The organism is uncultured Planococcus sp. (assembly GCF_947501725.1).
Lineage (GTDB): Bacteria > Bacillota > Bacilli > Bacillales_A > Planococcaceae > Planococcus > Planococcus donghaensis_C.
The window spans coordinates 346,029-403,699 of record NZ_CANMXD010000003.1 but is presented as its reverse complement, the minus strand read 5'-3'; the positions used below and the strand labels follow the sequence as shown (position 1 = coordinate 403,699).

Below are 57,671 nucleotides of genomic sequence, written 5' to 3'. Positions count from 1 at the left end.
CAGAGGGCGTCCGCGATTTCTACAAAGCGGTCGTCGGCTGGCAGCACAGCGATTTTCCGATGGGCGAATATGCCGACTACATCATGAACACACCTGATGGCAACCCGGCAGCCGGCATTTGCCATCAGGCCGGAGTCAACGAAGGCTTGCCGCCGCTGTGGATCGTCTATTTCGCCGTCGCTGATTTGAAGCAAAGCATCGAAATGTGCCAGGATCGCGGCGGCATCGTCCACCGCCGACCGGAAGGCACCATCACGTCCGGCAGCTATGCCATCATCGAATATCCGGCCGGCGCTTTCTGTGGCTTGAGCCAAATCTGAGATAGATGGACAAAACAAAAAGCGGAAAGCGCAGGCCTGCGCTTTCCAATCTTTTGGGCATCCAGCGGTTTTTGGGCTTTAGCTTGTATTTAGCTTGGTTTGGACAGTATTTCAGCTGGTTGGACAGTATTCATAGGAGTTTGGACAGTATTATCACGGTTTTGGACTGTATATCCATTTAACTGGAAAAACGTCCGGTAAATAGACTGTTTTGCTGAAATGAGCGCCGTTTCACTGTAAACGAACTCCCCGGATTAACGAAAGTTGATCGACGGCCCCTTTTAACGACTTCAAAAGCGGAAAGCGCATGTCTGCGCTTTCCAATCTTTTGGCCATCCTCATTTTTTTATGAACTCTCTCCCAAAAACACCGGCAGCTCGGGATTTCATCGCTATCTATCTCATCATTGACAAGAGTCTTTCTTCCGAATGTGAACGTTCATTATCTTTATTTAAATTTCGTATTACAAAGTACTTATAATTTTTCCGGTTTATGGTATGATGCAGAATAGATCAGCTATGCGGAAACGATATGAATATATTAATTCACTCGACAATTTTTGAGGGTTGTCCGGTCGATTCTGTACGAAATGTCTGTTATCAGCCGATCAGGATCTAACAACATTCATCAATTGGAGGTTTTATTATTTACACAATAGGATTTGTTATCAGCCATAAAAACAATGAAAAAAGAAGAGCGCTTCTGCCGAAGGACATGCCGAATATCAAGAACATCTCGCAGTTGTTCTTTGAAGTCGGCTACGGCGAGGCCCTTGGGTTTTCCGATGCGGAATATGAGGTTTCCGGCGCTCAATTCGTCTCGCGCGAAAAAGTATTGCAATGTGACGCCATTGTCGATGTAAAATTGGGCAACGCGGATTATTTCGATCAATTGACGCCTGGGAAACTCTTGATTGGTTGGGCTCATGCAGTTCAGGACATCGCGTTCACAGACTCGGTACTTGCAGGAGATCACACTGTGGTTGCCTGGGAGGAAATGTTTGAAGATGGCCGTTACATTTTCTACCGCAACCGTGAAGTTGCTGGAGAAGCGGCGATTCTGCAAGCTTACCAATATTGCGGCAAAATGCCGTACGAAACGAAAGTGGCGGTTCTTGGAAATGGCCACACGACCAAGGGCGTACTGCGCATCCTTCACGGCTTAGGTGCTGATGTCGATGTCTACGGCCGCAAGCTGGAATCCCTGTTCATCAAAAATATGGGCAATTATGACGTTCTCGTCAACTGCGTCATGTGGGACACGACCCGTACGGACCGCATCATCTACAAGGAAGATTTGAAACGCCTGAAAAAAGGCGCGATGATTGTCGATGTCAGCTGCGACCCGAACATGGAGATCGAAACTTCCCGTCCGTCGACCATCGATGATCCCGTCTATACAGTGGATGGCATCATCCATTACACGGTGGACAACACGCCAGCGATGTTCCCGCACACGGTCACGAAAGTGCTGAGCGAAGGATTCTCGCCGATGGTCGATAATTTTGTCGAAGGCAATTGGACCGACATGATCCGCGATTCTGTAGTCATTGAAAACGGGCACATCATCGATCACCACATCAAGGAATTCAGAGAAGCCAGAAACCTATTGGTGAAATAATCAACTAAAGAGCCTCCTCCGACGAAATCATTGATTTCATTGGGGGAGGCTCTTTTTAGTGGATGCTTACTGCTTAATCAGTTCCATCGCCAAATAGACTTTAAACTTATCGAACAGGTAAGCTTGCCCTTTTGTATTGGGGTGCATTTCGTTCTGCATCAAATGGGTCTGAGCGATGTTCTTGGCGTGGACATCTCCAGCCATCACTTTATAAAAGTCGAAAAGATGAACATTATCTGCAGCTGCCAATTTGCGGGTTTCCTGAATATACTTCATCATTTCTCTATTTTTAATGTAGGAAAGTGTCGGATTCGGTGTCCGGATCAGCACCTCCGTTTCGCCGGAAGCGGTAATTTCTTCGACGATTCCTTGATAGTCTTTCGCATACTCCTCGACAGGAATCTTCCAGCCGCCAAGCGCGTCATTCAATCCGGCGGAAATCACCACCAAATCAGGGGAGTGGTTCAGGACGTCGCTGGCCACCCGGTCCTTCATATGAGAAATGGTGTTGGCGTTCATGCCGGAATTGATGACCGTCACCTGGTCCGGGTATTTATTGTCGAACCAGTCACTCAGCAAGGACACGTGATTGGGATTGCCATCTGGCAACGAATCGGGGGACGTAACATAGTCGCCAAGAAAGACAATGGTTACCGGAGTGCCCGCTGCGAGTTTTTCAGAAAAGTTGGCAGGTGCAGGTTCATCGGCAGCTTCTGCCCGGGAGCTCTCGGTTCCAGGCAGCAAGGCCGTTTCTTCCGATAGTTCAATCGTTTCAAAGTTCTTTTCGCCCATGATGATAATCAGGATAAGTGCTACAAATAATATGTAGATCAGTTTCTTCAGCATCATACTACCTACCTTTCATTTTAAAAGTAATTACATTTTACCACAAAGAAAAGCTAATTTATCTAAAATTTCAGAATTTTAATGAGTATTCAGACTCAAATTTAAAATGGAGCTAGTTATCCGGTTTCACCGTGGTAACATAGGGGAATAATATAATGATTGTATAACGGCCAATGGAAATAGAGGGGGCGCCCGAAATGAAGAGAATAGGAGAGAAATTGAAGAGTCTGAGGGAAGAAAAACACTTGAGTGTAGATGAGTTGGCCTTGGAATTAGGCTTTGCGAAAACGGTGATTTGGGGTTACGAAAGCGGCAAAAAGCAAGTAAGCATTTCTCATTTGGAGTTGCTGGCCGATTATTATAAAGTATCTATAGACTTTTTGCTGGAGCGTGATCAGATCTCCAACAAACTCGATCTTCAGCAAGTTGCCGATTTGTCGTCCATCAATCTGGTGGTGGATGACCAGCTGGTAAACCAAGAGGAATTGGCAGAATTGACATCCTATCTGCAGGTCAAACGCCGCCTGAAAGAAGAGGAAGAAGAACAGCTAAAGAAGCGGACCGCTAAATAAGAGCAGGCCCACCGGCACGTTTTCATTTCCAGCTGAACGGTGAACTGAATAAACGAGCAGCGGGCAGCCCAGTAAACCACTGGGCTGCCTGTTTTTTATGACGTTTCAGAAACGAAGCTCCATCTTGGCTGCTGGACCTAACACCCGAACTCTGTTTAAAAGACCCTGTTTAAGGGAAATCTTTGACTTTATGGAAGTCAATTGTTGGAGGGGATCGGCATGTCGGCAGCAATCGTGACGATTTTGTTGTGCATCGGATATTTAGTGTTCACGATTGATAAAAAGCAAGAAAATTTTCCTGTACCGGTGGTCCTTGTCCTGATCGGCATCGGGTTGTCGTTCATTCCTTATTTCAATAATGTTGAAGTGACGGAGACATTGATCTACGATGTCTTCCTGCCCGGCTTATTGTTTGTTTCTGCGTATCAATTTTCGACGGATGCTTTGCGCAGGAATTCCGCCATCATTGGCTTGCTGAGTACGGTGGGGCTAGGACTTGCGGTTGTGCTTGTCGGACTGGCCATCTATTGGATCGGCGGCTGGTTCTTTTCTGTTTCCCTGGCAGGGGCGCTGGTGATTGCGGCGATTTTGGCGCCGACCGATCCGGCTTCGGTCGTCTCGATTTTAGAGAAGTCGTCACCTGACAAGAGCATTGCTGATATCGTTGATGGGGAATCCATGATCAATGACGGAACCAGCATCGTCCTGTTCACTGTTTTGGCAGGCATGTACCTTGATTCGCATTCACTTGATGTACTTTCCATTTTAGGGGAGTTCGTCTATGTCTCGGCAGGTGGAATAATTCTGGGGCTTGCGGTCGGCTGGCTATTGAGCAAGGCTGTCCATGTCACCCATCACCGGGATTACCAGGTTATGCTCAGCATCGCCCTGGCATACGGTGCCTTTCAGCTGGCTGAAAGCTTCGGCTTTTCCGGTGTTCTGGCGACCGTATCGGCGGGAGTTATGCTATCCTGGGAATTTTCCCATACCAATAAAGAAGACCATTACCGTGAGTCGCTGTCCGGATTCTGGAACGTCGTTGAACCATCGCTGCTGGCATTGCTGTTTTTGCTGATCGGCATTGAAGCAACGGAATATCTGGCATGGGGGAATTGGAGTCTGGCACTCGCCGTTTTATTCGCCAGCATCGCCATCCGGTTCCTCATTGTCGGCGGCACGTTTAAATTGGTGGCTAGCGGAAGGCAGTCTGAAGACGTTTGGAAAAAGTCGCTGCTCATCGCCTGGTCCGGTATCCGCGGGTCGATGTCCGTGTTCCTGTTGCTGCAGCTGGGAGCGATGGCGCAGGAAGGAGCGGCTGATGAACTGATTTCGCTGAGCTTTTCCGTGGTCATCTTGTCGCTCATCATTCAAAGTCTCGGAATCCATCCTTTGTCGAAACTGCTGGACAGCAAATAAAACAGCCCTTGCCTTGAAGTCACACTTCAGGCAAGGGCTGATGGTCTATACTTTCAAGTATAGTTGTTCGATCATTTCAGGGAGCAGGGGCTTCTGGAAATAATACCCTTGGGCCTGGTTGCAATCTTTGGTTTTCAGGAATGCCAGCTGTTCGCTGGTTTCTACACCTTCCGCGATGACATTCAACTTCAGATTGTGGGCCATTTGAATGATGGTGTCGACCAATGCCGCATCTTTCGGGTCGTTATGGATATTGCGTGTGAAATGCTGATCGATTTTCAGCGTATCGACGGGAAAAAGTTTCAGGTAGCTCAGTGAAGAATAGCCGGTGCCGAAATCATCGATGGATAGATGGATGCCCATGGCCTTCAATTCCTGCATTTTTAAAATGGCGTACTTGGCGCCTTGGATAATGCTTTCAGTCAACTCCAATTCGAGAAATTCAGGAGCCAAACCTGCATCGTCCAAAGCAGAGGTCACCACTTCAGCAATATTGCCGTGTGAAAATTGCTTGGCTGAAATGTTGACGGCGACCCGAAACGGATCCAAACCAGCGTCCTGCCAGTCTTTGTTCTGCTGACAGGCAGTCCGGAGAACAAATTCGCCGATATAAAGAATCATGCCATTCTCTTCTGCGATGGGAATGAATTCAGCAGGTGAGATCTGCCCGAATGTGGGGTGATACCACCGGACCAGCGCTTCAACCCCAATGATTTTTTCGGTTTTGATATCGATCTGCGGCTGGTAATGAATCGTAAATTCACCAAGCTCTAAGCCTTTGCGAATGCTCATGGCGATTTTTGACTTTCTGGAAATCAAGTCGTTCATTTCGGAAGTGAAAAATTGGAAATTGTTTTTGCCTTCTTCTTTAACCCGGTACATAGCGATGTCGGCATTTTTTACCAGCGCTTCAGGGTCTTTGCCGTCTGCCGGGAAAAGACTCGCACCGATTGATGGGGTAGTGAAAACAGTTTCGTTATTTAATAGGAAAGGTTCGTTTAAGACTTTCAGTATTTTCTGTGCGGTAGCTTGCGCCTTTGTGTAGTCAGCGTTCGGCAGCAGTGCAATGAATTCATCGCCGCCAAGACGGGCTAAGGTATCCGTTTTGTCAAGGCAGGAATTGATGCGTTGCGCCACTTCCAACAACAGCTGATCACCGGTTTGGTGGCCATATGTATCATTGACCAGCTTGAACTGGTCAAGGTCCAGATAAAGGACTGTCAGAACAGCAGCGTTTTCTGATGCCTGAGCAATTGAAGATTCAAGCCGGTCGTTGAACAAGCGCCGGTTTGGAAGCCCTGTCAGCGAATCGAGGTAAACGAGGTTGCTGATTTTTTCTTCAGTTGCTTTACGGTCAGTAATGTCACGGATGATGAGGCTGTAATAATCGCCTTTAGCTGTATGCCATGTTCCTGTCGAAAGTTCAACCGGAAACGGATTGCCATTCTTTTTCAAGCCGGTCAGCTCAATGGTTTTGCCGACTGTATCAATGTGTTCGTGTTGCCGTGCGTCTTGATGGGATTTTGGGAAGATCAGGCGCACATCCTGTTGGATAATGTCTTCTTTGGTATAGCCGAAAAGATGATGTGCGCCATTATTCCATTGCATAACAATCCCTTTGGCATCGGTGACCACGATGCCGTCTTTAGCGGATTCGATGACCGACAGAAACTGGCGGCCGTATTCATCGGACAGGGATTTCACTTTCGTTTCGCTGCGGATGCTGAGGATGGCAATCATCAGCATCAGGACCATGCCGATGCCGACATTATAAGCGATATAATTATTGTTCATCGAATTGGCAGCCACTGGCATATGGTGGGCGGCAGGTTCAAAACGCGCAGCAGCCATGCCGATGTAATGCATACCGGCTACGCCAGTGGCAATCAATGCCGCACTGACGATCTTTAATCCAAAGAAACCATGGCGGTTCCGTGAATAAAACAGCAGGAACATGGCCAAAAGCGAAGAAGCCAAAGCGACAACCACGGATAAGGTCCACAACAAGGGATCGTATTGTACAGTGGCCTGCAGCTGCATGGCCGCCATCCCGATATAATGCATGGCGATAATGCCTGTCGTAATGAGCACGGCACCAGCCAGAACTTCGGTTTTTAGGACCTGTGGCTTGCTGGTGATGGCGAAAGCAATTCCGCTCGCGAATAAGGCAGGCAGTATCGAAGCGATGACAAGCGGGGTATTATAACTTACTTCCATAGATAAATGAGAAGCGAGCATGCCGATAAAATGCATTGACCAAATACCGAGCCCCATGATAAGGGCGCCGAGCATAATCCACTTGGCCCGTGCGATTCCGACTGTGGTAAACAGCATGCCGCTGATGTTTAAAGCAATGTAAGCTGAAATGAAAACCACTGCAATAGAAAGGAAGATTAAAGCGGGATCATAGGATAATGGTATGGCATTCATCTGGTTCACACTTCCTTTCGATTATCTATTGAAAATAGGGAATTATACATGATAATTAGAAAATATTTAATATAATTACGGACCATTGGTACATATATTCTAGCATCTTAATAGAAGTTTGTTTGTAATTTTAAATTTCTGATAATAAAACTGAATCCAGCCCTTTGTCCTTCTATTTCATTGCTAACATCCGGTAATTTTTGAATATGAAAGAGAAATTTTTTCAAATATTAGCTTTACCCTGGAAAAATGTTATTATTAAACAATACGTGATCAGAAAATATGAATGAGAAGGTGAAGAGATGCAAGTCAAAAAAGCAATCATTCCGGCTGCAGGACTTGGTACAAGGTTTCTGCCTGCCACCAAAGCCATGCCAAAAGAAATGCTGCCGATTGTCGATAAGCCAACGATCCAATACATAGTGGAGGAAGCAATCGCCTCTGGAATTGAAGACATCATCATCGTTACCGGAAAAGGCAAACGTGCCATCGAAGATCATTTCGATCATGCCTTTGAACTCGAAGAAACCCTGATGAGAAAAGGGAAAATCGATATGCTGGATTCTGTCCTGGAAACCTCCAATGTAGAGATCCACTATATCCGCCAAAAAGAGCCGCTGGGCCTCGGCCATGCGATTTGGTCTGCACGTCGATTTATCGGCAACGAACCGTTCGCGGTCCTGCTCGGTGATGACATCGTGGAAAATGACGAACCGTGCCTGGCTCAATTGATGAAGCAAAACGAGTTGACCGGCAAAAGTGTCATCGGTGTCCAGCAAGTACCTGAAGATGAAACCCATCGCTACGGCATCATCAATCCGGTTTCCATCGACGGCAAATTGATCAAAGTCGATAACTTTGTCGAAAAGCCGGAAGCCGGAACAGCGCCGTCAAATTACGCCATTATGGGCCGCTACATCCTGACGCCTGAAATTTTCGAGTTTTTGGGTCAACACCAGCTTGGCGCCGGCGGAGAAATCCAATTGACGGATGCCATCCAAATGCTGAATGAAGTTCAGTCCGTTTACGCCTATGAATTCGAAGGCCGCCGCTTTGATGTCGGTGAGAAATATGGATTTATTGAAACGACTATTGAATTTGCGTTGAAGCGTCCTGAACTGAGAGATCAATTATTGGAGTTGTTCGAAAGGAAACTGCAGGAATCTTATACGAAAGAAAAATAGTTCTTCACCGTCAAAACCCGTTTTCAGCTGTGTATCCTGCAGTCGAATACGGGTTTTTTTATAAGTGAAATTACAAAGGGAGACTAAAATGATAGGCCAAAAAAACTAGATGTGATATAATTTCTGAAAAATGGAATAACTCTAGCGAGATAGTCTATTCAAAACAGGGGGAATTATAAATGGTCAATGTCCCGGATATTTATTTTTTACCGGAGTGGGCAAAGTTTTTCGAAAGCAAAGAACAAAATGGAAAATCGGCTTTATTCGAGTTTGAAAACGATTTGGGCCATGTGTTTTATCAGTTTATTTTAAGGGAAATTCCATTGGAGACTGGAGAAGCCTATCACGATATCATTACGCCTTATGGATTCAGCGGACCGGTCATCTTAAACTGTCAGGAAGGGAAACGCCAGGAGCTCGTTGCGCAATACGAAGAAGCGTTCCAGCAGTATTGCGAGGAACATAATATCGTCGCCGAATACGTAAGATTCAGTCCATGGATCGGAAACATCAAGGACTTTGAGCATCTCTATAATTTTCGTCATACCAGCGATATGATCTATATTGATTTGACAGTCAAAGATTTCTTTATGGATGAGTTTTCGCCGAAAACAAGAACTCAAGTAAGGAAAGCGCAGAAAAATGATGTCGAAATCGAATTTGATTTTACAGGGGAAACTGTCGGTGAATTTCATCGTCTGTATGACATCACCGCCAAAAGAAATGGGATCAGCAATGAATATTATTTGTTTTCCGAAGAGATTTTTCGAGATTCCTTTAAGGTTTTTAAAGGCAATCAATTTCTGCTGAATGCAAAGTACGAAGGAAAGTACATATCTTCTTCTCTTATTCTCCATTACGGAAATTATATGCATTCTCATTTGACTGGAAATGATCCTGACTACTTTCAGTTGGCGGGAAACAGTCTGATTCAATATGAGGCATGCCGATGGGGAATTGAACATGACAAAAAAGAATTTCAATTAGGCGGCACTGCTCCCTATGAAAATCTGCATCGATTCAAAAAAGGATTTACAAAAACCAAAGCGCTGGATTTAGTGAGTGGCCAGAAAATACGTCTTCAAGAAGCATATGACCGACTCGTGGAGTTGAAAAGACAAGGCGAAGGCATAGAAGTAACGGGTTATTTCCCGTTGTATCGCGGATAAAAGAACCGGCTGACACGATCAGCCGGTTTTTTTCCCGGAATCAAGCAACAGAATCTAGGTCTTTAAATGTGTGTAATAAACGTAATATAATCCAAATAATCTAAAAAATCTGTTTTTTATGGTGGATAATTTGTAGGAGTATGATAAACTATCTAAATAAAGAACGAAAACTGTAAACAGATGGAAATTAGCGTGTAATAAGTCTACCTTTGCTTTTAGAAAAGCTTCGGTACAAGGAGGCGTCTTCAGAGTGGATGATATTTATTTTGAACAGAATTATGGCCGGCTGTATGAACAAATCGAAGAGGGTACGTGCGAGGTGTTTAAATTCGAACATCCCTTGGGAAAAGTAAGCCATTTGTTCATCAAGCGGCTTATTCCAGTATGCATCAACGAAGAACCCTATTATGATATAAGCACACCTTATGGTTATGGGGGACCTTGCATCACTGATTGTGAAGAAGTACATAAATGTCAGGTGGTTCAAGCTTTTCACGATGCTTTCGAAGAATACTGCCAAAAAGAGAATATTGTCTGTGAGTTTGTCCGGTTCCACCCCTTATTCACCAATGCCCAGGATTTCAGCAGCTGCTATGACTTGACGTTCCGCCGGCATACGACGGGCACCAATTTGAAGGATTACGACAACCCGGTGAAATCCGAATTCTCCAAGTCGAAGCAAAAAAGCATCCGTAAAGCGTTGGAGGCCGGTGTAGAGTACCGTGTTGCCGTAAACCCTCCCGATCTGGAGGAATTCAAGAAAATCTACTATTCGACCATGAAAAGAAAAAATGCAGCTACCGTGTATTATTTTAACGATGAATATTTCAAGAATCTTCTCAATTACTTTGGTGAACAGATCGTGCTGACGGAAGTGCTTTATGAAGACAAGGTCATTGCAATGGGGCTTAACTTGGTCTCCGGTAAAACAGTTCATATCCATTTGTCGGGTACGGTGGAAGAGTACCACCATTTATCAGCGGCTTTCGTGATGCGTTATGCGCTGGTGATGTGGGGGAAAGAACAGGGAATCGAGTTGATCCACGAAGGTGGAGGCGTGACAGGGGAAGTCGACGACCCTCTGTATCTTTTCAAAAAACAATTCGGCAAAAATACAAAGTTTACTTTCCATGTCAGCTATAAAATCTGGAACCGGGAAATTTACGACTTGCTGTGCAAAACGGTAGGATCGAAAATAGAAACCGGAGTATTCCCGGCCTATCGTTCGAAAACTGCAGACCGCGAACAGGTCGGCATCAATATCCGCTGATTTATATGGAACAAAGTCTGCAGTTTTTTGCAGGCTTTTTTATTCGGCAAAAAGTCAGCTTCCGATTTCAGTGACAGATGCTATAATATGGATAAACACCGATTTTAACAGTAAAGGATTTGTCATATGACTTCATATAAACTTATTTCATGGATTACGGCCATTTCCTGGATGGCCGTTATTTTTTATCTTTCCCATCAACCCGGTTCTGCTTCAAGCGATCTAAGTTCGGGCGTCGTAGCTGCACTGCTGAGCTTCATTGATCAAGTGGCGCCGAATTTAGAGTTTGATATTGAAAGTTTTCATACTTTTGTTCGGAAAAATGCGCATTTCATCGCCTATTTCCTATTGAGCCTGCTAAGTTTGAACGCCTGGAGAAGCAGTGGTTTCTACGGGATGAAGCAACTGGTTTTCGGATTTGGCATGTGTGTCCTCTTTGCAGTAACTGATGAAATTCATCAATTATTTATCGAAGGACGGAGCGGTGAAGCGAAAGATGTGTTGATTGACAGTGCCGGGGCTGGTTTGGGTTCCATAGTCTATGCCATCGGCGATAGGTTGTGGCGGCTGCGGAAGAAAAAGAGCAATAACGGGAAGAATAAAGCGAAAACCTGATAAATCCTTCTGCCACTTTTGAATCGATTGGCAGGGATGCTTTCAATTTACTGGTACAAATGAAGCTAGTAAATACCAAAAATTTAGCGTAAGATAGTATAAATAAGTAAGAATAATGGACCTTGTAAGGAGTAGAACGTAAATGACAGCAACTGGGTTATGCAAAAAGAGGTGGATCGTATGTGGGCGTTGATCACCGGCGGCTTTATATTTGTGATGGCCGTTATTTTTTCTTTGGGAAAAGCTAGCTCAAAGAGGGAAGATGCCACACAAAACCATCGTGAAGAGTTGTTGGCGCGCAGTAAAGGCGGCGACACAGAAACGGCAATGATGGAAGAAACGGATACAGAACCGATTGAACAGCCAGAAAATAAGAAAGAAAGTAAAACACCGCACCCTTCAGAGCAACTTTGAAGGTGTGGTGTTTTTTAGTTCTTATTACCCTTTTAATATCTGTTTATTGAATTTTCAGATACCGAACTGTTATTTTCAGCCTATATTATGTATGATAGGAAGTAAGGGCATTATGCACCAAAGGAGGTGATTGGCATGAAAGTAAAAACATTTGGATTTGTCCTGCTGGTGCTTTTAGGCATTGTCGGATTCGGTTATTTCTTTTTGATGATTGAAAAGTTGACGCAGAATGAAGAAGCGGAGAATGGGCAAGAAAGCTACAGCGCCAATCTGGATGAAGCATCAGACAAAACGGAGGAACTTCAGGCCGCTATTGATGAAACACCCGCCGGAGGAACGTTGGAAATCAAGCCAGGCGTCTACAAACTCAGCAAAAACCCTGACCTTAAAGCAGTAACGGGATATGGCGACAGCTATTTTGCCTTGAAGATTTCAAAGCCGATCACGATTTTGATGGAAGAGGTTATCTTCCAGACGGATACGGATGATGAGTATGGCGTGTTTTGGGTCAATGAAACGGAAGACGTCCATTTAAAAGGCGGCGCTCTGATGGGGGAACGTTTGCCGGAAGACGGCTCGTTGACATCCCATATCGCCATTCTGTTTCTCTATACTGACAATAGCTCCATTGAAGACACCTATATGAAAAATTTTTCCCAAGGTGTCCACCTTAATCATTCGGATCATAATGTTGTCAGAAAAGTAACTTCAGAGTTTAATTATGGATCCGGAATCATCAGTTTTGATTCCGACCAAAACCTCATTGATTCCTGTGTGGTGCGAAATTCCGGTGACGGCCATTTATCTTTGTATGGAGGTGGCGAAGATAATCATGTGGTGAATTGCATGGTTACTGAAGACCGCCCGGGTTATACCGATCAGCAGGGAATCACGGTGGAAAGTGAAATCGGCAGTTTGATCGAAAAAAATACGGTCAGCGGATTCTACTATGGCATCGATGTCAAAAATGCTTCAGAATCGAATATCATCGAGTCGAATATCGTTTTCGACAATGAATACAACATCGCTGTGCGCGGAGGCGATGGCGGCGAAAATCTTCAGCTGCCAAGCTACGATACGCAGATCCTAAATAATATGGCTGTGGACCCACGGGACAAATCTTCCTATGGAATTTATGTCGGAGCAGGAGATGGCCATGTCGTCATCGGCAATACCTTGAACATCGGCAACCTGGTCATTCCGGAAGATGATATGGAAATTTACGCAGATCAAAATCATTATGTGCCCGAAGAAGACTGAACACGTTTCCTGCTAGAGCCGGCAACGGCCTCGCGGAAACGTGTTTTTTGTTTGGGTTTTATTGCTTAGAAAGCGTGAGGTGCGGACTTTCCAGTTTGAGGTGCGGTTAACCCGCTTTGAGGTGCGGTCGCTCCCTTTTATCGAAATAAACCCTCATGTAAATTTTTCGCTAATGGTACAATTGGTTATATTAGGATTTTCTAGAAGGAAAAAAGGGGGAAGAGGATTCATGGCAATTTTAGTTTGCGGCGGCGCGGGGTATATCGGCAGCCATACGGTGAAGGAATTGGTGAATACATACGAAGTAGTGGTTTTGGACAATTTGACGACAGGCTTCGAGCATCTGGTTGATGAGCGGGCGACTTTCGTCAAAGGAGATCTGGGCGACCGAGCGGTTCTGGATGAACTCTTCACGACATACAGCATTGACGCTGTGTTCCATTTTGCTGCCAATAGCCTGGTCGGCGAGTCAGTGGAAAATCCTTTGAAATATTACCGCAATAACGTCAACGCTACAATGGTGCTGCTCGAGAAAATGGTTGAGCATGGCGTCAAACGCTTCATCTTTTCATCGACAGCCGCGACCTATGGCATTCCCGATACAGAGATGATCACGGAAGAAACGGCAACCAACCCGATCAATCCTTATGGGCGGTCGAAACTGATGGTCGAGCAGATTTTAGCAGATATCGCGCATGTCCATGATTTCCGGTATGTCGTGCTGCGTTATTTCAATGCTGCGGGTGCACATGAGTCAGGTGAAATCGGTGAAAGCCATGACCCGGAATCCCATCTGATCCCTATCGTGCTGCAGCATCTTCTTGGCCAGCGCGATAAAATTTCCGTATTCGGTACAGATTACGACACAGCTGACGGAACGTGTGTCCGGGATTATATCCACGTCACGGATTTGGCCCGGGCGCACATCCTTTCCTATGAAGGGATGGCGGATGGGAAAGTTGCCAATGAAACCTATAACCTCGGCAATGGAGCCGGTTATTCAGTCAATGAAATCATCAGTTCCTGCCAGCAGATTTCAGGAAAACAGGCAAACATCGAATATGCACCGCGGCGTGCCGGAGACCCGGCTACGTTGATTGCATCATCCGCTAAAATCAAAGCTGCATTAGGCTGGACGCCGGCATATGATTTAGAGGCCATCATTTCCAGTGCCTGGGCGTGGCATTCGAAATAGAAAAATCACATGAAATCCCCTTGAGCCACTTCACTGCTCAAGGGGGTTTTTCAATTCTGCCAAAAGCAGATTCCAGCAGAGAAGAGCGCTGCCTTTTCATTAGGGAATTACTGGAAGTGTAAAAATACTATTAAATAATTGTAAAGTTTATATTATTTTTTAAATAATACGAATTATCTATATTTATCGAATTGTTTTGTGTTAAGATGAAAAAAAGATGGTGATAATGGGCATAAAGTATCGGTTATGATGCTATTCATCATTTTTCCCTTTTGGCATTTTGCCTTCCCCTTTATTCGGCCTCAGTGATGTGTATTGCTTAAAACTTAAAGGAGTGAGAATTATGACAACGAAACCGCTGGTCAGTATAGTTTGCACAAGCTACAATCACGGAGATTACCTTGCCGAAGCAATCGAAAGTTTCCTCATGCAAAAGACGGATTTTGACGTTGAAATCCTGATTTATGATGACGCCTCAACCGATCATAGCCCTCAAGTGATTAAATACTATGAAAACAAGTATCCCTCTTTGATCAAACCGATCTACCAAACCCAGAACCAATATTCAAAAGGAGTCCGTGTTGAATTATTCAACCACAACCGGGCAAAAGGAAAATACATTGCCGTCTGCGAAGGCGATGATTACTGGACAGATCCCTACAAATTGCAAAAGCAGATTGATTACATGGAAGAGCATCCGGTATGCAGCATGACTGTCCATGCAGCTGATCGTGTTTTGTCTGATAAGAAGAAAATTCTTTCCACTGTACGGCCGGAAAAGGGAAATGCCATTTTTTCCGTTGAACGCGTGATTGAAGGAGGCGGCGACCTGGTTGCCACGAATTCCATGGTCTATTCAAAAGAAAAAGTTTCGGAACTGGCTCCTTTCTACTTGAATGCAGTAGTAGGTGATTACCCGTTGGTCATTTTGGCCGCGCTTCATGGAACGGTGGATTATCTGGATGCCAATATGTCAGCTTACCGGGTGGGGGTCAAGGGATCCTGGACAGAACGTGAACTGGCTACCAGTATGAAGCGGATCAATCATTATTATGATATGGAAAGAATGCTGGACGAAATCAATAAGTATACCCACTTCAACTACAATGATTCCCTCATGAAAGCAAAGCGGGGTTACCAGTTTTCCCTCCTATTGGAACAGGGGAATTTTAAGGCCGCAAAACGCGGAGAATTCCGGAAAATCTACCTGGATTTAGGTGCAAAAAAACGCATGCTGCTGCTGTTGAAACGCTTTTTCCCCAATGTGGCAGACAGCATCCGCAAAGCGAAATGGAAATTAATCCAGTAAATGCAGTTGCAAATGTGACAGGACTGGGGGATAGGAGACCATCAAATGGAACCACAACCTTCATTGAAAAAGAAGACGATCGGCGGTCTGGCATGGAGCTTCGGTGACCTGGTGGGCAATCAAGGTATCCAGTTCCTTATCCAGATCATTTTGGCGCGTATGCTGCTGCCCGAACATTTCGGACTGATCGGCATGATCCTGGTATTTATAGCGCTGTCCAATTCACTGGTCGACAGCGGCTTTACGCAGGCGTTGATCCGTGAACGCAATGCCAGCCAGGTGGATTATTCAACGGTCTTTTATTTTAATCTGCTTATTTCTGTGATGATCTATGGAATCCTTTACGTTACAGCTCCCATCATCAGCAGCTTTTTCGGCGAACCGCAGCTGGTCTCCCTGGTGCGGGTATTGTCCATCGGGATTGTCATCAACTCATTCGCGATCATTCCGAAGGCGATGTTTGCGAAAGAAGTGAATTTCAAAGCGCAGGCAGCGATAAATTTGAGCGCCAGTATCATATCCGGTGTCATCGCAATCGGACTGGCGATGGCAGGATACGGTGTTTGGAGTCTGGTGCTGCGTCAATTGTCGCTGAACGCCATCCAGTCTTTGCTTTTTGCTTTAACGAAAAAATGGATTCCTTCCTTGGTTTTCAGTATCGCTTCGTTCAAGCGGTTATTCGGTTTTGGCTGGAAGCTTCTTGTATCAGGGTTGATCGATACCTTTTATACGAATGTCTATTTCCTGATTATCGGCAGGCAGTATTCTGCTATACAACTGGGTTTTTATACAAATGCTTCACGTTTCAGCGAAATCGTCTCGCAAAATTTAGCGGCAACCATACTGCGGGTGACCTACCCGGTGCTGAGCAGCATACAGGATGAACACGAACGGTTAAAACAGTCATATAAAAATATCACCAAACTTGCGGCTTTTCTCATTTTTCCTATGATGGTGGGAATGGCCGCTGTCGGGGACCCTCTTGTATTATTGGTGTTCGGTGAAAAATGGCTGCCGATGGTCCCTTATTTTCAATTGCTGTCCATTGCCGGGATGCTGTATCCGATATTGGCGCTCGATTTGAGCATTCTTCAGGTAAAAGGCCGGTCCGACTTGTATCTGCAGTTGGAAATCATCAACAAAATCTCCTTGACGATTCTATTGGTTCTGGCGGTCTGGCTGGAATTAGGGGTGATCGGGTTGATTGCAGCCGCCATTTTAAATACCTATCTGGAATTCTTCGTCAACAGCCATTTCTCGAAACGGGAAGTGGCTTATCCGGCCAGAGAAAAAGTGAAGGACCTGCTGCCGGTTTACTTGCTATCCTTTGTCATGGGTGCTGGGGTGTGGGTGCTTGGTGCGCTGCTGGAGACAGGCATACTGATTCAATTTTTGCTGCAGGTTGCTGCTGGCATCGCATTTTATATCGCTGCTTGCCGAATTGCAAACATTGCCGAACTGAAGACAGTTTATAGATTGATATTGCCTATCATCAGAAAAAAAGGCTGAAGAGAAAGCTTACCTATTTGAAAGGCTACTCACTTTTAAAAATAAATAAACGGAAAGCAGCGACTCCTGCTTTTCCGTTTATTTGAGATTTATATAATTTCTTTTACTTGTAGGCTGGAAAAAAATCAGTGGTTGGAAGCAGCCTTACTCATTTTTGCTGAATATGATCTGAAGAATTGGATAAATAAAAACGGAAGAAGCAGTCAAATCTGCGCTTCTTCCGTTTCATGCATCACAGGCTTGTCATGTTGATACTTTTTCCAACGATTTTTGGCGATAAGCTGGAAAAGCTTCAGTGTTGTTGCTCACTCCGGCTTTCTCACATAAAGCGTCATAGATGGGACTATTCCAAATTTTAAAGCCAAAATAATACGCGAATTCGGTATTTTTGCCGAATTGCTTCTTAAATAAAAACAGGCTGTCCTCCGGATCCCGTGTACGGCCGCCACCATCATGGATCAACGCCATACCGTTATCTTTCCCCCATACAGCAAGTGCATATTGAAGGACATAGGCAGGGGATAAGTGATGATACTCCTTTAACGTTCCTGAGAGATGGGTGTGGATCAAATCGTTATAGAAAAAGCTCAACCCCATCCCGATGATTTTCTCTTCATACACCACTTCCGTCAGAATGATGTTTTCGCCGAACCGGCAGAGGCAATCGGAAAAATAGTCATCGTCAAAATAATAGATATTGGCAGCCTTGTTGCGGTCCATCGTCGAGTGATAGATGGCTTTGAAATCCTTCAGGTCCGGCGGGTTGATGGTGATGGAAAAAGAAACTCCGCTCTTCAGTGCTTTTCGGACATTTCTTCTGCTGGATTTGGAAAACTCGCTTTGTACAGGATCTTCAAAGGCCTCCAGATTGGTTCCGGTCGTATTGCGGCGATGGACAACTTCATAACAGGATCGAAAATCGGCAGCATTTTCAAAAACTGGGTGGAAGCGGACAGATTCGCTGACAATCCGGTTTTCCTGGCAATAGCCCCGGAAAGCCTCCTGGAAAAGCATCGCCAACTCTTCATTTTTCCCTTCGGCAACATCTGTCATTAATGGGCCCCCATAGCCATAAGGTGTCACCAAGTCAAAATAGGTTCCATCATCCAGTTTAATGGGAATCTCTTTTTTGATGAATTGGTGATATACCTTCCCAAGGGGGTGGGAAAACTCAAAAACTTCGCAGGTTCCATTTTCGATTTTCTCGTAAAGTTGACCATATTCTATTTCGAAAAATAAATCCCTCAAGCTAAAACCTCGTTTCTTATTGAATAGTATAGAACGGTATGTAATATGACTAAATTTTCAATTAAATTAACGTCAATTCGATTATAGCGAAAAAAAAAGGAAAATGCTAGGGATATTTCGTTTTCATTATCCGATAGACAGCAAAAATAATATATTTATAGGATAGAATAACTTCGATATTGGGTAATATTATAAAAAAAATAGTATTCGGAAATATGTGCATTTTTAGAAATCTTGCCTTATACTAAGGGTACGAGGCCGCGGTTTAAAAGTCGAGCCTCTCTATCTTTAAGGTTGTTTAAAGGGGAGAACGGAAAAGATGATCAATAAAACCACTCGCTGGATCTTGTCCCTGGTCGGAATCTATGGCTTAATCCTTGTCTTTTTAATGGGAGAAGATTTTTTATTTGCTGAAGAACAGATAGATGCCAAAACACAATTTGGGGCAGAAGGTGATGGAGTGACGGATGATACGAAAGCTATCCAGAAAGCGATTGACGAAACTCCAATCGGTGGAAAGCTGCATATTCCGGCGGGTATTTACAAATTGAGCAAAAATCCGGATTTTAAAGCGACTACCGGATACGGTGAGAGCTATTTTGCTTTAAAAATAACAAAACCTATTACCCTCAACATGGACCAAGCGATTTTTCGTACAGACTCTGACGGTGAATATGGTGTGTTCTGGGTTAAAGACACAGCGGATGTCCATCTGAAAGGTGGTTTCCTGATTGGGGATAAATTGCCGGAAAGTGGGTCGCTGGTTTCCAATATCGCTATTTTGCTTCAGGACAGCCAGAAAAGTTCGATTGAAAATGTCTATACTAAAAACCATTCGCAGGGAATTCATCTTCACCATGCCAATGACAACCTTATCCGAAATGTGACGAGTGAATCCAATTATGGTTCCGGTATCATCAACTTTGCCTCGGATTATAATACGATTGAATCCTGTGTGGTGAGAAATTCAGGAGATGGACATCTCTCTTTATTTGGCGGCGGCAAACAAAATCTGGTCAAAGGCTGTTTAGTAATGGAAGATCGCAAAGGCTTTAGCGATCAGCAGGGAATCACCGTGGAAAGCGAAAAGGACAGCATCATCGAAAAGAATACGGTGAGCGGCTTTTATTACGGAATTGATATCAAAAATGGAGCCGATTCCAATATCATCAAGGGCAACCTGACCTATAACAATGAATACAATATTGCAGTACGGCCAGGAGATGGAGGCGAGAACCTGATGACGCCGAGCCATAATATCAGCATCCTCAATAATTTAGCCATCAATCCACGTGAAAGCTCAGAACGGGGGATTTATATCAATGTTGGAAACGGCCATACTGTCAAAGGCAATACGATTGAAGATAATAACTTGATCCTGCGCGATGAAGAATTAAGAGTGAAGTATCAGAAAGAGAACTTTTTTACAGCAGATGAGTAAAATGAATATAATTACATTATTGTAAATTTATTGTTTATTTATCTGAATAATCCATTTTTTCAATTTCGGTGTGTTAAGATATGAGAAAAGCCGGAAATCGGCAGTATTTATTTCAGCTGAACCAGTCAGGGTGTATTTGAGGCCGCACATTATAGCTGATGACAAAAACTTACTTAATTGAAGAGGAGTCTGTAATTTATGGCAAAAGAGATAATGGTGAGTATCGAGTGTACCAGTTATAATCATGAAGATTTTATAGCCGAAGCCTTGGATAGCATGTTGATGCAGCGCACAGATTTCGCTTATGAAATCCTCATTCATGACGATGCATCCACAGATCGGACAGCTGAAATCATTCGAAGCTATGAACAAAAGTATCCGGAGATCATTAAACCGATCTATCAGACAGAAAATCAATATTCTAAAGATGTCTTGGTAGAGCTTTTTAATCTTGAACGGGCCAAAGGCAAATACATGGCCGTTTGTGAAGGTGATGATTACTGGACGGATCCGTACAAACTTCAAAAACAGGTGGACTACATGGAAGCGCACCCGGAATGCAGCATGTGTGTCCATGCTGCGGAACGGGTATCCGCGGTGACCCAAAAAACTGTTTCCACTATTCGTCCGAGCCACAAGGACAAAATTTACAGCGTAGAAGAAGTGATTGAAGGTGGAGGGGAATTATTCGCCACCAATTCAATAGTGTATTCGCTTGAAAAGATTCCGAAGATGCCGGAGTATTACCTGAATGCAACAATCGGCGATTATCCGCTCGTGATTTGCGGGGCGTTAAATGGGACGCTTTTCTACATGGATCAGAATATGGCTGCCTATCGTGTAGATGTGAAGGGTTCTTGGACCGACGTGCAGGTCTCTGATGTCGCCAAGAAACAAAAGCATTTGCAGGAAGTTGCAGCGATGCTGGATGAAATAAATGCCTATACTAATTTTAAATACGATCATGTCATCAGTCGGACGAAAAAGCGCGATCGTTTCTATGTTCTGCTCAAGCAGCTGAAGATAAAAGAAACATTAAAACGAGGCTACCGGCAGTTCTATATGAGACCTGAATTCTTCAGAAGGGTCCTTAAAAGAATCACAATCTGAAAAAACAGTTCAATAATAAAAAAGAAAAAGCAGTTTCCAAAGGTCAGCAACTAGGGCTTTCGGGAACTGCTTTTTTTGTTTGAATGCTGATTTTTCAGCAGCAGTATGAAGAAAATCCATAAAAAACAGCAGAATCACTCCAATCCAGCCGTTTTTTTGTCTATCCAGTAAATTAGCGAAATATACCTAGAAAGACTTCTGCAAAATAGAATTAATAAAATTTATGGAAAATAAGAAGTATCTGCCAATTATATAAGTAATCTTGTGTGGAATTCTCAGAGATTCACTTCATAATTAGTGTTTCAGCAAAAGATAGTGGAATAATTTGCATAATAAAAATAAAAAAATAATCTAAATTATCTGTTATTAATGACTTATAGTATGTTAGAATGAAAATTAAGAAGTATAAATAAGCACAAAGTAGTGTATCTGAAACGGAGGTTCGTTTATTTTGTTTTTAAGAGATTTTATTTACCTAGTATTTATCGATGGATGACGATAGAATTGAACTTTCTGAACATTCAGAGCTATAAAATAGTATTGGGGAAGTTTTCTTCGTTAGGAGCCGGCAGATGAAACAGGAAAATTCATTGAAGAAAAAAACAATCAGTGGTCTGCTGTGGAGTTTCGGGGACATGATGGGCAATCAGGGGATTCAGTTCATTATCCAGATTATCTTAGCGCGGCTATTGCTGCCTGAAGATTTCGGGATAATCGGAATGATTCTGGTGTTTGTCGCTCTTTCGAATTCGCTGGTCGACAGTGGTTTCACGCAAGCGCTGATCCGGGACCAAAAAGCTGATCAAACTGATTATTCAACCGTTTTCTATTTTAACTTGATTGTGTCCATTTTCATTTATGGTGTGCTGTTCTTATCTGCGCCATGGATCAGCAACTTCTTTGAAGAAAGTCAATTGACGGCGATTGTCAGGGTATTGGCATTAGGTGTTATCATCAATGCGTTTTCAATCATCCCGAGGGCGATGTTCACTAAGGAAGTGGATTTTAAAGTCCAGGCGAAAGTCAATATGGCAGCAAGTGTGCTGTCAGGACTGGTCGCAGTTGCGATGGCTCTTTTCGGCTTTGGTGTGTGGAGCCTGGTTGTCCGTATGCTTGCGCTGAATCTGGTTCAGGCGCTGCTGCTGACTTTCTACAGAAGATGGCTGCCTTCCTTGGTTTTTAGTACGGCATCATTCAAGCGCTTGTTCGGCTTTGGCTGGAAGCTGCTCGTTTCAGGATTGATTGATACGGCCTATAACAATATCTATTACCTGATCATCGGCAAGCAATATTCGGCGACCTCTCTGGGTTATTACACAAATGCCGCGAAATTCAGCGATGTGGCGACACAGACATTGACGGCAACAATCCAGCGGGTGACCTATCCGGTGTTGAGCGGAATTCAGGACCAGGAAGAACGGCTGAAAAAAAGCTTTAAAAAAGTCATCAGGCTTTCAGGCTTCTTGATCTTTCCAATCATGGTCGGTGTAGCGGCAGTTGCAGAACCGCTGATTTATCTGATTTTCGGCGAGAGATGGATGACCATGGTGCCTTATTTCCAGCTCTTGTGCATCGCGGGCATGCTGTATCCGATCCATGCATTGAATTTGAATATCCTTCAGGTGAAAGGGCGTTCGGATCTGTTTCTTTATTTGGAAATCATCAAGACCATCGTACCCACAGTGCTGATTTTTCTTGTCATCTGGATGGACTGGGGCATCGAAGCTTTAGTGGCTACGGTGGTGCTGGACTCGTATATTTCCCTGTTCATCAATATCTACTTTTCAGGACGCGAGATTTCATACAGCGTCAAAGAACAGATTCGAGATCTACTGCCGATCTATGCGATTTCCTTCGGGATGGGCGCGGTGGTATACGGCATTGGCCAACTGATGCCTTTTTCGGAACTTTTGACGCTGATTCTGCAGATAGGCTTGGGTGTCGTGCTTTATATCCTCATTTGCAGAATGCTTAAAATTAAGGAATTCGATACCGTCTACGATCTACTGGTACCGGTTTTAAAAAAGATAAGACCCGCTAAGACGGGATGATTTGCGGAAAATGGATCCATACTTTGGGAGGGAATGTAATGGCTAAAGCTTTTGAACAACCGATTTATGTCACACGTCCGCTATTGCCGGACATCACTGGTGTCACGGAACGTATGAAAAAAGTGTGGGACAGCAAGCAATTGACGAATTTCGGCGCGCAGCATGATGAATTGAGCCAACACCTGAAAGAATACTTGGAAACCGACCATATATCCATTTTTTCCAATGGGACCATGGCTTTGCTGTTGGGCTTGAAAGCTTTAAAGCTGACGGGCGAAGTCATCACGACGCCATTCACATTCCCTGCTACGGTGCAGGCGCTTGATTGGAATAATCTGACGCCGGTGTTTTGCGATATCGATCCAGTGAATTTCAATATCGATGCCGATAAAATCGAAGCATTGATCACCGAAAAAACAACTGCCATCCTCGGTGTCCATGTATTCGGCAACCCATGCGATGTGGAAAAGATACAGGCGATCGCCGATAAGCATGGGTTGAAAGTGATTTATGACGGGGCGCATGCCTTTGGATCCAAGATAAACGGCGTGCCCGTCAGCAGTTTCGGCGATATGACGATGTTCAGTTTTCATGCGACAAAGCTGTTCAATACGATTGAAGGCGGGGCATTGGCCTACAGCGATCCCGCGCTCGATAGACAACTGGACCTGTTGCGGAATTTCGGGATTGCCAATGCTGAGGAAGTGGTACTGTCTGGCTTGAATGCCAAGATGAATGAAGTCCAGGCGGGCGTCGGAATCGAAGTGCTGAAGGTGATAGGGGAAGAACGCAGGAAGCGCCATGCAATCAAAAAAACCTACGAAGAAAACCTAGCGGATATAGATGGCGTCCGGGTTTTGACGACACTTGAGGATGAATCCAGCAGCTATCAGTATTTTGTGATTGAAATCAATGAAGAGGAATTCGGCCAGTCGCGGGACCTCGTCCATCAGGAGCTCCAGAAATACAATGTATTTGCGAGAAAGTATTTCTATCCTTTATGCAGCGATTTTGAATGGTACAGTGAATTGCCGTCAGCGCAGGGAGAAAACCTGCCGCATGCGAAACAGGCTGTTCAGCAAGTATTGGCGATGCCTTATTACGGAGACCTGCCGATCGAATCCGTCAAAGCCATCTGCGGAATCATTCGGGAACTGCATGTAAATCAGAAAAGCCTATCTCAACTATAAGAAATGAGGGATTTATGATGAAAGGGATTATTTTAGCTGGTGGAACGGGGACACGCCTTTACCCGTTGACCAAATCGATTTCAAAGCAAATGCTGCCTGTATACGATAAACCGATGATCTACTATCCGCTGTCAGTCCTGATGCTTGCCGGAATCAAGGAAATTCTCATCATTTCAACACCAAGAGATATTTCCGGATTTTTGAGCCTGCTGGGAAATGGCCAAAAGCTGGGCATCAAACTGGAATATGCCATCCAGGAAGAACCTAATGGATTGGCCGAAGCCTTTACGATCGGCGAAAGCTTTATTGGGGATTCACCTGTTGCGCTGGTGCTGGGCGATAATGTCTTTTATGGATCGGATTTCGGTAGCCGGCTGCAGGAATCAGCCGAGCTGACAAAAGGGAGTATCATTTTCGGCTGTCATGTTGCAGATCCGAGAGCTTATGGTGTTGTGGAAGTGGATGAAGAAATGAACATTCTTTCTATTGAAGAAAAGCCGGAGCAGCCGAAGTCGTCCTATGCGATTCCAGGCCTTTATTTCTTCGACAATCAAGTGGTTGAAATTGCTAAAGGCGTGGCCCCTTCAAAGCGTGGAGAAAAAGAGATTACTTCCATTGTTGAGGAATACAAGAATAGAGGGGAATTGCAGGTCAATATCATGGGACGTGGGTTGGCGTGGCTGGATACGGGGACGCATGAAGCTTTGCTGGAAGCCTCGAATTTCGTGGAAGCTATCCAAAAAAGACAGGGCCTGTATGTTGCCTGCCTTGAGGAAATCGCCTACCGGAGAGGTTATATCAGCCAAGCGCAGTTGATTGAATTGGCGCAGTCTTTGAAAAAGACCGATTACGGCAAGTACCTGCTTGACATCGCTTCCGAGAAATCATTATTGACCAATAACTCATAAAAGGGGCACCCTATGAAAAAACTACTTGTAACCGGCGGAGCGGGATTTATTGGAGGGAATTTTGTCCAGTATATGACCGACAAATATCCGCATTATCATATTTATAATCTGGATCTGCTGACTTATGCAGGGGATCTGACGAAGCATCAAAAGATCGAATCCAATGAGAATTACAGCTTTGTCCATATCGATATCGCTGACCGCGAGGCGGTCAATGAATTGTTTGAGCAGGTGAATTTCGATTATGTCGTCCATTTTGCAGCGGAAAGCCATGTCGACCGGTCGATTACGGATCCGGAGATTTTTATCCGGACCAATGTTCTGGGGACACAAGTGTTGCTGGATGCCGCTAAAGGAGCGAACATCAAGAAATTTGTCCATGTCTCAACCGACGAAGTATATGGTGAACTGGATTTTGACCCGGCAAGCTTCTTTACGGAAGAAACGCCGCTGCAGCCGAACAGCCCCTACAGCGCCAGTAAAGCATCCTCGGATCTGTTGGTCAGGGCCTATTACGAAACATACGGCTTGCCAGTCAATATCACGCGTTGCTCCAATAATTATGGTCCTTACCATTTCCCGGAGAAGCTGATCCCGTTGACGATTTCGCGCGTCTTGAATGACCAGAAGGTGCCGGTTTACGGGGACGGTAAAAACGTCCGCGACTGGCTGCATGTCCTGGATCATTGTTCGGCAATCGATCTGGTTATGCACAGCGGTGAAATCGGCGGCGTCTACAATATCGGCGGCCATAACGAACGGACCAATCTCCAAGTGGTGCGCACCATCATCGAGGCTTTAGGAAAATCAGAAGATTTGATCGAGTTTGTTGAAGATCGCCTTGGCCATGACAAGCGGTACGCCATTGATCCGTCGAAAATCGAGAGGCTGGGCTGGCGTCCGGTCTATGATTTTGAAACCGGCATCGCTCAAACAGTCGACTGGTTTCTGGAAAACAAGGAATGGTGGGAGCAAATCATCAGCGGCGAATATCAGCAGTATTTTGACAGGCAATATGCGCGGAAATAAGAAGCCGCGTCCTGTCTGGTACGCGAATGGGCAAGGGGGAATTGGGTGATGGCAAATCAGCAGACAATCAGTGGATATATAAAGGATTCATATCCTAGCAACCAAGCAGTGAAAATATTGGAATACAATGCTGAAACCAGCAGTCTGAAAAAGCAGCTGGCAGCTTCGGGCTACACTAATTTTCTTGGAATCTGTACAGATGAGCCAAAACAGGGCAAGGATGCCGATCTGTACTACGCAAATGAAAAGACATTGACCTATAAAAACAATGCAGAAGTGCTGGTCATCAATAAAGCCGACTTTCTGGATTTGAAAAATGCTTTCCATTCTTCAGCGGATTTGATTCTTTTCATCCCGTCCAGAATCATTGATCGCGCCAGCTTCCTCCCGCTTTGGGCATATAAACTGGCCAGAAAGAAAAAATGGAATTTCCATTTTGAAACGTTTTCCGACACTTCCGGGAAAGCCCGGACTGGCATCGTCTTCAAGCGGGATCACCAAAAAGAAAAGGCGGCGCGCCAATACCTGTCGCCCGAGCTTGGCCTCGAAAAATTTTTCGGGCTTCTCAACGAACGGAAACTCGATTATGTGATTCTGCGCTGGTTTGATGAACTGCCTTTTCTTGATCTGGACGAAGACGTGGATCTGTTGATTTCAGACGAACATATTGAAAAGGTGCGGGATCTATTGAATGAAAAGGTCGGCATCTTGCCGTTTGATATTTATAGTGCAGGCGGTCTGCCAGGCAGCAACTTTAAGAATATCGCCTATTATCCACCGTATATTGCTGAAACGATATTGGACCAACGGGAATTGTGGAACAGCAAGTACTTCATACCGTCTAAACGCCATTACTTTCTTAGCCTGATGTACCACGCGGTTTACCACAAAGGTGAGAAATCCGGAATTCCGGCAAAAACAGGAGGCATCGTCAAGAAGATTCCGCAAGACCATGATTACCCCGGGATCCTTCAAAAGCTGGCTGGTGAAACCGGTACTTCACTCGAAGAAATCAGCCTGGAATCCTTCCATCACGTCCTGGAAGATGAAGGGTGGGCGCCTTCTACAGACACTATTCGGAAACTGATCGGCGTCAGCGGATATTGGTTGGAGTCCATCATCAAATCGAGTGAACACAATTTCGAAAAAGACGGAGAATTGATGGTGTTTGTGGTTCGGGAATGGGCAGAGGAACGCCAGCTGACGGGGAAAATCACGGACTGGTTCGAACGGAATGGCTTATGCCTTATCCAGGCGGTCCGTCTTGATGAGGAGCAGAAAAGAAACGCCGCCCAAAGCATGCGGGGCGGGAATTGGGGTCAAGGTCCATGGCCGGTGAGTGGCGGAAAACCGTCCACTTTGCTGGTCATGTATGATTATCACCCGAAACCGCTGAACGCAAAAATGAAGAAAAAATACCCGCATGTCTCGAATGAGCATTATTTATTGAAAGAGCAGCTGCGGTCAGAAATTAATTTCAGCTTGTCGAAAGAAGAACGAGCTAATCCGCTGCACAGTGCCGATGACGAAATCGAGGCTTTGGATTACATTGCCGCTGTCGCTCCGGATCTCCTGCAGGAAGTTCGAAGCATCGTCACTGAATGGGACAATGCTTACCGGACGCGTGAGAAAGTCATTGCGGATGTATCTGAGAAAAAGCGGCGGGCCAAAGTTGAAATCATTGAATACAAAGGGCAAAAGGCGGTGAAAAAAACCTATAAGGCAGGAAAACAGCGGTTTTTGGAACGTGAGAAGTTCGTCTACGGTGAATTGAGCAAGGAATGTGAGTTCATTCCCAAACTGATCGACAGCGGTGAAAATTACATCATTGTTCCTTACCTCAAGACCAATAGAGTGACGGAAAGCTGGCACATCAAAAAGCAGATTCTGAAACGGAAGCATAAACAGGAGATTTTCAGCATCAATGAATTCTTCTATAACAAAGGGTATGCGCTGATCGATTTCCATCCGGGAAATATCCTGCTGACATCTGAAGGACTGAAAGTCATTGATTTCGAGTTCCTGTATCAATACAAGGAGCGGCCGCCGAATGTCCGTGATTCGTTTGATTTAAATGGATTTCCGGAAGACTTTACAGAAGACAGGCCGTACGGAATATTCCCCAAGCAGCGACGGAATATGTGGAAAAAGATTCTATATTAAACGCGATTAGAGGAATGGCCTATGGCATCTTTGAAAAATCAAGCAGTGAGCAGCGTGAAACTCACTTCAATATCAATGCTCGTTACCAGCATCCTGCAGATCGGCCAATTGCTGATTTTGGGCAGGGTTCTGGGACCAGCAGTTTTTGGGCTGATCGCCATGGTACAGATCGTCATCCAGTTTTCGCAGCTGTTCCTGGAAATGGGCATCACGGACGCCATCATCCAAAAAGAGAAAATCACCAAACTCGAGCTCTCCAGCCTGTATTGGTTTTCTATTTTCGTGGGAATGGTGTTGTTTCTTATTCTTTTAGGGGCGGCTCCTGTGATTGCGATGTTGTTTGATGAAGCCAGTCTGACACCGATGATTCAAGTGGTCGGCATCAGCTTTCTGATCCTGCCGTTCGGGCTGCAGTTTCAGACACTCGCCACGAAAAAGTTGGAATTCGCCCAAATCACTAAAAATGAAATTCTGGCGACGACAATCGGTGTGTTGTTGACCATTTACCTGGCAGCCTTCACTGATCTCGGTGCCTGGTCGCTGGTATATGGACATATCGTCATGTCGCTGTTCAGAAGTGTTCCCTGGGTAATCGGCGGCTATCGGAATCCGGAAACCAGACCGCAACTCGTTTTCTCGTGGAGAGCCATTAAAGGATTCGTATCATTTGGCATGTACCGGCTTGGCTCCACGAGCATCAATTATTTCACCACGAAAATTGATCAGGTGATCATTGGGATCACCCTGGGCTCTGTGGCGCTCGGCTATTACAGCATGGCCATGAATCTTATAATGCAGCCGGTCCAAAAACTGAATTCCATGATTAACCGGGTAGCGTTTCCGGTATTCTCGAAAATCCAACTGGACAGTGCCAAATTGCGCAGAGCGTATCTGCTGATCACCAATATGCTGACCAGCTTCAACGCACCGCTGCTCGCGGGAGTAATTGTGCTGGCTCCGTATGCTGTGCCACTTATGCTGGGGACGGATTGGTCGGAGAGCATCATCATCATCCAAATCCTCTGTCTCTATGGTTTGTTTAAAGCATTGGGTAATCCGAGCGGCAGCTTATTCATTGCTGTCGGGAAGGTGAGATGGAGCTTCTATTGGCAATTGGTTCAACTGGCTATCATTCCGGTCGTCGTTTTTCTTGCCAGCTTATCGGGTGAAATCGTCGTCGTGGCATTGGCGGTCGGCCTGCTGAGGATGCTGCTGTTCTATGTCAGCTATTTTGTTCGGATCCGCCATATCATCGGAGACAGTTTAGGTGAATTGACGTTATCGATCGCCAAGCCGATGATCCACTCAGCAATTATGCTGGCTCCTCTGTATATCATCAATGCCCAGTTAACAGGGATTGGACCAGTTGGAATCATTGTCATCGACGCCAGTATCGGCATGCTGGTCTACGGAATGCTGATGATTCTGAATCAACGGGAACTGGTAGCGGAAATGAAGGGTTTTTTTCAAAAAAGAACAGCAGTTAAAGAAGGGTGAAGCGATGCAGAAAAGTACAGAAAAGCTGAATTCAACCGGGTAGAATACCTCTGAATCACATTAATTATCGAATAATCAAAATAATATGAAATATTTAGACTATTCTATGGTAGAATGGAAAAATAAAATCGGATAATAAGCATATAGTCTTGGGTACATTGGCGAATTTTCGGTTTTATATTTATCTTATCTGTACATGGGCATGAAAGAGACACCAGCATCCATGGATTTATACATGGCAGACGCTGAAAAAAGGTGGGGTATTTATGAATTTGGATTCGAAAATTTACGTTGCTGGCCATCGTGGGCTGGTAGGATCGGCAATTATGAGGAATTTACAGGAAAACGGTTATACGAACCTTGTATTTAGGACCAGTAAAGAGCTTGACCTGACCATGCGAAATCAGGTAGATGCGTTTTTTGAAGAAGAGCAGCCGGATTATGTGTTTCTGGCAGCTGCTAAAGTGGGGGGGATCGTGGCGAACAACGATTACCCGGCAGATTTCATCCGGGACAATTTGATGATTCAGACAAATGTCATCGACGCCGCTCACCAGCACAATGTCAAAAAATTGCTGTTCCTGGGAAGTACATGCATCTATCCGAAATTGGCGGCGCAGCCAATGAGAGAGGATTCCTTATTGACGGGCGAACTTGAGCCAACAAACGAAGCTTACGCAATTGCAAAAATTGCCGGCATTAAAATGTGCCAGGCCTATAACCGGCAGCATGGAACGAATTTCATTTCCATCATGCCAACCAATTTATATGGGCCGCACGATAATTTCGATTTAAACAGTTCACATGTTCTGCCAGCATTGATCCGGAAATTTCATGAAGCTAAATTGAACAATGCCCCTACTGTGGAAGTTTGGGGTACTGGAACGCCGAGGCGTGAATTTCTGTATTCCGATGATTTGGCGGATGCCGCGATTTATTTGATGAACACATACAGTGGAAACGATTTGGTCAATATTGGGATGGGCAGAGATATCTCCATCAAAGAGTTGGCTGAGAAAATCGGGAAAACAATTGGATATGATGGGGAAATCGTCTTCAACACATCGAAGCCTGATGGAGCTCCTCGTAAATTGGTTGATGTCAGCCGTCTGAAAAGCCTCGGCTGGGAAGCGAAGATCCCGTTGGATGAAGGGCTGGAAATGGCCTATCAATGGTTTTTGGAAAATATAGAGAAAAATACAATGTTGACGAATTGAGGGGGAAGATTATGAAGAAGGCATTGATCACTGGCGTTAACGGACAGGACGGTTCGTTTCTATCGGATTTCTTATTGGAAAAAGGCTATGAAGTGCACGGCATCATTCGCCGAAGTTCGAGCTTCAATACCGGGCGTATTGAGCATCTGTATATTGAGGAATTAAAGTCGAGCGAGAATTTTTATATCCATTATGGAGATATGACCGATACCTCCAATATCATCCGCTTGATCAGCGAAATCAAACCGGATGAAATCTATAATCTGGCGGCGATGTCCCATGTGAAGGTATCGTTCGAGACTCCTGAATATACAGCGGATGTGGATGGCATCGGAACTTTGCGCATTCTGGAAGCGGTCCGTATTCTGGGATTGGAGAAAAAGACGCGCATTTACCAGGCATCCACATCGGAACTTTATGGCAAGGTCCAGGAAGTTCCGCAAAGGGAGACAACGCCATTTTATCCGCGTTCCCCTTATGGCGTAGCGAAATTATACGGCTACTGGATTACGAAAAACTACCGTGAATCCTATGATATGTTTGCGGTCAACGGCATTCTGTTCAACCACGAATCAGAGCGCCGCGGAGAAACTTTCGTCACACGTAAAATCACGATGGCGGTTGCACGAATCGCCAATGGCAAGCAGGATAAAATTCTTTTGGGCAACTTGGATGCCAAGCGGGATTGGGGATATGCCAAAGATTACGTGGAGTGCATGTGGCTGATCCTGCAGCATGAAACACCGGAGGATTTCGTCATTGCTACCGGGGAGATGCATACCGTACGCGAATTTGCGACATTGGCTTTCAAACATGCCGGAATCGAAGTGGAATGGCAAGGTGAAGGGATTGACGAAAAAGGCATCAACGCGAAAACGGGGGAAGTTGTGGTTGAAGTGAACCCGGAATTTTTCCGCTTGGCAGAAGTCGAGCAATTATTAGGCGACCCTACAAAAGCGAAAAATTTGCTTGGATGGAATCCCACTTCCACTTCGTTTGAAGAACTTGTGCAAATAATGGTTACGCATGATTGTCATCTATTGAAAGAAGAGAAGAGTGCCATCACTGAGTATTAAACATAGCGGGTTCCTTATCGGGTGGGGGGATAAATTCTTATGGTGACCTTAAATGATAAAGTCAGCGTCATTATTCCGACGTATAATCGATCGGAATTGCTGAAAAAAGCAGTGGAAAGCTTGAAAAACCAAAGCCATCAAAACTTCGAAATCATCATTATCGATGATTTTTCGACAGATGATACGGCGTCAGTCGTCGAAGAGATGGAAGATGATCGGATCATCTATCTCAAGCATGACATCAATAAAGGTGGTTCGGAAGCCAGAAATACCGGAATCAAACGGGCTACGGGGAATTTTATCGGTTTTTTGGATTCGGATGACCAATGGCTTCCGCAAAAGTTGGAAAAGCAGCTTGGGCAATTCGAAGGCCAACCGGATGTGGGAGTGGTTTATACGGGAGTGCAGGTGGTCAATGAAAACAATCAGCCTACCCGTAAAATCGTTCCTGAATATCGGGGGGACATACTGCCGAAACTGTTCGAGTCCAATTGCATCGACACAACATCATCCGTATTGGTGAGAAAAGAAGTGTTGGACCAGGTGCAAGGTTTTGATGCCGGATTGCCAAGTTGCCAGGATTGGGATTTGTACATACGGCTGGCGCAAGTGACGAAATTCGATTTTGTCAAAGATAATATGGTGTTGTTTTATCACCATAGTGGGGAACGCATCACCACCAATAAAAAGTCGGTGCTGAATGGGCATCTGAGTATTTTTGAGAAGTACAAAGCCCTGGCCGTAAAACAACAGAAATCGACTTTTCACCGTTTTGTCCTAACGATTTGGAAAGTCGTTTTCCGGACTGGGATTATCGGGCAAAACAAAGAGACGATTCGATTATCCAGAAAAGTGCTTACGGAAGGCTTTAGGGATGACCGGCTATCAGTAAAGTTTATGTTCTATTACCTATCCACTTTTTTGAATATGAAGACATTATTATACCTCTATACACAGTCAAAAAAAAATAACAGGAAATCCCACCTGTTATCTGTAGCTACTCCATCCTGAAACTGGGGTTCACAGGATAGGCAAGCTTTTGCTGGTCGGGGAAGGAAATTATAAATAAAGGAATGAGACGATGGAAAAGCATATTGAGGCCGATGATCGATTTGAAAAAGTCCTGTTTATCATCGTCAATCTACTAACTGGGATTTCGGTAATCTATTATTTACTTCGAGCAGGCCAGATTTTCAATACCGAAGATCCATGGAACCTATTCATTTTAATTATTTTTTCCTTTAAGTTCATAATGGACCTCTACATCTTTAAGGTGGGCTTTGCCACTTTTTCTCTGGTGCTGTTATTTTTGCCGGTCATCAGTATTCTGGGCTTCGGTCCAATTGGAGAAGTTCAGCCCTTATTCAACGATCGTACGCATCTGATCGAAAAGCATTTCTATACTTTGGCATTCGGTGCTTTGTTTTTCTATTACATCTGGTCGATTCTGCTATGGGTGACCAATAAAGCTTATCGGAATTATGATGCCAAAATTCTGGTCCTCTATTCAGGTACGGTCCAAAGCTTATTGGCCACTTGGTTTTTCAGTGTCTTGGCCATTGTTTCTTCCATCATTTATTTGCCGGATCTTCCGGGAAAAGCCTATCATGATCTGTCGCCGAGCCTATTGCCCGGAAACGCCTGGAACTCGGTTGTCGTCATTTCGTATTTTTTTGTGCTGATGGGGGTCAAAAACAGTACAATCCGTAAATTTGCGCTCTTGTTTGTACCTTTCTGGCTTCTGTCCCATTATGCCAGAGTCGACATTTTAGGTCTGCTGTTGATTTTGTATCTGCTTTTGACCGCTTCAAAAAGAGTGGATGTCATCAAGTCGAAATTTTCGTTCAGAAATGTTGCATTGATCGCTGGAGGTCTATTGGTATTTTCGTATTTAGGGTTGGTCCGGCATTCGGGATTGGTTTTTGATGTGGAGGCGATCTTGGACTCCGTGTCCATTCTGGTCAACTACCCCACAGTCCAGGATCTGGTCTATTCCACAGCAGCGGCGATTGAAGTGACGCATACCTACGGCAACTACTACACGCTCATCGACTATATTCCGCAGCTGATTCCGTCTTTCTTTGGAATTGAAGCACAGAGTCCGCAGGCGGCCCATCTGGTCGCTGAGCTCATCCATACCAATTATGGATTGTTCGTCTACGGTGAATATTATTTGAACTTCGAAATCATCGGGCTGATAGTGGCGCCGTTTGTGACCTATGCGGTCCTATTCGTCCCTGCATTCCTATTGAAGAAGTTCTTCGGCAATTTGGGAATGGCGCTTGGTTATTATTGGATTGTTTTGACCATTGCCAGGGTGTTCTGGTACGGCTATATCTATTACATCAAGCCGCTGATCATCATCATGCCGATTTTCATCATCCTGTATCTTGTCATTGCATCTTTTGAAAAAGAATTAGTGGACAAGCCGGCGTTGAAATCAACTGATCCCCATTGAGTGTGGGCAGTTCACATAAGTGCTTGCTCCTTGTCTGTGAATTTTTGGGCAAGATGTCATATTAATGAGAGGTGAATCCGCGTGGCTGGAACAAAAAAAGGCAATTTGATTTTTGTCGGGCCTTTGCCCCCACCTGTATTGGGTGAAAGCATCGCCCTGCAATCCTTATATAAATCCGAGAAACTTCATCAGCGGTACAAGGTGAAGAAAATCAATTTGAGCCGAAAGGATTTTGAACATCCCGGAGCTCTTTCTTTCGATAAACTTTTTACGGATTCCTTTGCCATTCTTTACTCCGGATTCTTGTCGCTGGCTATGAAAAATCCGATTCTGTACATTTCCATATCCCAGACAAAAATGGGGTTGTTGCGGGATTGTGTGATGATTCAAGCCTGTAAAGTGCTGGGACGCGGAAAAGTGGTGACTCATTTGCATGGCAATAATCTTGGCGGTACCATTGACGCCACTTCTGGGATCGCGCAGAAATTCATCGTCAATGCCTTAAGGAAAATCGACGTCGGCATTGTGCTGGGCGGAAAACTAGCCCCCAATTACCGTGGCCATGTGAAACGTGTGGAAGTGGTATCCAATGGCATACCTGCAGATTTCATTCTCAAAAGTGAAGTAGGTCAAGGTAAGGAAAAAGGGGTGATTTCCCTTCTGTATTTGAGTAACTTGATGTTCGAAAAAGGCTACGTGGAGCTGATCAAAGCAACTACTGCGCTGATTCAAGAGGGGCATAATCTCCGCCTTGATCTGGTCGGTGGCATCCAAAATGAAAGCGAATTCCAAGAAGTGAAGCGTTATATTGCAGCGAATGAAATGGATCAGCGCATCCAATACCATGGCCTCAAACAGGGGGAAGAGAAAAAGCGCTTTTTCCTGGAATCGGATATGATGGCGCTGCCGACCAAATACAAAGTCGAAGGCCAGCCAATGTCCATTATTGAAGGGATGGCTGCGGGTCTGCCGATCATCTCCTCTGATCGGGGAATCATCGCGGAGCTGATCAAAGACTGCGGTGTCGTCATTGATCCCACAGTGGAAGGCGTCAAAGGTGCTATTAAAAATCTGGTGAACGATGACGCCGAACGTATGCGCCTGGGAAGAATGAGTCGGGAAACGTTCGAAGAGTATTATACGGAAGACAAATATACTGATTCTTTGATAGCCATTTTCGACGAACTTTAAATGGAAATGGCGCATTTTTCTGCGCCTTTTCCGGGAAAGGAAGGCTCGTATGCTACGCAAAAAAAAGATTACGTTTGTCATAAACTACTTTTATCCAGATCTTGCGGCGACCAGCCAGTTGATGACCGAACTGACAGGGCGCCTTCAAAATGATTTCGATATTACAGTCATTGCAGCACAGCCGGGATATGCTGGTGAAAACCACCACGGCAAAAAGCTTTTTGAAGAAGGTTATTTGGAAAACATCAAAGTGGTTCGGATCAAACTGCCTGAGGTGGATAAAAACTCCAAAGTCAGCCGGATTAAATACATCTCATCTTATTTTGTATTGGCGAATATCGCTTTATTGAAAGAAAAAGGGACGGATGTCATTTTTACGATTTCCCAACCACCCGTATTGGGCGGATTGATCGGAACCATCGGCAAGCTGCTGAAACGTTCACGGCATATCTACAGCATCCATGACTTTAATCCTGAACAAGCGCAGGCTGTGGCATATACAAATAATCAGGCCGTCTTCAAAATCGCTAAAGCTGTCGACAAACTGAATTGCAGCTACGCCGACCAGGTATTGCTGGTTGGCGAAGACATGGCTGAAACTTTAAAGGGACGTTATGTGGATAAAAAAGTGCCGAGCCACACCGTCATCAGCAATTGGACAGATGAGCATGCCATCGTGCCGCTTGAAAAAGACGAACCGGCCATCCGTGAATTCCTGGAAATGCATGGGCTGCAGGATAAGTTCATCGTTATGTATTCAGGGAATCTGGGGCTCTATTACGACTTGGAGAACCTGATTCAAGTGTCCAAGGAATTTACTGATCAGCCTGATATTGTCTTCCTGTTTATCGGGGAAGGTGCGGTCAAGCAGCGGATTGAGGCATATGCAGAAGAAAATAATCTGGAGAACGTCAAGTTTCTGCCGTATCAGCCAAAAGAATTTCTTAAGTATTCTTTAAATGCAGCGGATGTTCATTTGGTCGTCAATCAAAAAGGCATCAAAGGCGTTTCTGTGCCGAGTAAAATCTATGGCGTCATGGCGGCAGGAAAACCGGTTCTCGGTGTCCTCGAGCAGGGCAGTGAGGTGCAGCGCCTGATTTTTGAAAGTGGAGCGGGTGTAGTCATTGAGCCTCAAGACTATCGGGGGGTCGTCCATGCGATCAATTATCTGCGTACTTTGGATCCGGAGGAACTGAAAGCGATGGGCTTGAAAGGGCGTGCTTATCTCGAAGCGAATCTGACAAGGGATACTTCCATCAATAAATACCGGGATGTCCTGCAGGCGGTGGCAGGCGACACGCCACAGCTGGAAACCAGCTATCAGACCGAGAGCCGTCCATGAAATAACTTCATTGAAATAACAGATCGCTTCCGTGGAATCAACTGATTCTTCGGAAGCGGTTTTTGTGTGCCTGGATTCTCCAGTAAGCATACAAAAAATTCTAAAGAACAGCTCTAAAGCCATTAAAAAATAAATTGTCTTTAATTTCTAAAAAATAAGAATAATAAAATAACTAATAAGCCTTGATTTAATTCGGTACGGGATATAGAATAGGTAAATATATCTGATATTTCTAATTAATTAGAAAATAATATTGAATTATTAGGTATTTATATATATAATACGGTTATACCTTTCTCGAATGATATGAAAATATGATTACTTAATTTTTATAACAGTTATAAATTACCTATATGATTTATAAGGATTTACTCTGTTTTTAAAAATGGTGAGCATAAGTAACTAACATCCAATTAGAATCGCAGATGGAGAAGGAGGGCTTACGATGAGATTAGTATTGTTATCAGGAGGGTCAGGGAAACGCTTATGGCCACTTTCCAATGACGCACGATCAAAGCAATTCCTGAAAGTATTGAGTGATGAGGATGGCAATAAAGTTTCGATGGTTCAACGGGTCTGGAAGCAGATTGAAGAAACTGGGATGGCTGAAAATTCCATCATCGCCACCAGCGGCTCACAGGTGGATATGATTAAATCGCAATTGGGGCAGGATGTACACGTGGTCACCGAACCGGAAAGAAGAGATACATTTCCTGCGATTGCACTGGCTGCGGTTTATCTTTATTCTGTCCAGAAATGCGGATTGGATGAAGTGGTCGGCATGTTGCCGGTGGATCCTTATGTTGAGAACCGGTTTTTCGGGCGTGTCCAGGATTTGGAGAATGCCTTAATTGAATCGGGAGCCGATTTGGCCTTGATGGGTGTAAAACCAACTTATCCTTCCGCGAAATATGGCTATATTATTCCGGATAACAAATCGGATGATTCTTATTTGACTGTTGATTACTTTAAAGAGAAACCGACGGAACAGCAGGCGGAAGAATTGATTAAGCAAAATGCTCTATGGAATTGCGGGGTCTTCGCTTTTAGGTTGGGCTACATCATCGACCTATTGAAGCAAAGAGGGATGCCGGTCGAATATTCCCAATTGCTGAGAAACTACCATCGAATGCCTAAAAACAGCTTCGATTATGAAGTGGTCGAGCGTGCGTCGCATATCATCTCCTTGCCGTACGACGGATATTGGAAGGATTTAGGTACTTGGAATACATTGACAGAAGAAATGGCGGTTCAAGTGACTGGGAAAGGGATTATCGGTAAGGGAGTGGAAAATTCTCATATCGTCAATGAACTTGGTATCCCGATAACTTTGCTCGGTTTGGATAATGTGGTGGTGGCGGCGAGCCCGGATGGGATTTTGGTGACGGATAAGGATGCCAGCACGAAAGTGAAGGAGTATGTCGAAGGTTTCAATAGCCGGCCGATGTACGAAGAACGCAGATGGGGCTGGTACCGAGTGCTGGAATATACGCGGTACGCAGAAGGAAATGAGGTTTTGATCAAGCGCCTCGGTATAAATGCCGGTAAAAACCTCAGCTATCAGATGCATTACAAACGCAGTGAGGTTTGGACCATTGTCAAAGGGGAAGGAATTTTTGTTTTCAATGATCAATTGAGTCATGTCAGAACAGGTGATGTCATCCATATTCCGCTGGGAGCGAAACACACCCTGAAAGCGACGACCAATATGGAAATCATCGAAGTTCAAACCGGCAGTGAGTTGATCGAAGAAGACATTTACCGCACTTCAAATGAATGGGATGAAATCGAAGCGATCTGTAAAGTCAGATTGAACGCTCGACACGGATAAAGTGAGGGAAATAAGGTGTGCCTGGAATAATAGATTGTCATTTCTAAGGTGGGAGGGAAGTTCATGTACAGGGAGCCCGTTTTTTTAAAGCCGGTTTTTCAAGAACGAATTTGGGGTGGAGGGAAACTTCAGGAATTATTCGATTACGATATTCCTTCTCAAACGACGGGGGAAGCGTGGGTCATCTCCGCGCATGAAAATGGACCGTCCATCGTCATGAATGGCGAACTGCAGGGGAAAAGCTTATTGGAGGTTTGGCGGAATTACCCTCAACTATTCGGTTCTGAATCAACTGACAGCGATTTTCCATTGCTGGTGAAAATTCTGGATGCGAATGATCAGCTGTCTGTCCAGGTGCACCCGGATGACCATTACGCTAAAGAGCTTGCGCACAAACCGTATGGCAAAACGGAATGTTGGTATATTCTGGATTGTGAAGAAGACGCTGAAATCATTATCGGACATCAAGCGCAGTCACGTGAAGAATTTCAGCAGCTGGTAAGCGAGAGGCAATGGCAAAAGTTGTTTCAAAGCATCAAAGTGAAAAAAGGTGATTTTGTTTATGTTCCGAGCGGGACGCTGCATTCCATCGGAAAAGGCATCGTGATTCTGGAAACCCAGCAAAGCTCTGATATTACGTTCCGGCTTTACGATTACGACCGTGTCGATCCGGAAGGCAAGAAACGTGAATTGCATCTGGAAGAGGCGATGGCGGTCATGACCTGTCCGCATCAGCAAGTTGCGCAGGATAATCTGAAGGAGCAGTTGAATAATCTGGAGTCAACCCGTTTGGTGGAAGGAGAATACTTCACGGTCTATCACTGGATGCTCGGCGGAAAAGTGGAAGTGCCGTCAACGACTGGTTTTCTTTTAGTCAGTGTCATTAATGGAACGGGTCAAATCGTGACGGAGGAAAGTGTATCAACGGTGAAAAAAGGGGACAATTTCATAGTTCCTGCGACAATCGGGAATTATTTTATCGATGGAGATTTAGAGATGATCGTTTCCCATACTTAATTACGCTTTAAATTATCAGAATATTAAAATATATAAAAATGGGGATTCAGTCTTTTTGAAGGAATCAAAGTAGTCATTTAAGACTATTTATTCCGTTAAATTCAAAAATTCTCAATAATTAAACTATATTTTGAGGACTATCGATGTTACAATGGGACAATATTTAACGAGTTGAGTGCAAATGGACCTGTTTTTTGATAAAAAACAGGTTTGAACCCATTAAAAAGGATAGGAATCGATGACCCGAAAAAATTAAAGGCGGGTGGATTAAATGGCGAAAAAAGTGACGAAGGCAATTATTCCGGCAGCTGGTCTGGGTACCCGATTTCTTCCAGTGACAAAAGCTATGCCGAAAGAAATGCTGCCAATTGTAGACAAGCCGACAATTCAATACATTGTGGAAGAAGCGATCGCTTCAGGCATCGAAGATATTATCATTGTTACCGGTAAAGGCAAGCGGGCTATTGAAGATCATTTCGATAAGAACTTTGAGCTGGAGGACAACCTGTTCAAAAAGGGCAAGTTCGAACTTCTGGAAAAGGTACAGCACACCTCTAATGTGGAAATCCATTATATCCGCCAAAAAGAGCCGAAAGGTTTGGGACATGCAGTTTGGAGCGCACGCAAGTTTATCGGCAACGAACCATTTGCGGTGCTGTTGGGGGATGACATCGTAAAAGCGGAGAAACCTTGTTTAAAGCAATTGATTGACCAATACGACAAAATGCAATCATCCATTATCGGTGTTCAGCAGGTTCCTGATCAAGAAACGCATCGATATGGGATCATCGACCCGAGTGCGGTTGATGGGCGTTGTTACCAGGTCAGCAATTTTGTAGAAAAGCCGAAACCCGGAACTGCTCCTTCGAATCTGGCGATTATGGGACGCTATATTCTGGACCCTGAAATTTTTGATTTCCTTGGTACTCAAAGTGCCGGAGCCGGCGGGGAAATCCAGTTGACGGATGCCATTCAAAAGCTTAATGAGGTACAGAGTGTCTACGCCTACGATTTTGAAGGAAAACGCTATGATGTAGGCGAAATGCTTGGATTCTTGCGGACAACCATCGAATTCGCTTTGGACAGTCCTGAATTCGGCAAAGATGTAGAAGGCATTATAAATGAACTGATGGCTGAAAAATCAGCTGCACAACTACTTTAATTTGGAGGCATCCGTATGAATATAGCAGTAATCGGAACTGGATATGTCGGATTGGTAACGGGTGTGAGTTTGTCTGAAATTGGCCACCAGGTAATCTGTATTGATGTCGATCAGGACAAAGTCGAAAAAATGCAGCAGGGTCTCTCACCCATCTATGAACCAGGATTAAGTGAATTGATGACAAAAAATATCCATGAACAGCGCTTAAGCTTCACTACGGTTCACCGGGAAGGGCTCCAGCGGGCAGATGTCATCTATATCGCTGTGGGGACGCCGGAAAATAAGGATGGATCTGCAGATCTATCTTATATAGCCCAGGCAGCCAAAGACATTGCAAAAAATGTCGGGGGCAATGTCATTGTTGTCACAAAAAGCACGGTCCCCGTTGGTACAAATGACTTGATCAAAGAAATTATACAAACCCATTTAAAGCAGGGCCTGCAAGTTGAGGTCGTCTCGAATCCTGAATTCCTGAAAGAAGGCTCCGCAATCCATGATTCGTTTCATGGAGACCGGATTGTCATCGGTGCTGAAAGCGAACATGCCTTCCGTGTGATTGAACAAATCAACGAGCCATTCGGGATACCCATCTTTAAAACGGATATCAAAAGTGCAGAGATGATCAAGTATGCGTCCAATGCATTTTTAGCGACTAAAATCAGCTTTATCAATGAAATTTCCAATATCTGCGAATTACTAGGTGCCAATATAGAGAATGTATCAACAGGTATGGGACTGGATCAACGAATCGGCAGCCAATTTCTGAAAGCGGGAATCGGCTACGGTGGATCTTGTTTTCCAAAAGACACAAAAGCCTTGATACAAATTGCGGGGAATGTCGAATATGAGTTTGAATTGCTGAAAGGCGTGGTCAATGTCAATAAAAAGCAGCAAGGGATATTGATCGGCAAATTGAACAACTGTCTTCCTGATATTTCCGGTAAGAAAATTGCTGTGCTGGGTCTTGCTTTTAAACCGAATACAGATGACATGCGGGAATCCGCTTCTATACTGGTTACCGAGGAATTGATCAAGCAGGGAGCAGATGTTATTGCCTATGACCCGATTGCGATGAACAATGCAAAATCAGTACTGAATCCGCTGATTCGCTATGCTGACTCTATTGATCAAGCGATAGAGGGAAGTGATGCTGTGTTGATCTTAACCGATTGGGATGAAATCAAGAATGTTGATCTGGCAGTGTTCAGCAAAATGGCGAAACCACTTGTTATTGACGGAAGAAATTGTTTCACGTTAGAAGCGATGGAAAACAATGGTGTCGAATATCATTCAATCGGCAGGCCTGCTGCAGCCAAATTGATTGAGGCAACATCCATTTGATCAATAATAGGAATTTTAGATGAAAGTGGTGATTCAAATGTCAGTGTCCGCTCCTGAAAAAGAAAAGATGAATATCAATACAAGGTACAGCGAAATGGTGTTTGAAAGTGTAAAAACCAATACCAGCAATGGTTATTTGTATACAAAACGCTTTCTGGATATTGCCGGTTCGTTAGTAGGGCTGATCCTGTTAATTCCGCTGTTCCTGATTGTCGGCCTGATGATTAAAATGGAAGATCCTCAGGGTCCAGTATTCTTCAAGCAGAAACGAGTCGGCAAACATGGCAGAACCTTTGATATGTATAAGTTCCGATCCATGGTCTGCAATGCAGAAGATCTGAAAGCCTCATTGCTAAAGCAGAATGAAGCATCAGGACCGGTGTTCAAAATCAAAAGCGATCCAAGGATTACAAAAATCGGGAAGTTCATCAGAAAAACAAGCATCGATGAATTGCCTCAGCTGGTCAATGTGCTGAAAGGGGACATGAGCGTAGTCGGACCAAGACCCGCCTTGCCTGACGAAGTGGCACAATACACGAACTATGAAAAGCAGCGCATCAGCGTAACTCCCGGATTAACTTGTTTTTGGCAAGTTAACGGAAGAAGCAACATCAGTTTTCAGGAATGGGTCGAGATGGATTTGGATTATATCCGTAATCGGAATACGATGATGGACATCAAACTGATATTCAAAACGATACTGGTGCTGTTCGGTTCAAAAGATGCGTATTGAAAGAAAATGAGGAATCGGTAAACTAGATCGGTTGTGACTTGATCAATCATTAGTTGATCCATGGGCATTCGGCACATGGAACTTACATATATTGATCGCCGATGGCAATGGGCAATAGGTCAAAACATGGGACATCAATCATTCAAATTGATGTCCCATAGCTGAGTGGATAGAGGAGAATGTCGATACCCATCTCAGGAAATACTCAAATTTACTATCAGGTGCTGCCGCCTAAAGTTGGTAATGCGCTTGTAAATGAAAGGAGGGATGGCGAAATGTTAGAAACCATCAGCCTGCGCGAAGTTTATCTAATTTTTAAAAATCGGATTCGCTTGATTCTGGCGATTACTATCGCATTCATGATCGTCACGGCACTGATATCGTATTACCTGATTACGCCCATCTATCAAACATCTGCACAACTTCTGATCAGTCAGCAGCAGAATGAAGCGGGGCTGGACACGCAAAGCATAGAAACCGATTTGCAATTGGTCGGTACATACAGCGAAATCATAACGAGTCCGGTGATACTTGAACAAGTTATCAGCCAAATGGGCTTGGACATATCCTATGAAGAGTTGCGGGATAAAGTGACCGTCGAATTTGCGGAAAGCTCTCAACTGCTCAATATCATAGTAGAGGATGCAGACCTTGCAATAGCTGTTGAAATCGCGAACCAAACCGCGCAAATTTTCGAAACAGAAATTATGGAATTAATGAATGTCGACAATGTTTCGATTTTGTCACCGGCTGTTGTCATGGAGAACCAAACACCGGTATCGCCAAATCCTCCACTGAATATTTTGCTGGGCGCAATTGTTGGTCTTCTGGTCGGTGCAGCGATCGCGATGATTTTACGCTATCTGGATACGACACTCAGAGGCGAAAAGGACATTCAGGATGTTTTGGGGATTCCTGTACTAGGTGCAATCTCACCGATGAACGAAGAAGAAGACATTCCGGCCAATGAGCCGATTGCCTTTAAACGCAGGGAGGCATAAGTGGATGGTTAAAAAGAAGAGTAAACCCGAAGTGAAAAACAGGAAATTGATCGCATTCACCAATCCAAGATCACGTGTATCGGAACAGTTCAGAACTTTGCGGACGAATATCCACTTTTCTTCTCCTGATGGAGATATCCGGTCGCTGGCCATCACCTCCGCTTCTCACTCGGAAGGCAAATCAACTACCGCTTCAAATTTAGCGATTGTGTTTGCCCAGGAAGGTAAACGTGTTCTGTTCATCGATGCGGATATGAGAAAACCCACGATGCATCATACGTTCAAAATCACTAATACACGTGGATTATCCAATGTATTGTCCCGCCAAATTGCTTTGAAAGTGGCAATCCAATCCGCTGAAATTGAAAATCTCGACCTTTTGCCCTGTGGACCTATTCCGCCGAACCCTGCAGAACTGCTGAGCTCCCATAACATGGACATTCTTTTTGAGCAGGCGTTGGATGTTTATGATTTACTGATTTTTGATACGCCTCCGGTTTTATCTGTCGCCGATAGCGTGATTTTAGCAAATAAATGCGAAGGCACCATTCTGGTGGTAGATTCGGGCAGGACAGAAAAAGAGCACGCAATCAAAGCGAAAGAAGCGATTAACGCTTCCACTAAAGCCCGATTGCTTGGAGCAGTGATCAATAATGTCAAAGTGCAAAAAGACGCGGCTTATGCACAGTATTATGGAGCGGATGGCTAATAGAAATCGACAAGTGAATAAAAAAGTTCAATCAGCTTTCTGATTGAACTTTTTTTATGGCCTTACTCTGAGCGTTCCCGCAGGTCGACTGGGCGAATGGTGCCCCAGCTGGAAACATCGATAGTCACCTGAAGATTGCGCGTTGATTCGAGGTCCGGCCCTAAGCCTTGTTCTACATAGAATTGTTCCAATTGGGGAGCCGTGACGCTGCCGCCAAAAACAGATCCTTCAATAGCTCCGAAAAAGGGTTCAGTTTCAAGGCGGTCGATGACAGCATAGCCATCAGTTGATTTTTTGAGAGTAAAGTAAACCGAATCATCATCTGTAACGGTTGTCGATATCAAGTCGGGATACTGCAGCAGTACATATTCTCCATAAAACGGATCGAACGGATCATAAGGTTCGGCCCTTAAGACATATTGTTCGCCGAACCAGGAAGCTGCGTAATAACTGATAAGTAAAATCACGACCACTGCTGTTTGGAGAATCGGGAAGAGCCAGGATTTCATGGTGTGGCACCTTCTTTCCGACGATTGATCCACCAGGCTATCGCTGACAGAAGGAATAACAGCAAAGCACCGATGAGGAAGAATACGGACATGTCGAGCCGTTCCCATGCGTAAATGATGTAAATGACGAATTGGACAACGATGAAATAGACGAAGCCTAATCCTAAGGATTCATTTTGCCGCTGCGCAATAATCAAGTAAGCAAGGGCAGACAATTCAGCAACCACTGCCAGACCGATGGCCGTTTCGTCAAAGAGCAGCAATCCGATGACGCCTGGGACAGCAACCCACATGAGGGAACGGAATTTAAAGAAGCTGAGAAGAAGCACGCCGATACCAGCAATTGCTAAAACAATAGCTTCTCCTAATTGGCTTTTGTCGACCAAGGCGATGAAGGTTTGTCCGCGAATCGCTAAATACACCACTAGCAGCATGCCTGCTGCAATCAGATAAAGCGGCCTAATTATTCGCTGCTTGGTTTCAGGAACGATAAGAAAGAGCAGGACGAGCACAAACAACGTCCAAATCGGCCATAAGACGCTGTCATAGTCGACCAATCCCCACAGCATGAATCCGGAAGCAAACAACAGGATCCAACTGAAAGCAACAGGTGCGAGTTCTTTGCTGAAATAAAACCAGGCTACTGCAACAGCAATAAAAATGATCCATTCCAACCATCCGATGTCGGGCATGAACGATAACAGGACAAGAGCGCCAAAGAAAAATCCGATGAAGGAATAGATCAGGTGCCGCCAGTAAAAATAATGGGCGAGCGTTGCCAGAAACATTGCCCAGGGCAAGACGGAATTCGCCAGCGGGAAATGGAACGTCTGGGCAGCCGTCAGCAATGCAGCGCCGAACATTGCAAGACCGATGACCCTGAAAAGCAGGGGAGAGCCGAATGCTTTCTTCTCAGAGAATTGGGCGATGGTGTAGAAAAGCCACATCAAAGCCAGCATCAGCAATACTTTTGCCAAGTCCGGTATCGCCTGCCAATTCGCTGCAACAAAACTGAAGATCGCCAAGGATAGAAAAACCAAACCGATCATCAAAAGCAGCGGCAGTTTTTTAGGAGTGGGCTGATGCTTCTCGAATTCCAAAATCCGTTCTGCAGTTTCTTGCTCCAACAATCCAGCCTGTTGCCATTGTTTCAGTTTCTGCTCCGTGTCCATAGGGTTTACCTCCTTTGCCTTTAACCAAATTATAGTCTTTGGACAAAGGAAATGACAGGTGGAAAGTATCGATAAGAAATTGTTTTATTGGGCAAAGCGAAGGTATGGAATTATTGGATTCACCGGGAACTGATGGTGAGTAGAGCTGATTTAAAATCCGCCAGAAAGGGAAAAGAAGTACAAGTGAGAAAGACGAAGGGATGGCTGTAAAATGATTATTGATCCGTTGAATATGACAGCAAAACAGAATTACAAACTCTTGATCGGCAGTGTCGTACCTCGGCCGATCGCCTGGGTGTCCACCATGTCTTCCGATGGCCTCGCAAATTTAGCTCCCTTCAGTTTTTTTACGGTTGTATCGCGGAATCCACCGATGCTGGCGTTCTCTGTTGGAGAAGGTGTGGAGGAGCGTACCGGCACTGTGAAGGATACGCTGCAGAATATCCGAGAAAACGGAGAATTCGTCATTAATATCGTGACAGCTCGACTGGCCAATGAAATGGCCAAAAGCGGTGAACATTTACCCCGGGAAATTGATGAATTCGAATATGCAGGTTTAACGGCTGCTGAATCGATTGAAATTTCTGTGCCGCGTGTGCTGGAAGCGCCCGTCAATATGGAATGCCAATTGCACGACATCATCCGATTGGGAGACGACCACCTGGTGATCGGCAAATTGGTTAAATTCCATATCAAAGATGAGCTTTATCAAAATGGCCGCATCAATTTGGAAAAGCTGGCGCCGATTGGCCGACTGGCAGGAAATTACGCACCGGTTGAGACGATTTTTTCATTGCCGATGGAACACCTGGACGAAATCCTGAAAGTACCTGTAGATAAATCGAACAAACAATAGGCTTTTATTTATTCAGTGGAATAAAGGGAATGGATTTCCGTTCTCTAACACAACAAGGAAGGGGTGTTTTGATGGATTTGGATATAAGGAAAATCAGCTTCCGGCGATTGCGGCGGGAACATTTGCCGCAACTTTATGAATGGATAACTAAAGAGCCGCCGACGACCCGGTTTTGGGGTTATGCGCAAGGGGGGACATACGGGCAATTTGTGCAGGAATTCACAGATAGCATCAAGGGGAAAGATCCGACAAAGCCCTATATCATCTATTATGAAGAAACACCGATCGGGTATATCCAGACCTACCAGTGGAGTGATTACCCCGGCTGCGAAAAATACGAAGAGCTGCAAAAAGCAGCTGGTCTGGATGTGCTGATCGGCGCCAAAGCCTATCGCAATAAAGGCCTGGGTTCCAAAGTGCTCCAGAAATTCCTGAAAGAAGTCATCTTTGCGGATTCAAAAATCCAATTCTGTGTTACTGATCCGGACGTCCGGAATACAGTGGCCATCCGGGCTTATGAAAAAACCGGATTCCGCAAGACGCGGCAAGTCGACGAAGTGTTGGATGAGCCAAGACCCGTCATGCTGATGCGCGTTGGCCGCAAAGAGTTGAAATAGCAAAACCGTTTGCTGGGAAGACTCTTCTGGCAAACGGTTTTTTCGTGCATGGTGGAAGTAATTCTATTGAAAACTTTTTTCGCTTTCAAAGATGGCAAAATCGATGGCATCCATCGGTTTATCAATCATTCCACCATGCCCGACCGCCAGCAGCTGTGGATTCAGATCCCGGATTTTCCGAGCGCTTTCGAGGGCGATCCGCTTGTTCCAGGTGGCAAAAGCCGGAAAAGGAAACAGTACCTTGAATGTTCCGGACACAGCAATGCCGCCGCGAGTCTGAAAAGCATCGCCGGCTAGAAGAAACCGGTTGCGTGTGTCCAGCAACGAAATGGATCCGGGGGTGTGGCCAGGCGTATTGACCACTTTCAGGGAGCCGACCTGATCGCCTTCCTCCAGCAACCGATCCGGCTGTGTTTCGATGTTCGTGGGAACCCCGCCTTTAATCGGCGAATCGGGTTCGCCGGGAAGCAAGCTGGTGTCGCCCGCCAAAAGCTGCGCATCACGTGAAGACATGCTGACGCTGGCGTCCGGCCATTCGCGTTTGACAGCGTCGAGCGCACCCATATGGTCGAGATGGGCATGAGTGATGATGATTTGGGTCAACGGCTTTTTCATGACTTTGATCGACAATAAAATCTGTTTCGCGTTAAAGCTTAAGGCAGCATCCACTAAAGTCAATTCGGTTCCTTCGTCAACCACATAGCAATTCACCGGGAAAAAACGGGGCATGAACGTCAATTGATAGACAGGTCCTTTTTTCGTCATCTGCACAGCCAATCAGCTCCTTATGGATGGTATATGTATATTAGTCTCAGTTTACCCTGTTTGGAAAGCTTGAAATCTGTGTTATAGCAAAAAATGATGTGAAATAGATTGGAGTTTATTCATAGATAGAATGCATTTTGTGGCTTCGACAGTATTTCTTCGAGAGTGGACAGTATTTTGCCAGTTTGGACAGTATTTGCTGAGTTTGGACTGTATTTAAAGGGAGTTGGACTGTATATCCAATAAACTGGAAAAATGAGGCCGGGGGAACTACATATTTCCCTTAAATTGCTCTGCAACATGAGTTGAAGCATCGCATTCACTTTAATAGGACGATTGAATCTTCCAAGAAACGCGTTTTTTATTGCCATGAAAAGACTTTTTCGGTTCAGCTCCTTATAATAAAGAAAAGGGGGCGTTGTCGTGAAATATTTTGCAGTATTGTTGCCGATGAAAGACGCAGACAAGAGTGGGGAATTTCGGCCGCAGCATCTGGCGTTTCTGGAGAAAATGCGCAACAGCGGACAGGTGGCAGCCAATGGCAAGTTTGCGGACGGTTCCGGTGGATTGGTCATCTATAAAGCCGACTCATTCGAAGCCTGTGAAGCATTGGTGAAGACGGATCCATATGTGACAGAAGGCGCAAGGGAGTACGAAATTTTTGAGTGGGAAGCGGTTTGGGCGGATAATGTTACATAAAGCTTTGGGAAATTAGTTGAGGAGGAAACTCGGTGCATGAGTTAAAGGGCGTTTTACCGGTTTTGCGGAATATGAAGGAATTTGAACGCTTGCTGAACAGCGACCACGAATACATCATTTTTTTGGAAATCCGCTTGGCGCAGCTGAAACAATTGGTGCAGGCAGCAAAAAAAGCCAAGAAGAAAGTCATCCTGCATGTGGATTTGATTCAGGGGCTGAAGACGGATGCCTATGGTTTTGAATATCTTGTAAGGGAAGTGAAACCGGACGGCATCGTTTCGACGCGCAGCAATGTCATCGCATTGGCGAAGAAAAATAATCTGCTGACGATTCAGCGCTTATTCCTGCTGGACAGCCAGGCGCTTGAACACAATATTAAGCTGATCAATCAAGTCAAGCCGGACTATATTGAAATTTTGCCGGGAATCATCCCATCGGTCATCAAGGAAGTGTTTGATAAAACAGGAATCCCCGTAATAGCAGGCGGGTTGATCCGCACAAAAGAAGACATCCAATTAGCCTACGATGGTGGGGCAAAAGCGATTTCGACATCGCAGCCTGAACTTTGGGAGTTATAAAACGTTGACAGCGTTTTCACAAACTGGTAACTTTGTATTTACAAGTTAAGAACTGTGTCGGAGAAATGGAGACCCACACTGAAATGAGCACTTCTCAATGGAGAAGTGGCTCGGTTCAGCGTGGGTCTTTTTGTATTTTCCATAAAATGGTTCTAGACCAAAAACAAAGGGGTGCGAAAAAATGACGGAATTTTTAGCAGAACTGATCGGCACGATGATTTTGATTATTTTTGGTGCCGGCGTCGTAGCTGGAGTAGTATTAAAAGATTCGAAAGCTGAAAACGGCGGCTGGATCGTTGTTACCATTGCTTGGGGGTTAGCAGTCACGATGGGTGTATATGCAGTCGGCAGTTTTTCAGGAGCCCATCTAAATCCTGCGGTGACGCTTGGATTTGCCGCTGTCGGAGATTTTCCTTGGGCTAAAGTGCCGCTTTACATAGTAGCGCAAATTCTCGGAGCGATCATCGGGGCAACGATCGTCTTCTTCAATTACTTGCCGCACTGGGAACGGACTAAAGAGTCAGAGACGAAGCTTGCCGTATTTGCGACCATTCCTGCAATCCGCCGGCCATTCTCCAATCTAGTCAGTGAAATTATCGGAACCGCTGTATTGGTCATGGGCCTCTTGTTTATCGGAGCCAATGAATTCACGGAAGGCCTGAATCCACTGATTGTCGGGGCGTTGATCGTTGCGATCGGGATGTCGCTTGGCGGCACAACCGGCTATGCCATCAATCCTGCGCGTGACCTCGGTCCCCGCATTGCACACGCCTTGCTGCCGATTCCTGGAAAAGGGAAATCGGACTGGTCATACGCTTGGGTACCGGTTGTCGGACCATTGTTCGGCGGTGTTTACGGCGCTTTGTTCTATAAAGCGATGTTTACTGGCGCCTACGGATTGCCGTTTTGGATCATGAGCGTGGCCTTGTTCCTGGTTTTATTCGGTGCAGCAAGTGTAGAATTGAAAAAAGAGCGGACAACCGCCGATAAATTAGAAGAGAAAATTGTTTCATAACCATTGGAGGAGATCGTTTTGACTAAAGATTATATTTTATCCATAGACCAGGGCACAACCAGTTCACGTGCCGTTTTACTGAACCATAAAGGTGAAATCTTCGAAACGGCTCAGCAGGAGTTTCAGCAGTTTTTCCCGAAACCGGGCTGGGTGGAGCATGATGCCAATGAAATCTGGACATCCGTTTTAGCATGTGTCGCAGAAGTGCTGCGCAAATCGGATGTCGATCCAAGCCGAATCGCCGGCATCGGCATCACGAACCAACGTGAAACGACAGTTGTCTGGGACCGCCATACAGGCAAGCCGATCTATAAAGCCATCGTCTGGCAGTCGCGCCAAACGGATGGCATCTGCAACGATTTGAAAGAGCAGGGGCTGAACGAATTGTTCCGCAAGAAAACAGGGTTGCTGATCGATGCTTATTTCTCCGGAACCAAAGTGAAATGGATTCTGGACAATGTCGAAGGCGCGCGTGAAAAAGCGGACAACGGCGATTTGATGTTCGGGACGATCGATTCGTGGCTGGTCTATAAACTGTCCGGCGGAAAAACGCACGTTACGGATTACAGCAACGCATCCCGCACCTTGATGTACAATATCTATGATCTCGAATGGGATCAGGAGCTATTGGACATCCTGACCGTGCCGAAAAGCATGCTGCCTGAAGTACGCCAGTCATCTGAAGTCTATGCCAACACCGTCGACTACCATTTCTTCGGCCATGAAGTGCCGATCGCCGGCATGGCCGGGGACCAGCAGGCCGCCCTTTTTGGCCAGGCATGCTTTGAAAAAGGCATGGCGAAGAACACCTACGGCACAGGCTGCTTCATGTTGATGAATACCGGTGAAGAAGGCGTTGTGTCCGAGCATGGGTTATTGACGACACTGGCATGGGGCGTTGACGGAAAAGTCGAATACGCGCTTGAAGGAAGCATCTTCGTCGCTGGTTCAGCGATCCAATGGCTGCGCGACGGGTTGCAGATCATTGCAAATGCACCGGAAAGTGAAGATTACGCGATGCAAGTCGACTCGACAGAAGGCGTCTACATGGTACCGGCCTTTGTGGGACTCGGGACACCTTACTGGGATACCGATGCACGTGGCGCCGTTTTCGGCCTGACACGCGGCACGACGAAAGCCCATTTCATCCGCGCAACCCTTGAGGCGCTCGCATACCAGACAAAAGACGTCGTTGATGTTATGATAGAAGATGCAGGGATCGAATTGAAGACCTTGCGCGTTGATGGCGGAGCAGTCGGCAATGATTTGCTGATGCAGTTCCAAAGCGACATTCTGGATGTTCCGGTGGAACGCCCAATGATCCAGGAAACGACAGCACTAGGCGCAGCTTATTTAGCCGGTCTCGCAGTCGGATTCTGGAAAGACAAAGAAGAGATTTCCCAACAATGGAAAATCGACAAGACCTTTACACGCGACATGCCAGCTGAAAAAAGCGAAGAACTTTACGAAGGCTGGAAAAACGCGGTAACGGCAACACGATCATTCAAGCCAACGAAATAACCTACAAGTTAATAATGAGAGACATACGGCCGGAGACTATGAGAGACCAAGCCAGTTTTGCAGAAGTAATTCTGCAGCTGTGCCTTGTTCTCTCTTTTTATATGTAGAAATAGCGATATAGGTTGATCAGAACTATCTTTAAAGAAGAAGAGTGTGAATTTCTATAGGACAGGGAAGTAAAGTAGGAGCGCTGTATGCTTCTATTACGGATTTACTCATTCTCTAACACATAGACAAAAAAGGAGCAGATGGACTTATGAAATTTTCAAGTTTAAACAGAAACGAACGGTATGAACAGATGAAACAGACTCAACTGGATGTCCTTGTTATTGGCGGAGGCATTACAGGTGCCGGCATCGCACTTGATGCAGCTGTACGCGGCATGGATGTAGCGGTAGTGGAAATGCAGGATTTTGCCGCAGGTACAAGCAGCCGTTCCACTAAATTGGTTCATGGCGGCTTGCGCTACTTGAAGCAATTCGAAGTGAAGATGGTTGCCGAAGTCGGCAAAGAACGCGAAATCGTCTATGAAAACGGACCACATGTCACGACTCCTGAATGGATGTTATTGCCGTTCTACAAAGGCGGGACATTCGGACCACTCAGCACCAATGTCGGCCTGCGCGTCTATGACTTTTTGGCAGGCGTTAAAAAAGGTGAGCGCCGTAAAATGCTCAGCAAGGAAGAAACCTTGCGCCGTGAGCCCCTCTTGAAGAAGAAAAACATCAAAGGCGGCGGCTATTATGTGGAATACAAAACCGACGATGCGCGCCTGACTTTGGAAGTCATGAAAAAAGCCGTTGAAAAAGGCGCTATGGCAATGAATTACGCGAAAGTGAAAAGCTTTATCTACGACAATGGCAAAACAGTCGGCATTCAAGTGGAAGACCAGATCGACGGCACCATCCATGAACTGTTTGCGAAAAAAATCGTCAATGCCGCTGGGCCATGGGTGGATACTCTGCGTGACAAGGATCATTCGAAATTCGGCAAGACGCTTCAGCTGACAAAGGGCATTCACTTAGTCTTTGATGGCCTCCGCTTCCCATTGAAACAGGCGATCTATTTCGATATGCCGGACGGCCGGATGGCATTTGCCATTCCGCGCGAAGGCAAAGTTTATGTAGGAACGACAGATACGGTATACAAACAGGACATCGCACATCCTACGATGACACTGGAGGACCGCAACTATGTCTTGAAAGCAGTTGACTTCATGTTCCCTGAAGTAGCAATCACAGAAGCGGATATCGAATCCAGCTGGGCAGGCTTGCGTCCGTTGATCCACGAAGAAGGCAAAGACCCTTCCGAGATTTCGCGGAAAGATGAAATTTTCGTATCGGATTCCGGTTTGATTTCGATTGCAGGCGGCAAGTTGACTGGCTACCGTAAAATGGGTGAACACATCACCGATTTGGTAGCTGAGCAATTGAAAAAAGAAGAAGGCGCAAACTACCCGAAAAGCTCGACTAAGCGTTTGCCGATTTCCGGCGGTGAAGTGGGTGGATCGAAAGGCTTTGAAACGTTCATGGCCGACCGCATCCATCAAGCTAGAGGCATGGGGCTGACACCTGAAACCATGCGGATGCTCGTCAACCGCTACGGGGCAAATGTGGACAAAGTTCTTCACTTCTATACAACCGGTTTAGAAGAAGCGGCGCGTGCTGGGCTTAATCAATTGGTCTTTGCAATGCTGCGCTATTCAATGGAATATGAAGCGGCCTACAAACCGATTGATTTCTTTATTCGCCGTACCGGTGCTTTGTACTTTGATATTCACTGGGTACATGCACATAAAGAAGCGGTCATCGCTTATATGGGCAGCGTGCTTGGTTGGACTGGCGAACAGGCAGCAGATTACCGCGCTGAATTGGATGGATTGCTGTATGAAGCAAAACATCCGGTTGAAGTTTCTTCTCAAAGCTTAAGCTAAATTAAAATCCATCCCATCTGTACTCATTCATTTGATTACGGATGGGATTTTTTTGCGCTCTTCTTCAGATTGCGAAGCGGTGATTCGTGCTATAGTAAAGAATAAAATGTAATTATTCTGACAGAGACAGGGGATCAACTATGACCAGCAACGAACTATTGAAAACTTATGAAGAATCCACCCAACAATTGGCAGGGCATGGACCGAGAAATGTGGCTGTGTTGAAAAACGCCTTTGAATCCATCGATGGAAATATGAGTAGTGATAAATATGGCAGCGGTGCTGTCATTGAAGATTTTCAAGGAAAGATGGCTGAGTTTTTAGGGAAGGAAGCAGCGGTCTTTTTCCCGAGTGGAACCATGGCCCAGCAAATCGCTTTACGGATTTGGTGCGACCAAAAAGGCATTAAAAAAGTAGCGTATCATCCATTGAGCCATCTTGAAATCCATGAAGAAGACGGATTGAAGGAATTGCATGGCATCCAGACGATTCTCTTAGCTGACCGAGGGCGCGTCATTGAATTGGAAGATGTTACGTCCATGGACGATGACATCGCTTGTTTGTTGTTGGAATTGCCGCAGCGGGAGATCGGCGGCCAACTGCCGAGTTTTGAAACGCTCGAGGCGATCTCAGCACATTGCCGTCAAAAAGGCATCAAGCTCCACTTGGATGGGGCACGTATTTTAGAATGTCTGCCTTATTACGGGAAGTCCATCAAAGAAGTCTGTGCTTTATTTGATTCGGTATATTTATCCATGTATAAAGGGATTGGCGGAATCGCAGGCGCTATTTTGGCGGGTGATGAGGATTTCATGGCTCAATCAAAGATTTGGAAAAAGCGGCACGGGGGAGATTTGATTTCCTTATATCCGTATATATTGAGTGCAGAAACGTATTTTGCCCAGCGCAAAAACCGGATGGAAGAATACTATTTGAACGCAATAGAATTGGCGGCACATTTCAATTCCTGCGAAGGGATTTCGACCATCCCGGCAATTCCGGTGACGAATATGTTCCACGTCCATTTCGAAGAAGCGCCGGATCGGTTAGCTCCGATATTGATCCAAGCGCAGCAAATTATGGACATCGGAATTACCGGTTATTTGAAAGCTGGAGAAACAGGCTGTTGGTTCGAGGTGAGTGTGGGGGATCAGTATAACCGGATTCCGAAAGGCAAGGTAGCTGTGACGTTTGAGTGGCTTGCTGAGAAACTGAAAACTTTAAAGTAAGGAGATGCTGCCGGGAGAATCTATCATGGATTTTCTGGGCAGCTTTTTCTATGATTGCAGAAAAAAATAACAGGATGAGTGGAAATGTTTTTCCAAGAAGTTTATAATTATGGAATATTCAGAAATATTAAAGGCTGGTGAACATATGAAACGGGCGCGGCAAAAAAGTTTCTGGCAGGTATTGGCGTTAAGCGGAGCGGTCGGCGCCATCCTTTACATCACTCATGTCATTATGGGAGGCATACTGTGGGATGGCTATAGCCATGTGCGGCAGACAATCAGTGAACTGACCGGCAACGGGGCACCGGATGCGGAAATGCTGAGGATCTTTACACTGGGGTATGGAATTCTTGCTGTCCTGTTTTCAGTGGCTGTTTATGTCCTTTTCCGCAAATACAAAATTGTTGGAATTGCCCGATTCGGCGCAATCCTGCTGCTCATCATGAATACGGCTTCACTGATCGGCTATACGTTGTTTCCTTTGGAGCAGGGAGGAGCCGTGCTGACTTTCGGCAATTTTATGCATTTGGCGATTACCGCCATTGTGGTGATTGCAACAGTCGGTGCGTTGTTTGCCATCGGTTATGGTTTGTGGCTGACCAAAGATTTTCGGGGAATCGGTTTGATTACACTTATATGTGCGGTCATCATCGTCCTGGCAGGAGTGGCGACGCCGATTGTATTGAATAATGAGCTGCCTTATGCCGGATTAGTGGAGCGGATCACGATTTTCACCCTGCAGCTGTGGATGTTCGTGCTGTCTGTTTATCTCTATAGGCTGCCGAGGATCATGGATATGGATGTTAAGCGGGTCGGTCTCATGGAAGTCTATAAGGAACGCTGAAAAAGCCGGTCCAGAGAACCCACTCCTGTCCAGCTTTTTTTATTATTGTACTTTTTCAGCGATTGGAGCATTGCGGTCTTTGAAAATGAACTTCTTGCTGAAGATGTAATTGGCGACCAGCACAATGACATTGGCTAGAACTTTAGAGACTGTGCCGTTGATGCTCAGTAATCCGACCAATACCACCATGGTGCCCAGATCCATGAAGAAGGACAGGACGCGGAACCCGAAAAATGAACTCATTTCTGCAAAACGATCGCGCCAATTGGTGGTGACGCTTTTGAAGACATAGCGTTTATTGACAAGATAAGCGAAGACGACGGCGAACAGCCAGGCGATGGTTGTTGATATGCGGTAATCCAGATTGAACTGTACTTCGCAGATCCAATAGACCACAATATTGACGACAGTGGTCAAGCCGCCCATGATCAGGTACATGAGTATGCTGCGCCAGTCTTTTGTTAACATCTTTTTCATGAAATTCCCCGTTCTTTTATATCCGATGATTATGAATCGAGTAGTTTGGGTGTGCTGATGGATACTTTGGAAACTGTTTAGAATATCCAGTCGCTTCCGTTTTACAGTTTACCGCAATTCAGTTTGCACCGAAAGTAAATTAGGGGCGACTTTATGTATTTTACGAAAAAATATTGCTATTTTTAGTTGATTTCACATATTCTCCAGCCATAATGGGTAAAGAAGTATATTGAATGGCAACCGGATAGTTGCCAAGCTGAAACTGGAGGATGAGCAGATGAGAAAAATGAACCGGGGAATGATTACCTCATTAGGAGCAATCGGAGTGGCGCAAGCGTTAAAGATTGTCACGCATAAAACGGTGACAGGGGAGTGGGATTGGAAGCAAGCCTTTACGACAGGCGGCATGCCAAGTTCCCACTCAGCGGGTGTGTCTGCACTGGCTTCATACGTAGCGGCCAATAAAGGCGCGCGTCATACAGAAACAGCATTGGCCATCGTATTCGGAGTCATCGTCATGTACGATGCACAGGGCATACGCCGCCACACAGGTGAAATTGCGCGGTTGGTCAATGATTTGGAAGACAGCTTTGTGAAGTTCTCCGGGGAATT

Annotated in this window: 51 protein-coding genes (2 of these 51 cut by a window edge); 44 read left to right on the top strand and 7 right to left on the bottom strand. The window is 45.2% G+C overall.

Going from position 1 to position 57,671, the window contains the following annotated elements; all coding sequences use genetic code 11:
• Positions 1-320: the 3' portion of a VOC family protein gene (locus Q0785_RS06515; RefSeq protein ID WP_298827280.1), read on the top strand. The gene continues 64 nt to the left of window position 1, outside the view; the window shows 320 of its 384 coding nt (coding positions 65-384); its start codon lies beyond the left edge, outside the window; its stop codon occupies positions 318-320.
• Positions 321-950: 630 nt separating this feature from the next.
• Complete coding sequence (locus tag Q0785_RS06510) at positions 951-1,940, top strand: N(5)-(carboxyethyl)ornithine synthase (protein WP_298827330.1); 990 nt, start codon at positions 951-953, stop codon at positions 1,938-1,940.
• A 66-nt stretch (positions 1,941-2,006) separates the two neighbouring features.
• Here Q0785_RS06510 and Q0785_RS06505 read toward each other — a convergent pair whose 3' ends face one another.
• On the bottom strand, positions 2,007-2,786 hold the full coding sequence (locus tag Q0785_RS06505; protein WP_298827277.1) for a GDSL-type esterase/lipase family protein: 780 nt from the start codon (positions 2,784-2,786) through the stop codon (positions 2,007-2,009).
• Between the two features lie 197 nt (positions 2,787-2,983).
• Here Q0785_RS06505 and Q0785_RS06500 point away from each other — a divergent pair, with 197 nt between their 5' ends.
• A complete protein-coding gene (locus Q0785_RS06500; protein WP_223634473.1) occupies positions 2,984-3,358 on the top strand; it encodes a helix-turn-helix transcriptional regulator in 375 nt (124 codons plus the stop codon).
• A gap of 219 nt (positions 3,359-3,577) precedes the next feature.
• Positions 3,578-4,774 (top strand): sodium:proton antiporter, encoded by a 1,197-nt coding sequence (locus Q0785_RS06495; protein WP_298827270.1) that lies wholly within the window; start codon positions 3,578-3,580, stop codon positions 4,772-4,774.
• A gap of 45 nt (positions 4,775-4,819) precedes the next feature.
• Here the strand turns inward: Q0785_RS06495 and Q0785_RS06490 are convergent, their stop codons facing one another.
• A complete protein-coding gene (locus tag Q0785_RS06490; RefSeq protein WP_298827267.1) occupies positions 4,820-7,204 on the bottom strand; it encodes a bifunctional diguanylate cyclase/phosphodiesterase in 2,385 nt (794 codons plus the stop codon).
• 302 nt (positions 7,205-7,506) lie between these two features.
• On the opposite strand from Q0785_RS06490, the gene galU (Q0785_RS06485) reads away from it, so the two are divergent.
• The 9 genes from galU (Q0785_RS06485) (at position 7,507) to Q0785_RS06445 (ending at position 17,129) form a co-directional block, all read left to right on the top strand.
• Positions 7,507-8,388, top strand: a complete 882-nt coding sequence (gene galU / locus Q0785_RS06485; RefSeq protein ID WP_298827265.1) for a UTP--glucose-1-phosphate uridylyltransferase GalU — start codon at positions 7,507-7,509, stop codon at positions 8,386-8,388.
• 179 nt (positions 8,389-8,567) lie between these two features.
• Positions 8,568-9,557 (top strand): GNAT family N-acetyltransferase, encoded by a 990-nt coding sequence (locus tag Q0785_RS06480; RefSeq protein WP_298827262.1) that lies wholly within the window; start codon positions 8,568-8,570, stop codon positions 9,555-9,557.
• Between the two features lie 250 nt (positions 9,558-9,807).
• On the top strand, positions 9,808-10,827 hold the full coding sequence (locus tag Q0785_RS06475) for a GNAT family N-acetyltransferase (protein WP_298827259.1): 1,020 nt from the start codon (positions 9,808-9,810) through the stop codon (positions 10,825-10,827).
• A 126-nt stretch (positions 10,828-10,953) separates the two neighbouring features.
• Positions 10,954-11,442, top strand: a complete 489-nt coding sequence (locus tag Q0785_RS06470; protein WP_298827256.1) for a VanZ family protein — start codon at positions 10,954-10,956, stop codon at positions 11,440-11,442.
• A gap of 180 nt (positions 11,443-11,622) precedes the next feature.
• Entirely contained in the window at positions 11,623-11,856 is a 234-nt protein-coding gene (locus Q0785_RS06465; RefSeq protein WP_298827254.1) for a hypothetical protein, read from the top strand.
• A 135-nt stretch (positions 11,857-11,991) separates the two neighbouring features.
• Positions 11,992-13,116, top strand: a complete 1,125-nt coding sequence (locus Q0785_RS06460) for a nitrous oxide reductase family maturation protein NosD (RefSeq protein WP_298827251.1) — start codon at positions 11,992-11,994, stop codon at positions 13,114-13,116.
• A 229-nt stretch (positions 13,117-13,345) separates the two neighbouring features.
• Positions 13,346-14,311, top strand: coding sequence for a UDP-glucose 4-epimerase GalE (galE, locus tag Q0785_RS06455; RefSeq protein WP_298827248.1), 966 nt, complete (start codon positions 13,346-13,348; stop codon positions 14,309-14,311).
• Positions 14,312-14,654: 343 nt separating this feature from the next.
• Positions 14,655-15,620 (top strand): glycosyltransferase, encoded by a 966-nt coding sequence (locus Q0785_RS06450; RefSeq protein WP_298827246.1) that lies wholly within the window; start codon positions 14,655-14,657, stop codon positions 15,618-15,620.
• Between the two features lie 45 nt (positions 15,621-15,665).
• Positions 15,666-17,129, top strand: coding sequence for a lipopolysaccharide biosynthesis protein (locus tag Q0785_RS06445; RefSeq protein WP_298827243.1), 1,464 nt, complete (start codon positions 15,666-15,668; stop codon positions 17,127-17,129).
• A 243-nt stretch (positions 17,130-17,372) separates the two neighbouring features.
• Here the strand turns inward: Q0785_RS06445 and Q0785_RS06440 are convergent, their stop codons facing one another.
• Entirely contained in the window at positions 17,373-18,377 is a 1,005-nt protein-coding gene (locus Q0785_RS06440; RefSeq protein ID WP_298827240.1) for a peptidoglycan bridge formation glycyltransferase FemA/FemB family protein, read from the bottom strand.
• Between the two features lie 319 nt (positions 18,378-18,696).
• On the opposite strand from Q0785_RS06440, the gene Q0785_RS06435 reads away from it, so the two are divergent.
• The 21 genes from Q0785_RS06435 to Q0785_RS06335 all read left to right on the top strand — a co-directional run bounded on the left by Q0785_RS06435 (position 18,697) and on the right by Q0785_RS06335 (position 44,844).
• Positions 18,697-19,818 (top strand): right-handed parallel beta-helix repeat-containing protein, encoded by a 1,122-nt coding sequence (locus Q0785_RS06435; RefSeq protein ID WP_298827237.1) that lies wholly within the window; start codon positions 18,697-18,699, stop codon positions 19,816-19,818.
• Between the two features lie 198 nt (positions 19,819-20,016).
• The gene (locus Q0785_RS06430) at positions 20,017-20,928 is read left to right on the top strand and encodes a glycosyltransferase family A protein (RefSeq protein ID WP_298827234.1); all 912 of its coding nucleotides are present in this window, start codon (positions 20,017-20,019) and stop codon (positions 20,926-20,928) included.
• A 572-nt stretch (positions 20,929-21,500) separates the two neighbouring features.
• Entirely contained in the window at positions 21,501-22,979 is a 1,479-nt protein-coding gene (locus Q0785_RS06425; RefSeq protein ID WP_298827231.1) for a lipopolysaccharide biosynthesis protein, read from the top strand.
• A 38-nt stretch (positions 22,980-23,017) separates the two neighbouring features.
• A complete protein-coding gene (locus Q0785_RS06420; RefSeq protein ID WP_298827228.1) occupies positions 23,018-24,169 on the top strand; it encodes a DegT/DnrJ/EryC1/StrS family aminotransferase in 1,152 nt (383 codons plus the stop codon).
• 17 nt (positions 24,170-24,186) lie between these two features.
• Positions 24,187-25,077, top strand: coding sequence for a glucose-1-phosphate thymidylyltransferase RfbA (gene rfbA, locus Q0785_RS06415; protein ID WP_298827226.1), 891 nt, complete (start codon positions 24,187-24,189; stop codon positions 25,075-25,077).
• Positions 25,078-25,089: 12 nt separating this feature from the next.
• Positions 25,090-26,106 (top strand): dTDP-glucose 4,6-dehydratase, encoded by a 1,017-nt coding sequence (gene rfbB, locus Q0785_RS06410; protein WP_298827223.1) that lies wholly within the window; start codon positions 25,090-25,092, stop codon positions 26,104-26,106.
• Positions 26,107-26,154: 48 nt separating this feature from the next.
• Positions 26,155-28,269, top strand: a complete 2,115-nt coding sequence (locus Q0785_RS06405; RefSeq protein WP_298827220.1) for a hypothetical protein — start codon at positions 26,155-26,157, stop codon at positions 28,267-28,269.
• A 21-nt stretch (positions 28,270-28,290) separates the two neighbouring features.
• Positions 28,291-29,766: an MOP flippase family protein gene (locus Q0785_RS06400; protein ID WP_298827218.1), complete on the top strand. Its 1,476-nt coding sequence runs from the start codon at positions 28,291-28,293 to the stop codon at positions 29,764-29,766.
• A gap of 266 nt (positions 29,767-30,032) precedes the next feature.
• Positions 30,033-30,983: a GDP-L-fucose synthase gene (locus Q0785_RS06395; protein WP_298827215.1), complete on the top strand. Its 951-nt coding sequence runs from the start codon at positions 30,033-30,035 to the stop codon at positions 30,981-30,983.
• A gap of 11 nt (positions 30,984-30,994) precedes the next feature.
• Positions 30,995-32,059, top strand: a complete 1,065-nt coding sequence (gene gmd / locus Q0785_RS06390; RefSeq protein ID WP_298827213.1) for a GDP-mannose 4,6-dehydratase — start codon at positions 30,995-30,997, stop codon at positions 32,057-32,059.
• A gap of 39 nt (positions 32,060-32,098) precedes the next feature.
• Positions 32,099-33,070 carry a glycosyltransferase family 2 protein gene (locus Q0785_RS06385; RefSeq protein ID WP_298827210.1) on the top strand — a complete coding sequence of 324 codons (972 nt, stop codon included), beginning with the start codon at positions 32,099-32,101 and terminating at the stop codon, positions 33,068-33,070.
• A 70-nt stretch (positions 33,071-33,140) separates the two neighbouring features.
• Complete coding sequence (locus Q0785_RS06380) at positions 33,141-34,517, top strand: hypothetical protein (protein ID WP_298827208.1); 1,377 nt, start codon at positions 33,141-33,143, stop codon at positions 34,515-34,517.
• 81 nt (positions 34,518-34,598) lie between these two features.
• Positions 34,599-35,708 (top strand): glycosyltransferase family 4 protein, encoded by a 1,110-nt coding sequence (locus tag Q0785_RS06375; protein ID WP_298827205.1) that lies wholly within the window; start codon positions 34,599-34,601, stop codon positions 35,706-35,708.
• Between the two features lie 49 nt (positions 35,709-35,757).
• Complete coding sequence (locus tag Q0785_RS06370; protein WP_298827202.1) at positions 35,758-37,050, top strand: glycosyltransferase family 4 protein; 1,293 nt, start codon at positions 35,758-35,760, stop codon at positions 37,048-37,050.
• Between the two features lie 445 nt (positions 37,051-37,495).
• Positions 37,496-38,881: a sugar phosphate nucleotidyltransferase gene (locus Q0785_RS06365; RefSeq protein ID WP_298827199.1), complete on the top strand. Its 1,386-nt coding sequence runs from the start codon at positions 37,496-37,498 to the stop codon at positions 38,879-38,881.
• Between the two features lie 63 nt (positions 38,882-38,944).
• Positions 38,945-39,898 (top strand): mannose-6-phosphate isomerase, class I, encoded by a 954-nt coding sequence (gene manA / locus Q0785_RS06360; RefSeq protein ID WP_298827196.1) that lies wholly within the window; start codon positions 38,945-38,947, stop codon positions 39,896-39,898.
• 271 nt (positions 39,899-40,169) lie between these two features.
• A complete protein-coding gene (gene galU / locus Q0785_RS06355; RefSeq protein WP_298827193.1) occupies positions 40,170-41,060 on the top strand; it encodes a UTP--glucose-1-phosphate uridylyltransferase GalU in 891 nt (296 codons plus the stop codon).
• A 15-nt stretch (positions 41,061-41,075) separates the two neighbouring features.
• On the top strand, positions 41,076-42,401 hold the full coding sequence (locus Q0785_RS06350; RefSeq protein ID WP_298827190.1) for a UDP-glucose/GDP-mannose dehydrogenase family protein: 1,326 nt from the start codon (positions 41,076-41,078) through the stop codon (positions 42,399-42,401).
• A gap of 19 nt (positions 42,402-42,420) precedes the next feature.
• Entirely contained in the window at positions 42,421-43,134 is a 714-nt protein-coding gene (locus Q0785_RS06345) for a sugar transferase (protein WP_298827187.1), read from the top strand.
• Positions 43,135-43,409: 275 nt separating this feature from the next.
• Complete coding sequence (locus tag Q0785_RS06340; protein WP_298827184.1) at positions 43,410-44,135, top strand: Wzz/FepE/Etk N-terminal domain-containing protein; 726 nt, start codon at positions 43,410-43,412, stop codon at positions 44,133-44,135.
• Positions 44,136-44,139: 4 nt separating this feature from the next.
• Complete coding sequence (locus Q0785_RS06335; protein WP_298827179.1) at positions 44,140-44,844, top strand: CpsD/CapB family tyrosine-protein kinase; 705 nt, start codon at positions 44,140-44,142, stop codon at positions 44,842-44,844.
• A 62-nt stretch (positions 44,845-44,906) separates the two neighbouring features.
• Here the strand turns inward: Q0785_RS06335 and Q0785_RS06330 are convergent, their stop codons facing one another.
• Positions 44,907-45,353, bottom strand: coding sequence for a GDYXXLXY domain-containing protein (locus Q0785_RS06330; RefSeq protein ID WP_298827176.1), 447 nt, complete (start codon positions 45,351-45,353; stop codon positions 44,907-44,909).
• A complete protein-coding gene (locus Q0785_RS06325; RefSeq protein WP_298827173.1) occupies positions 45,350-46,525 on the bottom strand; it encodes a DUF2157 domain-containing protein in 1,176 nt (391 codons plus the stop codon). The genes Q0785_RS06330 and Q0785_RS06325 overlap by 4 nt, the downstream gene beginning before the upstream one ends.
• Before the next feature lie 211 nt (positions 46,526-46,736).
• Between Q0785_RS06325 and Q0785_RS06320 the strand changes: the two genes are divergently transcribed.
• Both Q0785_RS06320 and Q0785_RS06315 read left to right on the top strand, forming a co-directional pair.
• Positions 46,737-47,381, top strand: a complete 645-nt coding sequence (locus Q0785_RS06320; protein WP_298827170.1) for a flavin reductase family protein — start codon at positions 46,737-46,739, stop codon at positions 47,379-47,381.
• 71 nt (positions 47,382-47,452) lie between these two features.
• On the top strand, positions 47,453-47,998 hold the full coding sequence (locus tag Q0785_RS06315; RefSeq protein WP_298827167.1) for a GNAT family N-acetyltransferase: 546 nt from the start codon (positions 47,453-47,455) through the stop codon (positions 47,996-47,998).
• 63 nt (positions 47,999-48,061) lie between these two features.
• Here Q0785_RS06315 and Q0785_RS06310 read toward each other — a convergent pair whose 3' ends face one another.
• Positions 48,062-48,769, bottom strand: a complete 708-nt coding sequence (locus Q0785_RS06310) for an MBL fold metallo-hydrolase (protein WP_298827165.1) — start codon at positions 48,767-48,769, stop codon at positions 48,062-48,064.
• Positions 48,770-49,186: 417 nt separating this feature from the next.
• Here Q0785_RS06310 and Q0785_RS06305 point away from each other — a divergent pair, with 417 nt between their 5' ends.
• From Q0785_RS06305 to Q0785_RS06275, 7 genes are all read left to right on the top strand, one after another.
• Positions 49,187-49,462 carry a YciI family protein gene (locus tag Q0785_RS06305; RefSeq protein WP_298827163.1) on the top strand — a complete coding sequence of 92 codons (276 nt, stop codon included), beginning with the start codon at positions 49,187-49,189 and terminating at the stop codon, positions 49,460-49,462.
• 32 nt (positions 49,463-49,494) lie between these two features.
• Positions 49,495-50,040 (top strand): glycerol-3-phosphate responsive antiterminator, encoded by a 546-nt coding sequence (locus Q0785_RS06300; protein WP_298827159.1) that lies wholly within the window; start codon positions 49,495-49,497, stop codon positions 50,038-50,040.
• Positions 50,041-50,221: 181 nt separating this feature from the next.
• A complete protein-coding gene (locus tag Q0785_RS06295; protein ID WP_298827157.1) occupies positions 50,222-51,055 on the top strand; it encodes an MIP/aquaporin family protein in 834 nt (277 codons plus the stop codon).
• An 18-nt stretch (positions 51,056-51,073) separates the two neighbouring features.
• Positions 51,074-52,576 carry a glycerol kinase GlpK gene (gene glpK, locus Q0785_RS06290; RefSeq protein ID WP_298827154.1) on the top strand — a complete coding sequence of 501 codons (1,503 nt, stop codon included), beginning with the start codon at positions 51,074-51,076 and terminating at the stop codon, positions 52,574-52,576.
• Between the two features lie 256 nt (positions 52,577-52,832).
• Complete coding sequence (locus Q0785_RS06285; RefSeq protein ID WP_298827152.1) at positions 52,833-54,509, top strand: glycerol-3-phosphate dehydrogenase/oxidase; 1,677 nt, start codon at positions 52,833-52,835, stop codon at positions 54,507-54,509.
• 140 nt (positions 54,510-54,649) lie between these two features.
• Positions 54,650-55,738 (top strand): beta-eliminating lyase-related protein, encoded by a 1,089-nt coding sequence (locus Q0785_RS06280; RefSeq protein WP_298827149.1) that lies wholly within the window; start codon positions 54,650-54,652, stop codon positions 55,736-55,738.
• A gap of 109 nt (positions 55,739-55,847) precedes the next feature.
• A complete protein-coding gene (locus tag Q0785_RS06275; protein WP_298827145.1) occupies positions 55,848-56,582 on the top strand; it encodes a DUF998 domain-containing protein in 735 nt (244 codons plus the stop codon).
• Between the two features lie 42 nt (positions 56,583-56,624).
• On the opposite strand, the gene Q0785_RS06270 is transcribed toward Q0785_RS06275, so the two are convergent.
• Entirely contained in the window at positions 56,625-57,059 is a 435-nt protein-coding gene (locus Q0785_RS06270) for a GtrA family protein (protein ID WP_298827142.1), read from the bottom strand.
• A gap of 277 nt (positions 57,060-57,336) precedes the next feature.
• Here Q0785_RS06270 and Q0785_RS06265 point away from each other — a divergent pair, with 277 nt between their 5' ends.
• Positions 57,337-57,671, top strand: partial view of a divergent PAP2 family protein gene (locus Q0785_RS06265; protein WP_298827140.1) — the 5' portion only. The gene runs 217 nt beyond the window's last position; only the first 335 of its 552 coding nucleotides appear in the window; it begins with the start codon at positions 57,337-57,339; its stop codon lies beyond the right edge, outside the window.

What these genes read in the sequence shown, in the direction of transcription:
- Q0785_RS06460 (WP_298827251.1), top strand. Translation starts at nt 11,992, where the DNA reads ATGAAAGTAAAAACATTTGGATTTGTCCTGCTGGTGCTTTTAGGCATT.
- Q0785_RS06500 (WP_223634473.1), top strand. Translation starts at nt 2,984, where the DNA reads ATGAAGAGAATAGGAGAGAAATTGAAGAGTCTGAGGGAAGAAAAACAC.
- Q0785_RS06465 (WP_298827254.1), top strand. Translation starts at nt 11,623, where the DNA reads ATGTGGGCGTTGATCACCGGCGGCTTTATATTTGTGATGGCCGTTATT.
- galU (WP_298827265.1), top strand. Translation starts at nt 7,507, where the DNA reads ATGCAAGTCAAAAAAGCAATCATTCCGGCTGCAGGACTTGGTACAAGG.
- rfbA (WP_298827226.1), top strand. Translation starts at nt 24,187, where the DNA reads ATGAAAGGGATTATTTTAGCTGGTGGAACGGGGACACGCCTTTACCCG.
- Q0785_RS06385 (WP_298827210.1), top strand. Translation starts at nt 32,099, where the DNA reads ATGGTGACCTTAAATGATAAAGTCAGCGTCATTATTCCGACGTATAAT.
- manA (WP_298827196.1), top strand. Translation starts at nt 38,945, where the DNA reads ATGTACAGGGAGCCCGTTTTTTTAAAGCCGGTTTTTCAAGAACGAATT.
- Q0785_RS06315 (WP_298827167.1), top strand. Translation starts at nt 47,453, where the DNA reads ATGGATTTGGATATAAGGAAAATCAGCTTCCGGCGATTGCGGCGGGAA.
- Q0785_RS06420 (WP_298827228.1), top strand. Translation starts at nt 23,018, where the DNA reads ATGGCTAAAGCTTTTGAACAACCGATTTATGTCACACGTCCGCTATTG.
- Q0785_RS06320 (WP_298827170.1), top strand. Translation starts at nt 46,737, where the DNA reads ATGATTATTGATCCGTTGAATATGACAGCAAAACAGAATTACAAACTC.
- Q0785_RS06480 (WP_298827262.1), top strand. Translation starts at nt 8,568, where the DNA reads ATGGTCAATGTCCCGGATATTTATTTTTTACCGGAGTGGGCAAAGTTT.
- Q0785_RS06495 (WP_298827270.1), top strand. Translation starts at nt 3,578, where the DNA reads ATGTCGGCAGCAATCGTGACGATTTTGTTGTGCATCGGATATTTAGTG.
- Q0785_RS06280 (WP_298827149.1), top strand. Translation starts at nt 54,650, where the DNA reads ATGACCAGCAACGAACTATTGAAAACTTATGAAGAATCCACCCAACAA.
- Q0785_RS06490 (WP_298827267.1), bottom strand. Translation starts at nt 7,204, where the DNA reads ATGAATGCCATACCATTATCCTATGATCCCGCTTTAATCTTCCTTTCT.
- Q0785_RS06470 (WP_298827256.1), top strand. Translation starts at nt 10,954, where the DNA reads ATGACTTCATATAAACTTATTTCATGGATTACGGCCATTTCCTGGATG.
- Q0785_RS06295 (WP_298827157.1), top strand. Translation starts at nt 50,222, where the DNA reads ATGACGGAATTTTTAGCAGAACTGATCGGCACGATGATTTTGATTATT.
- Q0785_RS06345 (WP_298827187.1), top strand. Translation starts at nt 42,421, where the DNA reads ATGAAAGTGGTGATTCAAATGTCAGTGTCCGCTCCTGAAAAAGAAAAG.
- Q0785_RS06380 (WP_298827208.1), top strand. Translation starts at nt 33,141, where the DNA reads ATGGAAAAGCATATTGAGGCCGATGATCGATTTGAAAAAGTCCTGTTT.
- Q0785_RS06450 (WP_298827246.1), top strand. Translation starts at nt 14,655, where the DNA reads ATGACAACGAAACCGCTGGTCAGTATAGTTTGCACAAGCTACAATCAC.
- Q0785_RS06395 (WP_298827215.1), top strand. Translation starts at nt 30,033, where the DNA reads ATGAATTTGGATTCGAAAATTTACGTTGCTGGCCATCGTGGGCTGGTA.
- Q0785_RS06445 (WP_298827243.1), top strand. Translation starts at nt 15,666, where the DNA reads ATGGAACCACAACCTTCATTGAAAAAGAAGACGATCGGCGGTCTGGCA.
- Q0785_RS06435 (WP_298827237.1), top strand. Translation starts at nt 18,697, where the DNA reads ATGATCAATAAAACCACTCGCTGGATCTTGTCCCTGGTCGGAATCTAT.
- Q0785_RS06365 (WP_298827199.1), top strand. Translation starts at nt 37,496, where the DNA reads ATGAGATTAGTATTGTTATCAGGAGGGTCAGGGAAACGCTTATGGCCA.
- Q0785_RS06340 (WP_298827184.1), top strand. Translation starts at nt 43,410, where the DNA reads ATGTTAGAAACCATCAGCCTGCGCGAAGTTTATCTAATTTTTAAAAAT.
- Q0785_RS06370 (WP_298827202.1), top strand. Translation starts at nt 35,758, where the DNA reads ATGCTACGCAAAAAAAAGATTACGTTTGTCATAAACTACTTTTATCCA.
- Q0785_RS06350 (WP_298827190.1), top strand. Translation starts at nt 41,076, where the DNA reads ATGAATATAGCAGTAATCGGAACTGGATATGTCGGATTGGTAACGGGT.
- galU (WP_298827193.1), top strand. Translation starts at nt 40,170, where the DNA reads ATGGCGAAAAAAGTGACGAAGGCAATTATTCCGGCAGCTGGTCTGGGT.
- gmd (WP_298827213.1), top strand. Translation starts at nt 30,995, where the DNA reads ATGAAGAAGGCATTGATCACTGGCGTTAACGGACAGGACGGTTCGTTT.
- Q0785_RS06335 (WP_298827179.1), top strand. Translation starts at nt 44,140, where the DNA reads ATGGTTAAAAAGAAGAGTAAACCCGAAGTGAAAAACAGGAAATTGATC.
- Q0785_RS06270 (WP_298827142.1), bottom strand. Translation starts at nt 57,059, where the DNA reads ATGAAAAAGATGTTAACAAAAGACTGGCGCAGCATACTCATGTACCTG.
- Q0785_RS06285 (WP_298827152.1), top strand. Translation starts at nt 52,833, where the DNA reads ATGAAATTTTCAAGTTTAAACAGAAACGAACGGTATGAACAGATGAAA.
- Q0785_RS06275 (WP_298827145.1), top strand. Translation starts at nt 55,848, where the DNA reads ATGGAATATTCAGAAATATTAAAGGCTGGTGAACATATGAAACGGGCG.
- Q0785_RS06400 (WP_298827218.1), top strand. Translation starts at nt 28,291, where the DNA reads ATGGCATCTTTGAAAAATCAAGCAGTGAGCAGCGTGAAACTCACTTCA.
- Q0785_RS06425 (WP_298827231.1), top strand. Translation starts at nt 21,501, where the DNA reads ATGAAACAGGAAAATTCATTGAAGAAAAAAACAATCAGTGGTCTGCTG.
- Q0785_RS06430 (WP_298827234.1), top strand. Translation starts at nt 20,017, where the DNA reads ATGGCAAAAGAGATAATGGTGAGTATCGAGTGTACCAGTTATAATCAT.
- galE (WP_298827248.1), top strand. Translation starts at nt 13,346, where the DNA reads ATGGCAATTTTAGTTTGCGGCGGCGCGGGGTATATCGGCAGCCATACG.
- Q0785_RS06325 (WP_298827173.1), bottom strand. Translation starts at nt 46,525, where the DNA reads ATGGACACGGAGCAGAAACTGAAACAATGGCAACAGGCTGGATTGTTG.
- Q0785_RS06505 (WP_298827277.1), bottom strand. Translation starts at nt 2,786, where the DNA reads ATGCTGAAGAAACTGATCTACATATTATTTGTAGCACTTATCCTGATT.
- rfbB (WP_298827223.1), top strand. Translation starts at nt 25,090, where the DNA reads ATGAAAAAACTACTTGTAACCGGCGGAGCGGGATTTATTGGAGGGAAT.
- Q0785_RS06405 (WP_298827220.1), top strand. Translation starts at nt 26,155, where the DNA reads ATGGCAAATCAGCAGACAATCAGTGGATATATAAAGGATTCATATCCT.
- Q0785_RS06330 (WP_298827176.1), bottom strand. Translation starts at nt 45,353, where the DNA reads ATGAAATCCTGGCTCTTCCCGATTCTCCAAACAGCAGTGGTCGTGATT.